Source organism: Streptomyces sp. NPDC031100, assembly GCF_055570785.1.
In genome coordinates this window covers 175869-232113 of record NZ_JBVIGN010000012.1, presented here as the reverse complement: position 1 = coordinate 232113, position 56245 = coordinate 175869, and the positions used below count along the sequence as shown (strand labels likewise).

At 72.3% G+C, this 56245-nt stretch carries 49 protein-coding genes, 1 pseudogene and 1 riboswitch (1 of these 51 running past the window's edge); of the genes and pseudogenes, 30 read left to right on the top strand and 20 right to left on the bottom strand.

Features of this window, described 5'->3' with window-relative positions:
- On the bottom strand, positions 1 to 1185 hold the 5' portion of the coding sequence (locus tag ACZ5DS_RS31070) for a M23 family metallopeptidase (protein ID WP_468245108.1). The gene continues 378 nt to the left of window position 1, outside the view; the window shows 1185 of its 1563 coding nt (coding positions 1–1185); the start codon lies at positions 1183 to 1185; the stop codon falls past the left edge of the window.
- Between the two features lie 255 nt (positions 1186 to 1440).
- Complete coding sequence (locus ACZ5DS_RS31065) at positions 1441 to 2292, bottom strand: esterase/lipase family protein (RefSeq protein WP_468245106.1); 852 nt, start codon at positions 2290 to 2292, stop codon at positions 1441 to 1443.
- A gap of 224 nt (positions 2293 to 2516) precedes the next feature.
- On the opposite strand from ACZ5DS_RS31065, the gene ACZ5DS_RS31060 reads away from it, so the two are divergent.
- Positions 2517 to 2939, top strand: a complete 423-nt coding sequence (locus ACZ5DS_RS31060) for a cobalamin B12-binding domain-containing protein (RefSeq protein WP_468245103.1) — start codon at positions 2517 to 2519, stop codon at positions 2937 to 2939.
- 104 nt (positions 2940 to 3043) lie between these two features.
- Here ACZ5DS_RS31060 and ACZ5DS_RS31055 read toward each other — a convergent pair whose 3' ends face one another.
- Together ACZ5DS_RS31055 and ACZ5DS_RS31050 are read right to left on the bottom strand one after the other, a co-directional pair.
- Positions 3044 to 4726, bottom strand: coding sequence for a DUF5691 domain-containing protein (locus tag ACZ5DS_RS31055; protein ID WP_468245294.1), 1683 nt, complete (start codon positions 4724 to 4726; stop codon positions 3044 to 3046).
- Positions 4727 to 4877: 151 nt separating this feature from the next.
- A complete protein-coding gene (locus ACZ5DS_RS31050; protein WP_468245101.1) occupies positions 4878 to 6248 on the bottom strand; it encodes an SWIM zinc finger family protein in 1371 nt (456 codons plus the stop codon).
- Positions 6249 to 6380: 132 nt separating this feature from the next.
- On the opposite strand from ACZ5DS_RS31050, the gene ACZ5DS_RS31045 reads away from it, so the two are divergent.
- The 7 genes from ACZ5DS_RS31045 (at position 6381) to sucD (ending at position 16858) form a co-directional block, all read left to right on the top strand.
- On the top strand, positions 6381 to 7520 hold the full coding sequence (locus ACZ5DS_RS31045; RefSeq protein ID WP_468245099.1) for an ATP-binding protein: 1140 nt from the start codon (positions 6381 to 6383) through the stop codon (positions 7518 to 7520).
- The gene (locus tag ACZ5DS_RS31040; protein ID WP_468245098.1) at positions 7517 to 9895 is read left to right on the top strand and encodes a DUF5682 family protein; all 2379 of its coding nucleotides are present in this window, start codon (positions 7517 to 7519) and stop codon (positions 9893 to 9895) included. Before ACZ5DS_RS31045 ends, ACZ5DS_RS31040 begins: the two co-directional genes overlap by 4 nt.
- Positions 9892 to 11130: a VWA domain-containing protein gene (locus tag ACZ5DS_RS31035; RefSeq protein WP_468245097.1), complete on the top strand. Its 1239-nt coding sequence runs from the start codon at positions 9892 to 9894 to the stop codon at positions 11128 to 11130. The genes ACZ5DS_RS31040 and ACZ5DS_RS31035 overlap by 4 nt, the downstream gene beginning before the upstream one ends.
- A 117-nt stretch (positions 11131 to 11247) precedes the next feature.
- Positions 11248 to 12066, top strand: a complete 819-nt coding sequence (locus tag ACZ5DS_RS31030; protein WP_468245095.1) for a hypothetical protein — start codon at positions 11248 to 11250, stop codon at positions 12064 to 12066.
- 150 nt (positions 12067 to 12216) lie between these two features.
- Positions 12217 to 14340: a hypothetical protein gene (locus tag ACZ5DS_RS31025; protein ID WP_468245093.1), complete on the top strand. Its 2124-nt coding sequence runs from the start codon at positions 12217 to 12219 to the stop codon at positions 14338 to 14340.
- A 427-nt stretch (positions 14341 to 14767) separates the two neighbouring features.
- Entirely contained in the window at positions 14768 to 15946 is a 1179-nt protein-coding gene (gene sucC / locus ACZ5DS_RS31020) for an ADP-forming succinate--CoA ligase subunit beta (RefSeq protein ID WP_468245091.1), read from the top strand.
- 27 nt (positions 15947 to 15973) lie between these two features.
- Positions 15974 to 16858, top strand: coding sequence for a succinate--CoA ligase subunit alpha (gene sucD, locus ACZ5DS_RS31015; RefSeq protein WP_468245089.1), 885 nt, complete (start codon positions 15974 to 15976; stop codon positions 16856 to 16858).
- Positions 16859 to 16987: 129 nt separating this feature from the next.
- Here sucD and ACZ5DS_RS31010 read toward each other — a convergent pair whose 3' ends face one another.
- On the bottom strand, positions 16988 to 18088 hold the full coding sequence (locus ACZ5DS_RS31010; protein WP_468245292.1) for a sigma factor-like helix-turn-helix DNA-binding protein: 1101 nt from the start codon (positions 18086 to 18088) through the stop codon (positions 16988 to 16990).
- On the opposite strand from ACZ5DS_RS31010, the gene ACZ5DS_RS31005 reads away from it, so the two are divergent.
- The gene (locus ACZ5DS_RS31005; RefSeq protein ID WP_468245087.1) at positions 17982 to 19838 is read left to right on the top strand and encodes a cell division protein PerM; all 1857 of its coding nucleotides are present in this window, start codon (positions 17982 to 17984) and stop codon (positions 19836 to 19838) included. The genes ACZ5DS_RS31010 and ACZ5DS_RS31005 overlap by 107 nt on opposite strands.
- Before the next feature lie 58 nt (positions 19839 to 19896).
- Here ACZ5DS_RS31005 and ACZ5DS_RS31000 read toward each other — a convergent pair whose 3' ends face one another.
- A complete protein-coding gene (locus ACZ5DS_RS31000) occupies positions 19897 to 20661 on the bottom strand; it encodes a hypothetical protein (RefSeq protein ID WP_468245084.1) in 765 nt (254 codons plus the stop codon).
- 283 nt (positions 20662 to 20944) lie between these two features.
- On the opposite strand from ACZ5DS_RS31000, the gene purN reads away from it, so the two are divergent.
- The gene (gene purN, locus ACZ5DS_RS30995; RefSeq protein ID WP_468245081.1) at positions 20945 to 21583 is read left to right on the top strand and encodes a phosphoribosylglycinamide formyltransferase; all 639 of its coding nucleotides are present in this window, start codon (positions 20945 to 20947) and stop codon (positions 21581 to 21583) included.
- Positions 21580 to 23151: a bifunctional phosphoribosylaminoimidazolecarboxamide formyltransferase/IMP cyclohydrolase gene (gene purH, locus ACZ5DS_RS30990; RefSeq protein ID WP_468245079.1), complete on the top strand. Its 1572-nt coding sequence runs from the start codon at positions 21580 to 21582 to the stop codon at positions 23149 to 23151. The genes purN and purH overlap by 4 nt, the downstream gene beginning before the upstream one ends.
- 78 nt (positions 23152 to 23229) lie before the next feature.
- Here purH and ACZ5DS_RS30985 read toward each other — a convergent pair whose 3' ends face one another.
- The 3 genes from ACZ5DS_RS30985 to ACZ5DS_RS30975 all read right to left on the bottom strand — a co-directional run bounded on the left by ACZ5DS_RS30985 (position 23230) and on the right by ACZ5DS_RS30975 (position 26108).
- Positions 23230 to 23712 carry a hypothetical protein gene (locus ACZ5DS_RS30985; protein ID WP_468245076.1) on the bottom strand — a complete coding sequence of 161 codons (483 nt, stop codon included), beginning with the start codon at positions 23710 to 23712 and terminating at the stop codon, positions 23230 to 23232.
- A gap of 90 nt (positions 23713 to 23802) precedes the next feature.
- A complete protein-coding gene (locus ACZ5DS_RS30980) occupies positions 23803 to 25368 on the bottom strand; it encodes a serine/threonine protein kinase (protein ID WP_468245073.1) in 1566 nt (521 codons plus the stop codon).
- Positions 25365 to 26108, bottom strand: coding sequence for an FHA domain-containing protein (locus ACZ5DS_RS30975; RefSeq protein WP_468245070.1), 744 nt, complete (start codon positions 26106 to 26108; stop codon positions 25365 to 25367). The genes ACZ5DS_RS30980 and ACZ5DS_RS30975 overlap by 4 nt, the downstream gene beginning before the upstream one ends.
- A 203-nt stretch (positions 26109 to 26311) precedes the next feature.
- Here ACZ5DS_RS30975 and ACZ5DS_RS30970 point away from each other — a divergent pair, with 203 nt between their 5' ends.
- Complete coding sequence (locus ACZ5DS_RS30970) at positions 26312 to 26578, top strand: hypothetical protein (protein WP_468245068.1); 267 nt, start codon at positions 26312 to 26314, stop codon at positions 26576 to 26578.
- A 150-nt stretch (positions 26579 to 26728) separates the two neighbouring features.
- Here the strand turns inward: ACZ5DS_RS30970 and ACZ5DS_RS30965 are convergent, their stop codons facing one another.
- Positions 26729 to 27304, bottom strand: a complete 576-nt coding sequence (locus tag ACZ5DS_RS30965; protein ID WP_468245065.1) for an RDD family protein — start codon at positions 27302 to 27304, stop codon at positions 26729 to 26731.
- A 278-nt stretch (positions 27305 to 27582) separates the two neighbouring features.
- Between ACZ5DS_RS30965 and ACZ5DS_RS30960 the strand changes: the two genes are divergently transcribed.
- The 4 genes from ACZ5DS_RS30960 to ACZ5DS_RS30945 all read left to right on the top strand — a co-directional run bounded on the left by ACZ5DS_RS30960 (position 27583) and on the right by ACZ5DS_RS30945 (position 31922).
- Positions 27583 to 28437: a bifunctional methylenetetrahydrofolate dehydrogenase/methenyltetrahydrofolate cyclohydrolase gene (locus ACZ5DS_RS30960; protein ID WP_468245063.1), complete on the top strand. Its 855-nt coding sequence runs from the start codon at positions 27583 to 27585 to the stop codon at positions 28435 to 28437.
- Positions 28427 to 28897, top strand: a complete 471-nt coding sequence (locus ACZ5DS_RS30955) for a DUF3017 domain-containing protein (protein ID WP_468245060.1) — start codon at positions 28427 to 28429, stop codon at positions 28895 to 28897. The genes ACZ5DS_RS30960 and ACZ5DS_RS30955 overlap by 11 nt, the downstream gene beginning before the upstream one ends.
- A gap of 504 nt (positions 28898 to 29401) precedes the next feature.
- A complete protein-coding gene (locus ACZ5DS_RS30950) occupies positions 29402 to 30562 on the top strand; it encodes a helix-turn-helix domain-containing protein (RefSeq protein WP_468245058.1) in 1161 nt (386 codons plus the stop codon).
- Between the two features lie 370 nt (positions 30563 to 30932).
- Positions 30933 to 31922, top strand: coding sequence for a malate dehydrogenase (locus ACZ5DS_RS30945; RefSeq protein WP_468245055.1), 990 nt, complete (start codon positions 30933 to 30935; stop codon positions 31920 to 31922).
- Between the two features lie 214 nt (positions 31923 to 32136).
- Here ACZ5DS_RS30945 and ACZ5DS_RS30940 read toward each other — a convergent pair whose 3' ends face one another.
- Positions 32137 to 33540: an MFS transporter gene (locus ACZ5DS_RS30940; RefSeq protein WP_468245053.1), complete on the bottom strand. Its 1404-nt coding sequence runs from the start codon at positions 33538 to 33540 to the stop codon at positions 32137 to 32139.
- 94 nt (positions 33541 to 33634) lie between these two features.
- Between ACZ5DS_RS30940 and ACZ5DS_RS30935 the strand changes: the two genes are divergently transcribed.
- Complete coding sequence (locus ACZ5DS_RS30935; RefSeq protein WP_468245050.1) at positions 33635 to 34561, top strand: LysR family transcriptional regulator; 927 nt, start codon at positions 33635 to 33637, stop codon at positions 34559 to 34561.
- Here ACZ5DS_RS30935 and ACZ5DS_RS30930 read toward each other — a convergent pair.
- On the bottom strand, positions 34544 to 35443 hold the full coding sequence (locus ACZ5DS_RS30930; protein ID WP_468245048.1) for a GNAT family N-acetyltransferase: 900 nt from the start codon (positions 35441 to 35443) through the stop codon (positions 34544 to 34546). The two genes, ACZ5DS_RS30935 and ACZ5DS_RS30930, sit on opposite strands and share 18 nt — an antisense overlap.
- Positions 35444 to 35452: 9 nt before the next feature.
- Complete coding sequence (locus ACZ5DS_RS30925) at positions 35453 to 36244, bottom strand: hypothetical protein (RefSeq protein ID WP_468245045.1); 792 nt, start codon at positions 36242 to 36244, stop codon at positions 35453 to 35455.
- A gap of 200 nt (positions 36245 to 36444) precedes the next feature.
- Here ACZ5DS_RS30925 and ACZ5DS_RS30920 point away from each other — a divergent pair, with 200 nt between their 5' ends.
- The 5 genes from ACZ5DS_RS30920 (at position 36445) to ACZ5DS_RS30900 (ending at position 43576) form a co-directional block, all read left to right on the top strand.
- A complete protein-coding gene (locus ACZ5DS_RS30920) occupies positions 36445 to 37965 on the top strand; it encodes an aldehyde dehydrogenase family protein (protein ID WP_468245043.1) in 1521 nt (506 codons plus the stop codon).
- A 77-nt stretch (positions 37966 to 38042) separates the two neighbouring features.
- Positions 38043 to 39572, top strand: coding sequence for a GMC family oxidoreductase (locus ACZ5DS_RS30915; RefSeq protein WP_468245041.1), 1530 nt, complete (start codon positions 38043 to 38045; stop codon positions 39570 to 39572).
- Positions 39572 to 40690, top strand: coding sequence for a quaternary amine ABC transporter ATP-binding protein (locus ACZ5DS_RS30910; protein WP_468245038.1), 1119 nt, complete (start codon positions 39572 to 39574; stop codon positions 40688 to 40690). The genes ACZ5DS_RS30915 and ACZ5DS_RS30910 overlap by 1 nt, the downstream gene beginning before the upstream one ends.
- Complete coding sequence (locus ACZ5DS_RS30905) at positions 40690 to 42627, top strand: ABC transporter permease (protein ID WP_468245037.1); 1938 nt, start codon at positions 40690 to 40692, stop codon at positions 42625 to 42627. Before ACZ5DS_RS30910 ends, ACZ5DS_RS30905 begins: the two co-directional genes overlap by 1 nt.
- 1 nt (position 42628) lies before the next feature.
- On the top strand, positions 42629 to 43576 hold the full coding sequence (locus tag ACZ5DS_RS30900; RefSeq protein WP_468245034.1) for an ABC transporter substrate-binding protein: 948 nt from the start codon (positions 42629 to 42631) through the stop codon (positions 43574 to 43576).
- Between the two features lie 6 nt (positions 43577 to 43582).
- On the opposite strand, the gene ACZ5DS_RS30895 is transcribed toward ACZ5DS_RS30900, so the two are convergent.
- Both ACZ5DS_RS30895 and ACZ5DS_RS30890 read right to left on the bottom strand, forming a co-directional pair.
- On the bottom strand, positions 43583 to 44305 hold the full coding sequence (locus tag ACZ5DS_RS30895; protein ID WP_468245033.1) for an isocitrate lyase/PEP mutase family protein: 723 nt from the start codon (positions 44303 to 44305) through the stop codon (positions 43583 to 43585).
- Positions 44302 to 44802 (bottom strand): carboxymuconolactone decarboxylase family protein, encoded by a 501-nt coding sequence (locus ACZ5DS_RS30890; RefSeq protein WP_468245031.1) that lies wholly within the window; start codon positions 44800 to 44802, stop codon positions 44302 to 44304. The genes ACZ5DS_RS30895 and ACZ5DS_RS30890 overlap by 4 nt, the downstream gene beginning before the upstream one ends.
- A gap of 46 nt (positions 44803 to 44848) precedes the next feature.
- Between ACZ5DS_RS30890 and pdxR the strand changes: the two genes are divergently transcribed.
- Positions 44849 to 46243 carry a MocR-like pyridoxine biosynthesis transcription factor PdxR gene (gene pdxR, locus ACZ5DS_RS30885; RefSeq protein WP_468245028.1) on the top strand — a complete coding sequence of 465 codons (1395 nt, stop codon included), beginning with the start codon at positions 44849 to 44851 and terminating at the stop codon, positions 46241 to 46243.
- A 101-nt stretch (positions 46244 to 46344) separates the two neighbouring features.
- Here the strand turns inward: pdxR and ACZ5DS_RS30880 are convergent, their stop codons facing one another.
- Positions 46345 to 46902 carry a DUF3291 domain-containing protein gene (locus ACZ5DS_RS30880; protein ID WP_468245027.1) on the bottom strand — a complete coding sequence of 186 codons (558 nt, stop codon included), beginning with the start codon at positions 46900 to 46902 and terminating at the stop codon, positions 46345 to 46347.
- Positions 46903 to 47197: 295 nt separating this feature from the next.
- Between ACZ5DS_RS30880 and ACZ5DS_RS30875 the strand changes: the two genes are divergently transcribed.
- Positions 47198 to 47521 carry a hypothetical protein gene (locus ACZ5DS_RS30875; protein WP_468245024.1) on the top strand — a complete coding sequence of 108 codons (324 nt, stop codon included), beginning with the start codon at positions 47198 to 47200 and terminating at the stop codon, positions 47519 to 47521.
- Between the two features lie 53 nt (positions 47522 to 47574).
- Here ACZ5DS_RS30875 and ACZ5DS_RS30870 read toward each other — a convergent pair whose 3' ends face one another.
- Together ACZ5DS_RS30870 and ACZ5DS_RS30865 are read right to left on the bottom strand one after the other, a co-directional pair.
- Positions 47575 to 48222, bottom strand: a complete 648-nt coding sequence (locus tag ACZ5DS_RS30870) for a hypothetical protein (RefSeq protein ID WP_468245023.1) — start codon at positions 48220 to 48222, stop codon at positions 47575 to 47577.
- A 173-nt stretch (positions 48223 to 48395) separates the two neighbouring features.
- On the bottom strand, positions 48396 to 48668 hold the full coding sequence (locus ACZ5DS_RS30865) for a GntR family transcriptional regulator (protein ID WP_468245019.1): 273 nt from the start codon (positions 48666 to 48668) through the stop codon (positions 48396 to 48398).
- A 198-nt stretch (positions 48669 to 48866) separates the two neighbouring features.
- On the opposite strand from ACZ5DS_RS30865, the gene ACZ5DS_RS30860 reads away from it, so the two are divergent.
- On the top strand, positions 48867 to 49094 hold the full coding sequence (locus ACZ5DS_RS30860) for a hypothetical protein (RefSeq protein ID WP_468245017.1): 228 nt from the start codon (positions 48867 to 48869) through the stop codon (positions 49092 to 49094).
- Between the two features lie 40 nt (positions 49095 to 49134).
- Here ACZ5DS_RS30860 and ACZ5DS_RS30855 read toward each other — a convergent pair whose 3' ends face one another.
- Positions 49135 to 49962 carry a DMT family transporter gene (locus ACZ5DS_RS30855; RefSeq protein ID WP_468245290.1) on the bottom strand — a complete coding sequence of 276 codons (828 nt, stop codon included), beginning with the start codon at positions 49960 to 49962 and terminating at the stop codon, positions 49135 to 49137.
- Positions 49963 to 50089: 127 nt separating this feature from the next.
- On the opposite strand from ACZ5DS_RS30855, the gene ACZ5DS_RS30850 reads away from it, so the two are divergent.
- From ACZ5DS_RS30850 to ACZ5DS_RS30835, 4 genes and pseudogenes are all read left to right on the top strand, one after another.
- The gene (locus ACZ5DS_RS30850; protein WP_468245014.1) at positions 50090 to 50437 is read left to right on the top strand and encodes a GntR family transcriptional regulator; all 348 of its coding nucleotides are present in this window, start codon (positions 50090 to 50092) and stop codon (positions 50435 to 50437) included.
- On the top strand, positions 50434 to 51435 hold the full coding sequence (locus ACZ5DS_RS30845) for a DUF1648 domain-containing protein (protein ID WP_468245012.1): 1002 nt from the start codon (positions 50434 to 50436) through the stop codon (positions 51433 to 51435). Before ACZ5DS_RS30850 ends, ACZ5DS_RS30845 begins: the two co-directional genes overlap by 4 nt.
- 230 nt (positions 51436 to 51665) lie before the next feature.
- Positions 51666 to 52028, top strand: coding sequence for a hypothetical protein (locus ACZ5DS_RS30840; protein ID WP_468245010.1), 363 nt, complete (start codon positions 51666 to 51668; stop codon positions 52026 to 52028).
- Between the two features lie 17 nt (positions 52029 to 52045).
- Positions 52046 to 53227 (top strand): annotated as a pseudogene (locus ACZ5DS_RS30835) (glutathionylspermidine synthase family protein); the annotation flags it as partial.
- A gap of 10 nt (positions 53228 to 53237) precedes the next feature.
- Here the strand turns inward: ACZ5DS_RS30835 and rocD are convergent.
- The gene (gene rocD, locus ACZ5DS_RS30830; RefSeq protein ID WP_468245008.1) at positions 53238 to 54443 is read right to left on the bottom strand and encodes an ornithine--oxo-acid transaminase; all 1206 of its coding nucleotides are present in this window, start codon (positions 54441 to 54443) and stop codon (positions 53238 to 53240) included.
- A 102-nt stretch (positions 54444 to 54545) separates the two neighbouring features.
- Positions 54546 to 54635: riboswitch (ZMP/ZTP riboswitch) on the top strand.
- 32 nt (positions 54636 to 54667) lie between these two features.
- Here rocD and ACZ5DS_RS30825 point away from each other — a divergent pair.
- A complete protein-coding gene (locus ACZ5DS_RS30825; protein ID WP_468245007.1) occupies positions 54668 to 56116 on the top strand; it encodes a glycine hydroxymethyltransferase in 1449 nt (482 codons plus the stop codon).
- Positions 56117 to 56245: the final 129 nt, after the last annotated feature.

Here is a 56245-nt window from a genome sequence, read left to right as displayed (position 1 = left end):
GACCGGCAGCACGAACTTGGGACGCAGTCGCTCCTTGAGCGCAGCCTCCGCGGCCGCTTTCTTCTGCTGCAGCTCCTGCTGCGCCTTCAGATCGATGCGCTCCTGCGTACGGCTCGCCCGGTCGGCGAAATCGTCGGCGCCGGCGGCGAGGGTCCGGAGCTGGGCGTCCAGCTTGCCGTTGGCGACGGACGGCTGCACCGCGTGCGCATCCGAGGCCGAGGCAGTGGTGTCCTTGCCGCCGTCGCCGGTCAGGCTGCCGACGGAGGCGGCGGCGATCCCCGCGACCCCCATCACACAGGCCGAGGGCACGGCGACGGTCAGCAGCGCGGACCGCTTGGGGGGCGTACGGCGCCGGGAACGCCCCGCGCTGCGCGAGCCCGCGCGGGTCACCGGGGCCGGTGTGGCCTCTTCCTGGTCGTCGAGCAGGGACGGTACGGCGGGCATCTCGCCCGTGTCACCCAACTCGCCGTCCTCGGCGCGGGCTTCGGAGAAGTCGCCGAGGTCGGTGAATGCGCCCGGTTCGCCGTGTTCGCCAAGCTCACCGGGTTCGTCGTAGCAGGCGTCCTCGTACGACACCTGGTCGAAGGCGGCGGTCGCCTGCGGGTCGCTGACCTGCTCGAACGTGGCCGTGGCCTGGTGGTCGAACGGTTCGGCAAGCGGCTCGTGCGGTACGGCCGTGCCATCGGAGTTCCACTGCGTGGCGTCGTACGCGCCCGTGTCGAAGGCCTGGGTGCCCCACTCCCACTGCTGGGTGGGGTCGGCGCCGGTGGACTGGTCGGGCTGCAGCCAGGCGCTCGCGTCCCACTGGCCGCTGATGTCGTTGCCCGTGGGCTGCGCGGGGACGGTCCAGGCGGTGGCGTCGTACACGCCGGAGTCGTAGGCCGCGTGGTGCTGGGCCGCGTACGGGTCGTAGTTCAGGGACTGCCCGGTGCCGGTCTGCCACTGCGTGCTGTCGTACGCGCCGGTGTGCTGCTCGTTGCCGGGGAGGGTGCCGAAGAGCGGGTCGGTGGCGAAGGCTCCGGTGCCGGTGGAGCCGCTCGCAAAACCGCTGGCGTCGTAGCCGCCGTAGGTGGTGAGGTCGTCGTAGTGGGCTTCCGGTGCCCCGTACGGCGCGTAGTGCGCGGCGGAGGCGTCGGAAGCCGGAGCCGGGGTGGTCATGATCCCCGACGGGTGACGGTCGTTCACCAACTTCTCTTTCGCCTCGACAACAGGGGCTGCCAGAGCAGTGCGGCGACTGTACCCGGCGGTACGCGGGCGCGACAATCTTCGGCTGGTTTCGCGTTGGTCGGAAACGGGCATTCGGCCGTGTTTTGGCGGACGACGGGCGCGAGTTTGGCCTTGTGTTTGAAAGGCGTTCGATTTCCGGTGGCGGTGAGTTACCCGTGGACCCGCTGTGCCGCGCCCGTGCGGACGCCCTGGGGCGCGTGCTCGGCTGCCGGCCTAGGCCACCGTCAGGCCGTCGCTGAGCCGGCCCTCGGAGTGTGCGGTGTCGAGGGCCTCGCGTATCCCGGCGGCCACGGCGGGATGCACCGGCAGCGCGAGATGCCCGATCCCGGTCACCCGGACGTTCTGCGCGTCCAGGTCGGGATGGTCGATGCAGGCCGTCTCCAGTGGATCCATCACGGAGTCGAGGTCGCTCCAGAAGCTGACGAAGCGGGTGCGGCAGCCGGGCGCGGGCCGGGTCAGCTCCTCGATCACCTCGGAGCCGGGCCGCATCTGCCGCACGATCGGATGGGCGCTGGCCAGCGGGACGAACCGGGTGCCGGAGTGCGGGGTGCCCAGCGTGACGAGCGTGCCCACCCGCAGGTCCCCGCCCAGGCGCTGGATGTAGTAACGGGCGATCAGCCCGCCGAGGCTGTGCCCCACGATGTCGACCCGGTCGCTTCCGGTGCGCTCGCAGATCTCCTCGATGTGGCGGCCCAGCAGCTCGGCTGCGATGCGTATGTCACAGGTCAGCGGAGAGTAGTTGAGCGATGTGATGCGCTGCCTGCCGCTGCGGGCGAGGTTGCGGCGCAGCAGGACGAAGACCGAGCGGTTGTCGATGAAGCCGTGCAGCAGGACGACCGGCGCGGCGGGCCTGTCGGGCAGTCGTGTGGTGCCGTCCGGGGCGGGGAGCGCGGGGGAGCGGCGCTCCTGGGTGAGGCCGGTCGGATACAGCAGCAGGTGACCGGCCAGGATCACGGCCTCCAGCGCGGTCGCCTTGAGGAACGTCAGGGACAGATCTGCCAGTCTGCCGGGCCACAGGCGCCGACAGAGCGGGAGGAAGAGCGGCAGTACCCCGGTGACCTTCATGGGCCGACCTCCTGTCGGCACGCAGGCGGACGGCTCATCCCCCGTGTGCCCTCATGTCCCACCGTGTGATTTCCCCCTCGCTCCGCACCGTAAAACCGCCGGTTGCGGGATGCTGGAGATAACGTTCGTTCACTTGCCGACGGGTGGCGGAACGCGCCGGATGTGCGGTACTTGTCGGTACGGGCGGAAGCGGTCGCTTCCGTGGTCGCTTGATGGAGGCAGTGATGGGTGTGGCAGCCGGTCCGATCCGCGTGGTGGTGGCCAAGCCGGGGCTCGACGGCCACGATCGCGGGGCCAAGGTCATCGCGCGGGCGCTGCGCGACGCCGGCATGGAGGTCATCTACACCGGGCTTCACCAGACGCCGGAACAGGTCGTCGACACCGCCATCCAGGAGGACGCCGACGCGATCGGCCTGTCCATCCTCTCGGGCGCCCACAACACCCTCTTCGCCGCGGTCATCGACCTCCTGAAGGAGCGCGACGCCGCGGACATCCTCGTCTTCGGCGGTGGCATCATCCCCGAGGAGGACATCGCCCCGCTGAAGGAGAAGGGCGTCGCGGCGATCTTCACGCCGGGCGCGACCACCACGGAGATCGTGGAGTGGGTGCGGGAGAACGTGCGTCAGCCGGCTGCCTCCGGGGGTTGAGCGACTGCCTCCGGCGGCTGAGCCGAGGGTGCGCTGAGCTGTAGTGGGCGGCCACTGGGGGCTGCCGCCCCAAGTCCCCTGTTTCTGCCTGAACGGCCTCGTCCTCAATCTCCCCCGCTCTCGGCTTCGCTCGAGCGGGGGGACCCCCACGACGGGCTGGTTTCGCTCAGCTCCGCAGCCATCGCCGCCCGCAGCCGCAACGTGCTCACCAGGCGCTGGAACGCCTCCGCCCAGTACCCCCCGGCCCCCGGCGACGCGTCCTCCCGCTCGTCGGGTATCGCCAGCAGGCCGTCCAGGCGTGCGGCCTCCGCCGGATCCAGGCAGCGCTCGGCCAGCCCCATCACGCCGCTGAAGCTCCAGGGGTAACTGCCCGCGTCCCGGGCGATGTTGAGGGCGTCCACCACGGCCCGGCCGAGCGGGGCGGACCAGGGGACCGCGCACACCCCGAGCAGCTGGAACGCCTCCGACAGGCCGTGTGTCGCGATGAATCCGGCCACCCACTCCGCCCGTTCCCCTGCCTCCAGCGTGGCCAGCAGCTTCGCCCGCTCCGCCAGGGACACCGCCCCGGGGCCGCCGGCCTCCGGTGCCGAGGGCGCCCCGAGCAGCGCTCTCGACCAGGCGGCGTCCCGCTGCCGCACCGCCGCCCGGCACCAGGCCGCGTGCAGCTCCCCCTGCCAGCCGTCGGCCACCGCCAGCGCCACGATCTGTTCCGGTGTGCGCCCCCCGAGCCGGTCGGGCCAGGTGCCGAGCGGTGCCGCCTCCACCAACTGACCCAGCCACCAGGACCGTTCCCCCCTGCCCGCAGGAGGCTTGGCCACCACGCCGTCCCGCTCCATGCCCGCGTCGCACTCAGGCGGGGCCTCCACGACGATCGCGGGCGCGTCCCCCGTGCGGTCGACGGCCACACAGGCCGAGGCCCGCACCGCCATCCGCGCGGCGAGCGCCGAGCCCGGCAGCCCGGACAGCAGCTCCGCCGCCGTCGCCCGGACGTTGCGGCTGCGATCTCCCAGAGCCTGCTCCAGGAACGGCTCGTCCCCGGGGTTCAGCCCTGTGCGCAGCGAGTCGAGGAACATCAGCCGGTCCTCGGCCCGCTCCGTCGCCCAGGTCGCCGTCAGCAGCTCCCGGGCGAACGCGGGCGTACGCTCGCGCAGCGCCGCCAGCAGGGCGACCCGCTCGGCGAACAGGCCCTCCTGCCACAGCCGTTGCACCGCCTCGCCGTCCTCGGGGTCGGGCAGCACCGCTCCGCCGCCCGGCGCCGAGCGCAGGGCGAACCGCCAGTCCTGGTTCAGCCGGGCCAGCCACAGCGCGCGGGACCCGGCGAACGCCAGCGCCGCCGGCCGCAGGTCGGTACGGCCCCGGGCGGCGTCCAGCAGTGCGGGCAGCGCCTGCGGGGGTGCCGCGTACCCGTGGGCGTTGGCCGCCGCGAGCCACTGCGGGAGCAGTTCCATGAGGTCCGGAGCGTTGCCCCGCCTGCCACCGCCTGCGCCGCTGCCGCGGTCGGCCAGCAGCATCGCGAGCCTGCGCGCCGCGGCGGCGGGCAACGCCGGACGCGGATCCTCGGGCGCGGGCTCCGGCCGTCGCGCGGCCGGCCCGGCCCGCAGCCCCGCTCGCCGCTGCACGGTGGACAGCGCGGCAGCGTCCAGTAGCGCGACGGGGGCTTCCCGGCCGGGCACGGCCCCCGCCGGCGGGCGACGCTCGGTGCCCAGGAGGGCGGTAGTGACGAGGTCTTCCCAGGAGGAGGGCGGGCTCAGGGCCTGGCCGTCCGTCGCCGTCGAGGTTCCGTTCAACACGATCCCTTCCCTTTTCCTTCGTGTCCCTGAGAGATCTGCTCGCGTGGCTCAGCGGTCTGCTCGTGTCCCTGAGAGATGTGCTCGCGTCCTGAGAGGTCTGCTCCTGGCTCGTAGAGGTCTGCTCCTGTCCTTGAGAGGTCCTCCTCCGTCAGCACAGCGTCACCGGGTCGCCCGAGCCCTGCGGCCACGCCGTCAGCGGGGTGAAGCCGCGGTGGCCGCACTCGCCGAAGACCGTGACGGGGGCGCCGCCGGACAGGGCGATCAGGCTCCACAGGCCCGGGCGGGAACGGGCGGCCGGAGTGAGCGGGAGCGCCGAGTCCGCGTCGGCGTCGGCCAGTTGCCAGGCACCCGGTTCGGCTTCCGGTGTTGGTATGACGCGGTCCAGCGTGACCGGGACCGAGTCCAGCCAGGGGTCCTGGCGCAGAGCCTCGCCGTAGCGGGCCGCCGCCTGGGCCGTGGTCACGCCCGGCGGGCGGAGTGCGGCGGGCGCGGGCGGGGCGTACCGCTCGCCGAGGGCCGCCCGCACCTGTCCGGCGCCGGGGAACAGGGACAGGTCGGCCTCCAGCGCCAGGCCCACCGGCAGGGACACCTCCGGCGCCCTGCCCGCCGCTCCGTAGGAGAGGAGCAGCCGGGTGTGGCCCGACTCGGCACCGTGGAGCCAGATCCGGCGCGTCGTCAGTTTCGGGTCGACCGTGTCGTACTGGGCGAGGACCAGCCAGCGGTCGCGCACCGGCGGGCCGTCCGCAGAGGCCGGCAGGCCGAGCCGGGAGCGGACCGTGGCCGCGAGCGCGTCCGGCAGCCGCTCGCGGCGCAGCCAGCCCTGGTCCAGAAGGTGGAGGAGGGCGCACTCCTCCAGCAGCCGTGCCGGCCAGCCGGGCCCGGAGGCCGGTATCGCCCCCAACTCTCTTACTCGGGAGGCCAGTCCGGGGGCCTGGGCGTCGACCATGCGGGCCGCCGTCTCGTCCCACATCCCGTATCCCGCCTGTTCGGCCGAGGCCAGGCCGTCGCGCAGCAGGTCCGCCAAGCGCTGCTCCAGCTCCGTCGCTCCCGCCGTGACCCGCTCGGCCCGGCGCTCCGCCCGGCGCCGCGCCGCCTCCGGATCAGCGGACCCGGTCGCGGAACTCCCGCCGCCCTCCGTCCGTTTGCTCTCCGCGCGCCTGCGCCTGCCCGCGAGCCACTGCTCGGCCCAGTCCGGCGGCTCGGCCACCGCCGGCACCGCGTCGGCCGTGCCCTCGCTGTCCGCCCACAGCAGCAGCAGTCCGAGCGCGTGCTTGCACGGGAACTTCCGGCTCGGACAACTGCACTTGTACGCGGGCCCTGCCATGTCCGCGAGGTCCACCACCGTCTGGTACGGCCTGCTGCCACTGCCCTTGCACAGCCCCCACACCGTCCCCTCTTTGCTGCCTGCCTCGGACCACGGCCCGGCTGCGCCCAGCCTGCTTCCCGCCTTGCGTGACGCGGCGTCAGGCGCCAGTGCCAGCACCTGCTCCGCGGTCCAGCGCACCCCCTGCTCAGTCATGCCAACGACGGTAGATCCCGGCACTGACAATCGGCCCTGCGAGCACATTTGCGCAGGTCAGAGCGATTGTCAGTGGCGTGGTGCACGGTGGATGCCAGATCCGAACCGGCCGAGCTGGAGGGGGCCTCAGCCATGACTGTGTCCATGGAGTCCGTGGAACCGACGTCCGTCGAAGCGAGCGGGAGCAAGGGTCCGCAGGCGTTGCGACCGCACGCCGAGCACGCCTTCGCGGACGAACTCGCCGCGCTGGCCGCTCAGGACGACCGCCCGCGCCCGGAGCGCTGGAAACTCTCGCCGTGGGCGGTGGCGACCTATCTGCTCGGCGGCATCCTGCCGGACGGCACGGTGATCTCGCCGAAGTACGTGGGACCGCGCCGCATCGTCGAGGTCGCCGTCACCACGCTCGCGACCGACCGCGCCCTGCTTCTGCTCGGCGTGCCCGGCACGGCCAAGACCTGGGTGTCGGAGCACCTGGCGGCCGCCGTCAGCGGCGACTCGACCCTGCTGGTGCAGGGCACGGCGGGCACGCCGGAGGAGGCGATCCGGTACGGCTGGAACTACGCACAGCTGCTCGCGCACGGCCCCAGCCGCGACGCCCTCGTGCCCAGCCCCGTCATGCGGGCCATGGCCGAGGGCATGACGGCCCGCGTGGAGGAGCTGACCCGCATCCCGGCCGACGTGCAGGACACGCTGATCACGATCCTGTCCGAGAAGACCCTGCCGATACCGGAGCTGGGCCAGGAGGTGCAGGCGGTCCGCGGTTTCAACCTCATCGCCACCGCCAACGACCGCGACCGCGGGGTCAACGACCTCTCCAGCGCGCTGCGCCGCCGCTTCAACACCGTGGTGCTGCCGCTGCCGGAGAGCGCCGACGCCGAGGTCGACATCGTCACGCGCCGCGTCGAGCAGATCGGCCGCTCCCTCGACCTGCCGGCCGTGCCCGACGGCATCGACGAGATCCGCCGGGTCGTGACGGTCTTCCGCGAGCTGCGCGACGGCATGACCGCCGACGGCCGTACGAAGCTGAAGTCGCCGAGCGGCACGCTCTCCACCGCCGAGGCGATCTCCGTCGTCACGGGCGGCCTGGCTCTCGCGGCGCACTTCGGTGACGGCGTGCTGCGCCCGGGCGACGTCGCCGCCGGCATCCTCGGCGCCGTCGTCCGCGACCCGGCGGCCGACCGGGTGATCTGGCAGGAGTACCTGGAGGCGGTCGTCCGTGAGCGCGACGGCTGGAAGGACTTCTACCGGGCCTGCCGGGAGGTGAGCGTGTGAGCGACGACTCCACGTGGGGCAGGGCGTACGCCTCCGGGCCGCTGCTGCTCGGAGTGCGCCACCACGGGCCCGGCTCCGCGCGCGCGGTGCGGGCCGCCCTGGACGCCGCCCGGCCCGGCGTCGTCCTGATCGAGGGACCGCCCGAGGCCGACCCGCTGGTCCCGTTGGCCGCCGACCCGGACATGCGGCCCCCGGTCGCCCTGCTCGCCCATGCCGTGGACGAGCCCGGCCGCTCGGCGTTCTGGCCGATGGCCGAGTTCAGCCCCGAGTGGGTGGCCATCCGCTGGGCCCTCGAACAGGGCGTCCCGGCCCGCTTCATCGACCTGCCCGCCACGCACACGCTGGCGTGGGACACCGAGGCGGAGCCGCCGTCCGACGCGGACACCGAGGGCGAGCCGGGTGCTGTGCGGGGCCTGCGCGTCGACCCCCTCGCCGTGCTCGCCGAGACCGCCGGGTACGACGATCCCGAGCGCTGGTGGGAGGACGTCGTCGAGCACCGGGGGACGGGCAAGCGGGACCCCTTCGCGCCGTTCGCCGCGCTGGAGGAGGCCATGACGGCGCTGCGGGAGCGGTACGGCGTCGGCGGGCGGCCCCGCGACCTGGTGCGGGAGGCCCACATGCGGCTCCAGGTGCGCGCCGCGCGCAAGGAGTTCGGGGATGCGGTGGCCGTGGTGTGCGGGGCGTGGCACGTGCCCGCGCTGCGGGAGAGGACCGCCGTCACCGTCGACCGGGCACAGCTGAAGGGTCTGCCCAAGGTCAAGGCGGATCTGACCTGGGTGCCATGGACGCACCGCAGACTGGCCCGGTCGAGCGGGTACGGCGCGGGGATCGACTCGCCGGGCTGGTACGGCCATCTGTTCCGGGCGCCGGACCGCCCGGTCGAGCGGTGGCTGACCACGGTGGCGGGGCTGCTGCGCGAGGAGGACCGGATCGTCTCCTCCGCGCATGTCATCGAGGCGGTGCGGCTCGCCGAGACCCTCGCGGCCATGCGCGGCCGTCCGCTGCCGGGCCTGAGCGAGACCACCGACGCCGTGCGGGCGGTGATGTGTGACGGCTCGGACGTGCCGCTGGCGCTGGTGCACGACCGGCTGGTGGTCGGGGATGTGCTGGGGGAGGTCCCGGAGTCGGCTCCGGCGGTGCCGTTGCAGCGGGACCTGGCCCGGGAGCAGCGCCGGCTGCGGCTCAAGCCGGAGGCGCTGGAGCGCGAGCTGGAGCTGGACCTTCGCAAGGAGACCGACGCCGGCCGCAGCAGACTGCTGCACCGGTTGCGGCTGCTCGGCGTCGGCTGGGGCGAGCCGACCGAGTCGCGGGGGAGCACGGGCACGTTCCGGGAGACCTGGCGGCTGCGCTGGGAGCCGGAGCTGTCGGTGCGGGTCGCCGAGGCGGGGGTGTGGGGGACGACCGTGCTGGCCGCGGCCACGGCCAAGGCGGAGGCGGAAGCGACCACCGCGGGCGCCCTCGCCGACGTGACCGCGCTCGCCGAGCACTGCCTGCTGGCCGGGCTGCCGGACGCGCTGCCCGTGGTGATGCGGGTGCTCGCCGACCGGGCGGCCCTCGACTCGGACGTCGGTCACCTCGCCCAGGCACTGCCCGCGCTGGTCCGCTCGCTGCGCTACGGCGATGTGCGCGGCACCGACACCGGCGCCCTGGCCGGTGTCGCGGCGGGCCTTGCCGAGCGGGTCTTCGTCGGACTCCCACCGGCCTGCGCAGCGCTGGACGCGGACGCGGCGGAGGAAATGCGCGGGCATGTCGACGCCGTGCACGGCGCCGTGGGACTCCTCGCGGAGACCCTGGCCGGCACCTCGGGCGCCGGCCACGGAGACCTGCGCGGCCGCTGGCGCTCCGTGCTGCGGGCCCTGGCCCTGCGGGACACGGTGCCCGGTGTCGTGCGGGGGCGGGCCGTGCGGCTGCTGCTGGACGACGGAGAGCTGGACCCCGAGGAGGCGGCCCGGCTGATGGGTCTGGTGCTCTCGCCGGGGACACCGCCCGCCGATGCGGCCGCCTGGATCGAGGGGTTCGTCGGCGGCGGGGGCGGCATGCTGCTGGTGCACGACGGGCGGCTGCTCGGCCTGGTCGACGCCTGGCTGACCGGGGTGCCCGCGGAGGCGTTCACGGATGTACTGCCGCTGCTGCGGCGCACGTTCTCGGCGTACGAGCCCGGAGTGCGCAGAACCCTCGGCGAACTCGTGCGGCGCGGGCCCGGAGGGAGCGGCGGCCCGGCAGGCCCGGCGGCCGGACTGCCCGGCTTCGCCGCGGAACCGGACACCGAGCGCGCGGACGCCGTGCTGCCGGTGCTGCGGCTGCTGCTCGGCCTGGGCGAGGACCAGGAGCACGAGACAACGCACGACAACAGCCTTGCGGGGGTGGGCACATGACAACCGAACCGGCACCAGCCGCGACGACGGAACCGATACCGGCCGCGACAACTGAATCGACACCGGCCGAGACTCCGATCGAGGCCGCCGACCCCGCGCGCGAACGGCTGCGGCGCTGGCGGCTGGTGCTCGGCGGCGACCAGGCCGACGGCACCGGATGCGCCCTGTCCGGCCGGGACGCGGCGATGGACGGAACGCTCACCGCGCTGTACGGCAAGGGGGACAGACCGCAGACGGGGCGGGACCGTTCGGCGGGGCTCGGGGCGTCGGCGCCGTCGGTGGCGCGCTGGCTCGGGGACATCCGCACCTACTTCCCCTCCTCCGTCGTCCAGGTCATGCAGCGCGATGCCATCGACCGGCTCGGGCTGGCCTCGCTGCTGCTCGAGCCGGAGATGCTGGAGGCGGTGGAGGCCGACGTCCACCTGGTCGGCACGCTGCTCTCGCTCAACAAGGCGATGCCGGAGACGACGAAGGAGACGGCACGGGCGGTCGTGCGCAAGGTGGTCGAGGACCTGGAGAAGCGGCTCGCCACCCGCACCCGGGCCACCCTCACCGGCGCCCTGGACCGCAGCGCGCGCGTCAACCGGCCGCGCCACCACGACATCGACTGGAACCGCACCATCGCGGCCAACCTCAAGCACTACCTGCCCGAGTACCGCACGATCGTGCCGGAGCGGCTCATCGGGTACGGGCGGGCGGCGCAGTCTGCGAAGAAGGAGGTCATCCTCTGCATCGACCAGTCCGGGTCGATGGCGGCGTCCGTGGTCTACGCGTCGGTGTTCGGGGCGGTGCTCGCCTCCATGCGGTCCATCAGCACCCGGCTGGTCGTCTTCGACACCGCGGTCGTGGACCTCACCGACCAGCTGGACGACCCGGTCGACGTCCTCTTCGGCACCCAGCTCGGCGGCGGCACGGACATCAACCGGGCCCTCGCGTACTGCCAGTCGCAGATCACCCGGCCCGCCGAGACGGTGGTCGTGCTGATCAGCGACCTGTACGAGGGCGGGATACGCAACGAGATGCTCAAGCGGGTCGCGGCGATGAAGGCGTCCGGGGTGCAGTTCGTCACGCTGCTCGCGCTGTCGGACGAGGGGGCGCCCGCATACGACCGTGAGCACGCGGCGGCGCTCGCGGCGCTCGGCGCACCGGCCTTCGCCTGCACGCCCGACCTGTTCCCGGAGGTGATGGCGGCGGCGATCGAGAAGCGGCCGCTGCCGATACCGGACACCGTGTGACGCGGGGCCGGAAAAGGGACATGGCTACCCATCGGTAATAGGGGGGTTGCGCTACCTCGGGCCGACCGTGCGAGGATCGACGCCGCCCGCCGTGCCGACCTGAGGAAGCTTTCCCTCTTGACCCTGACAGCCGCTCTGTTCGGTACCGCTGTGCGCATGCTGCGTACGGCGGCTGGGCGGCGTGCGCTGCAACTGGCACTGCTGGTCGGCGGGTTGTTCCTGCTCGGGTTCGTCTGCGGGGAGCAGGCCCATGCGGCCGAGGGGATGCCGGTGGCGCCGGTGACCTCGTCGGGGCCGGTGGCCGGGCGGGAGAACGCGGTACGAACCGTCACCGAACGGGTCGTCACCCCCGTGCGGGACGTCGTGCAGACGGCCTCCGACGCCCTTGAGGAGACGCGGACCAAGGCGCCGCAGCTCCCCACGCTGCCCGCCGCGCCCGCCGCACCTTCCTCGCCTCTGCCGGAACTCCCCGGGGCCTCCGAACTGCCCGTGCATCCGCTGCCCGCGCCGGTCGCCCCGGCGCCCGGACAGGACCCGCACGACGGCGCGGCACCGGCACCGGCGGAGGGCCAGGGCGACCGGGCCCGCGCCGAGGCGCGTACGCACGCCCGTACCGCCGTACCAGCGCGGCCCTCGGCCACCGCGTACGGACCGGACTTCGTACGCACCGCCGACACCCCTCGGGCAGCGGCGCACCCGCCCGCCCACCGCGCCACCGCGCCCGTCGACGCCCCCGCCCAGCCCGCGCCCGCCGGAGACCCGGACGGTGTGCTCGGCAAGCAGGCGGCCGACGGTTCCGCATCCCGCCACGGTGACGCCCATGCCGTCACTCTCGACGGCCGGGCGCCCCTGCGGCTCCTGCCCGGCGCCGCCGCGCGCGTCGACGCGCCCCGGACCCGGGAACGGCACCGGGACATCCCGGTCTTCCCCGGCTAGGCCACAGGGCCGACCTCCCCGCCACGGACCTGTCGCGCGGGGGCGGAACAGGTCTGCCCGCTCCGCCGGATCCACCGGCCTCCCCGGTGCGCTCCGGACGGAAATCCCCTAGCCGTTTCCGAAGCCGTTTCCGAAGGACTTGACGCACGCATGAACAAGAATCTCCGCCGCTCGATCGTGATAGCAGCCGGTGTCACCGGCGCCTGGGCCCTCGGCTCGGCCGCGGCCAGCGCCGACGAGCTGTCCACCCCGGCGGTCTCCGCACCGGACACCGACAGCACCCTCACCGGCAGCACCACCGGGACCCTCACCGACACCCTCGACGGCGTCCTCACCGACGTACACGACACCGTCTCCGACGTGACCGGCACGGCCACCTCGACCGTCTCCGGCACGGCGGCCAAGGCGCAGCAGCAGACCCGGACCGCCACCGGCACGGCCGACCAGGCCCGCCGCCAGGCCGAGGCGGAGGTCCCGGCCGCCGCGAAGATCCGGGGCGGCCAGGCCATCAACGGTGCCCGTGCCGCCCGCGCCGCCCAGACACAGACCACGGCGCACGCGCAGCACGCGCAGACTGCGGGCGCCCAGGTCACCGGCCGGGCCACCGCCGAGGCCACCGCGGCGACCCACACGGCCGCGCACACGGCCAATCACCTGTCCGCTCCTTCCGTTCCCTCCCCGCAGGACGCGATCGACTACCTCTTCGGCCCCCTCTCCTCCTTCGCCCCCGAGGTGGAGGAGGCCCTGGCGGCCGCCCAGACCAAGCTCCAGGCCACCCAGGCGGCCGCACGCCAGCGGGCCGCGGGTGTCGAGGGCGCCGTACGGACGACGGCACAGCAGACCGTGGCCGGGGCGCAGGGCCGTACCGCCGGTGCGGCCGTCCTCGCCGGCGGCGAGGCGGCACGGGCGACCGGTGCCGCCGAGGCCTCCGTCGCAGCCGTGCCCGCGCACGTCACCGGCACGGTCGCCGGAGTCGAGCAGCGGGCCGTCGGCACGGTTCGGGCCGTGCCGGGCACCGTCGCACCCGTCGTGGACGAGACGACCGCCGCCGCCGTCCCGCCGGTGGCCTCCGCCGCCGTGGCCGGGGTGGTGCCGGTCGCCGACGAGACGGTCGCGGGGGTGGCGCCGACCGCAGGACACGCGGTCGCGGGCGTGCACGGCACCGCTTCGGGCGCGGTGGCGGGCGTGCTGCCCACCGCCGGGTACGCGGTCGCGGGTGTCCAGGGCACCGCTTCGGGCGCGGTGACGGGCGTCCAGGGGACCGCCACCGGCGCGGTGACGGGCGTGCTGCCCACCGCCGGGTACGCCGTCGCGGGTGTCCAGGGCACCGCCTCGGGCGCCGTGGCGAGCGCGCGGGGGACCGCCACGAGCGCCGTCGCGGGCGTGCAGCGCACGGCCACGGACGCCGTGACCCAGGTGCACGGACTCGCCACGGACGCCGTGGCCGGCGTGCACGGGGTCACCACGGGTGCCGCGGTCGGCGTGGACGGCGTTGCCTGGGGTGCTGTGGGCGATGTGCACGGCACTGCCACAGGCGCTGCGGGGGGCGTGCACGGCGTCGCCACGGGCGCCGTGGGCGATGCGCACGGGATCGCTACCGGCGCGGTCACCGACGTGCACGGCGTCGCCACCGGTGCCCTCGCCGACGCGCTGCCCCTCGCCGACGGGCTTCTCGCGGACGTGCCGCCGTACGCCACCGGGCTGGTCGGGCAGGTTGCCCAGAACGCCGTGGACGCCGTGCTGCCGCCCGTCGCCGGGACGGCCGTGCACGGGGTCGTGCCGGTCGCCGGGCAGGCCGTGGCGGACGCGGGGACGCTCGCGTACGGCGTGGTGGGCGACGTGCAGCCCTTCGCCGGCGGTGTCGTGGGCGCCGTCCCGCCGCTCGCCCACGGCGTGACCGGACAGACCGGTGCCTTCGCGGAGGGCGTGACCGGGCAGGTGCCGCCGTTCGCGGCCGGAGTCACCGCTGCCGTGCAGCCGGTCGTGAACACGGTCACCGGGACCGTGTCGCCGGTCGTGGGCGGTGCCGAGGGCAGCGTGAGCAGGCTGGCGTACGGAGTGGCGGGTGAGGCTGGTCCTTACGTGGGCGGTGTCGTCGGCGGGACCGTGCCCCTCACACAGCCGGTCGGGCCGTTCGTGCAGGACCTCGGCGCAACCGCGCAGGCCACCGGCGGTCCGCTGGCCGGCCATGCCGTTGCCGGAGCCGAGGGCGTCGCCCAGTCCGCCACCCCGGGTTACGTCCAGGGTCTGGCGCACACCCACGGAGTGCAGTAGGGCTGAGCGCCGCGCAAGCTCCGCGGGGGCGAACGGACCCGGACGGCCGAACACCGTCGGTCGGTCCGGCCGGGTCCCCCGCGGGACGGGGCGGGTGGTCCCCATTGGGGTGGGGATCAACCGCCCCGGGCCCCCTCGGGCCCGATCAGAGGCCTCACCGGGTCAACCCCAGCCCGGTGAGGCCTCGCACATACCCGCGATCGCGGCACGCCGTGCCAGGAATCCCGGCATCATGTGACAGGTATCACCGCTCAGGTGTGACCCCTGATTTAGAGAGCTTCCGTGAGCGGCGATAACCTGCGAGACGGACATGCCGCGCGCTCGGACACCGTGTGCGCCTCCCTAGTGACAGCGGACGTCACGTTGCCCTTCGCGGCACGCCCACGCATCCAACGAACCGCGAGATCACTGATAGGGACGGAAGCGCGTGGACCTGTTCGAGTACCAGGCGAGGGACCTCTTCGCCAAGCACGATGTACCGGTGCTGGCCGGTGAAGTCATCGACACGCCTGAGGCGGCGCGCGAGATCACCGAGCGTCTGGGCGGCAAGTCCGTCGTCAAGGCGCAGGTGAAGGTCGGTGGTCGCGGCAAGGCCGGTGGTGTGAAGCTGGCTGCCTCCGCGGACGAGGCCGTCGCCCGTGCGACGGACATCCTCGGCATGGACATCAAGGGCCACACGGTCCACAAGGTCATGATCGCCGAGACCGCTCCGGAGATCCTCGAGGAGTACTACGTCTCCTTCCTCCTCGACCGTGCCAACCGCACCTTCCTCTCCATCGCCTCCGTCGAGGGCGGCATGGAGATCGAGGAGGTGGCGGCCACCCGTCCGGAGGCCGTCGCCAAGACCGCGATCGACCCGATCGACGGTGTGGACGAGGCCAAGGCCCGCGAGATCGTCGAGGCCGCCAAGTTCCCGGCCGACGTCGCCGACAAGGTCGTGAACGTCCTCGTCAAGCTGTGGGACACCTTCATCAAGTCGGACGCCCTCCTCGTCGAGGTCAACCCGCTCGCGAAGGTCGCCTCCGGTGACGTCCTCGCCCTCGACGGCAAGGTATCGCTGGACGAGAACGCCGAGTTCCGCCACGACTGGGACGAGCTCCACGACAAGGCCGCGGCCAACCCGCTCGAGGCCGCCGCCAAGGAGAAGAACCTCAACTACGTCAAGCTCGACGGTGAGGTCGGCATCATCGGCAACGGCGCCGGTCTCGTCATGAGCACCCTGGACGTCGTCGCGTACGCCGGTGAGAACCACGGTGGCGTCAAGCCCGCCAACTTCCTGGACATCGGCGGTGGCGCCTCCGCCCAGGTCATGGCGAACGGCCTGGAGATCATCCTGGGCGACCCGGACGTCAAGTCCGTCTTCGTCAACGTCTTCGGTGGCATCACGGCCTGCGACGAGGTCGCCAACGGCATCGTGCAGGCCCTGAAGCTCCTCGAGGACCGCGGCGAGAACGTCACCAAGCCGCTGGTCGTCCGCCTCGACGGCAACAACGCCGAGCTGGGCCGACAGATCCTCACCGACGCGAACCACCCGCTGGTGCAGCGCGTCGACACCATGGACGGCGCGGCCGACAAGGCCGCCGAGCTGGCCCACGCCGCCAAGTAAGCACTCAGGACGAGGACACAACACACCATGGCTATCTGGCTCAACAAGGACAGCAAGGTCATCGTCCAGGGCATGACCGGCGCCACGGGCATGAAGCACACCAAGCTCATGCTCGGCGACGGCACCAACGTCGTGGGCGGCGTGAACCCGCGCAAGGCGGGTCAGACCGTGGACTTCGACGGCACCGAGGTACCGGTGTTCGGTACGGTCGCCGAGGCCATCGAGAAGACCGGGGCCAACGTCTCCGTCATCTTCGTGCCGGAGAAGTTCACCAAGGACGCGGTCGTCGAGGCCATCGACGCCGAGATCCCGCTGGCCGTCGTGATCACCGAGGGCATCGCCGTGCACGACACGGCGTCCTTCTGGGCGTACGCCGGCAAGAAGGGCAACAAGACCCGCATCATCGGCCCGAACTGCCCCGGCATCATCACCCCGGGCCAGTCGAACGTCGGCATCATCCCGGGCGACATCACCAAGCCGGGCCGCATCGGCCTGGTCTCGAAGTCCGGCACGCTGACGTACCAGATGATGTACGAGCTGCGGGACATCGGCTTCTCCACCGCTGTCGGTATCGGCGGTGACCCGATCATCGGCTCCACGCACATCGACGCCCTGGCCGCGTTCCAGGACGACCCGGAGACCGAGCTCATCGTGATGATCGGTGAGATCGGTGGCGACGCGGAGGAGCGTGCCGCGGCGTTCATCAAGGAGAACGTGACCAAGCCGGTCGTCGGCTACGTCGCGGGCTTCACCGCGCCCGAGGGCAAGACGATGGGCCACGCCGGTGCCATCGTCTCCGGTTCGTCCGGCACCGCCCAGGCGAAGCAGGAGGCCCTCGAGGCCGCGGGCGTGAAGGTCGGCAAGACCCCGACCGAGACGGCGAAGCTGGCGCGCGAGATCCTCAGCGCCTGAGCTTCCTGGCTCGCTGTCGGTAGGCCCGTCCCCTTGGCTGGGGCGGGCCTACCGGCGTTTACGCTCGCCACGCCGGGTGGGCGCAGCCACGTGGGCACGACTGCCCACAGCCGGGCGAGGCCGCCCCGTTCACCTCGCCGCCGGCAGCAGTCGCTCGGGCCCCTTGGCAGCCGCCCCGTGCAGCTTCGCTCGCAGAGCCTGTTCCTCCTGTGACAGCGGACCCATGGCCGGTGGCGGGGGAACCCCCTGTACCGCCTGGGCCGGGGCGATCGGTGGCTCGTAATGCGTCGGAGCCGTGCGCAGCGTGAGCGTCGTCGCGCCGATGATCGTGACCGTGAAGGCGATGGCCGCCCGGGTCCAGAACACGTTCCGGCGTTCGCCGACCGTCCGTACCGCGCGGGGCTTGGCGGCGTGCAGGTGCTCCGCGGCGGCCAGTTCGAGCAGCCGCCGGTGCAGTGCGGCGGGGTCGGCCAGTTCCGGTGCGTGGGCGGCCACGGCCTCCCGGGCCCGGGTCAGCCGGCCGGCCGCGGCCGGGGTGCTCGCCTCCGTCTCGGCCGCCGTCTCGGGCAGGTCGAGGCCGACGCCGTCGTACAGGACGAGCGTGCGCCGGTACGACGGCGGGAGCTGCAGCAGGGCCTGCAGCAGCGCGCGGTCGGCAGGGTCGGCGGGCGGGGGTTCGGGCTCGCGGTAGCGCGGGCGGAAGCGGTGCCAGGGGGAGAGGGCGTACTCGTACGCCGTCGCGCGCACCCATCCGCCCGGGTCCCGGTCCTGGGCCACCTCGGGCCAGCGCTGCCAGGCGACCTGGAAGGCCCGCTCCACGGCCTCCCGGGCCAGCTCCCGGCGCCCGGTGAGCAGGTACGTCTGCCGTACGAGTGCGGGAGCACAGAACGCGTAGAGCGCATCGAAGGTCTGATCGGGCGTCAGGGCGGGCGGCGGCTGGGTGAGGTCGGCCTGAGTCTGCGTCACAGTGCTCCCCAAATTCGTACGACAAGTACATAAACATATATTGAGCGACACATCGGGAGTTGGCCTGTTACGACCGGAAAGCGCGTGTCGTTGGGACCATGGCGGCGTGACCCTGATGACCGCTCGCCGCCCGTCGTTGTCGCTCCTGGTGCACCGGATGCGCGACCGATCGCCCGGCCTGGGCGAGAGCCTCCTGGGCGGTGCCGTCGCCGCCGGGCTCGGGCTCGCCTCGCTCGCCGTGCTCGTCCTGGCGCTGTGGGTCAGCTCGCCGTACCCCGACAGCGGGCCGGGCGGGGCGCTGCACGCCGCCGCCGCGCTGTGGCTGCTGGCGCACGGGGCCGAACTGGTCCGCACCGACACCCTCTCCGGCGCGCCCATGCCGGTGGGCGTGACCCCGCTGCTGCTCCTCGCGCTGCCGGTGTGGCTGCTGTACCGGGCGGCGCGGGACGCGACGGACGCGCACCCCGGACCCGACGGCCCGCCACCGGTCCCGGCGCACACGGCCTGGACCGGGGTGGTCCTCGGCTACCTCGGCGTCGGCGGCGCCGCCGCGCTGTACTGCTCCGGCGGCGAACTGCGGCCCGTGTGGGGCTGGGTGACGGCCTGTCTGCCGCTGGTCGCGGCGGCCGCGGCGGCGGCCGGGGTCTGGTCGGCGCACGGCCGCCCGCTCGAGCCCGTGCTGAGCCTGCTGCGGGTGCTGCCGGGACCGATGCGGCGGCTGGTGTTCGGCATGGAGGCACAAGAGCGACTGGGTGCGGCCGTACGGGCCGGAGGCGCCGGAACGGCGGTGCTCTTCGGCGGCGGGGCACTGCTGCTCGCCGTGTCGCTGGTCCTGCACGGCGATGCGGCGCGGGACTCCTTCCTGCAGCTGACGGAGGGCTGGACGGGCCGGTTCGCGGTCCTGCTCCTCGGGATCGCGCTGATCCCCAACGCGGCGGTGTGGTCGGCGTCCTACGGCCTCGGCCCCGGCTTCGTCCTCGGCACCGGGCACCTGGTGCAGCCCCTGGCCTCCGACCCCGCCCCGCTGCTGCCCCCGTTCCCGCTGCTCGCCGCGGTACCGGACGCGGGCGCCGGAACGGAGCTGAACCGGGCGACGGGGCTGGTGCCGATGGCCGCCGGGGTGGCGGTGGCCTGGTTCGTGGCACGGGCGGCCGTGCGCGGTGGTGAGCAGGGGGAGGCGGAGGGCGCCGCTCAGGCGCCGGCACCCTGGTCGGCCGCGCGGACCACCGGGGTGCTCATGCTGGCGGCGCTGGTGTGCGCGGCGGTCTTCGCCCTCCTGAGCGCGCTGGCCGGCGGCCCGCTGGGCGTGGCCGCGCTGGCCCGCTTCGGCCCGGTGTGGTGGCAGAGCGGGGGAGCGGCCTGGCTGTGGATCGCGGTGGTCGGAATGCCCGTGGCGCTGACGGTACGGGCATGGCGGCTGCGGGGACAGAAAGCGCACTGCACGGTCCCGGCGCAGGGCACGGATCCGGGGAGCACGCAGCGAACGGAGAGCGGGACGACGGGGGAGACGGGGGAGACAGGGGAGACGGGGGAGACGGGCAAGAAGGAGGCCTCGACGGGTTCACGGAAGCCCACTGCGAAGGAGTCGAAGAAGGAGACGAAGGAGGCCAGGCAGAAGGCGAAATCGAAGGAGTCGAAGGAGACGTCGGCCAAAGCGGCTAAAGCAGAAAAAGCGGTCAAGGCAGCCAAGGCCACCAAGGGCCCCGGCCGCCGCCGGGACCACACCCTCGCCGGTGCCGAGCCCGACGACGGTGACCAGTACGACGTCCTGCCCGCGCCCGACCCGTTCGCCCCCGCCTGGCACGACGACCACTCCCGAGCCACCCGCCGGGCTGCCCCGCGCGAGGCCTCCGCGCCCGCGGACCCGCCCGACGCGGCCGACGCGCCCGACGCAGCCGACCGACCGCCTCTCGCGGAGCCCTCGGCCCCCGCGGACGCGCACCGCCCGAACGCCGAAGAAGCCGATGCCAAAGAACCCGGTGCCGAAGAACCCGAAGCGGAGGGCACCCCGTAGACAGTGCCCCCGGTGAGGCGGTCCCTCAGATGTTGCCCGCTCTCAGTGTTGCCCGCTCTCAGCTGTTGCCCACTCCGAGCACCCCGCGCAGCTCCTTCGGCAGGAGCTGGTCGCAGGACTGCTTGGCCTCGTGGGTGAGGGCGTCGCTGACGCAGGTGTAGTAGTCCCGGTAGACCAGCTGTGCCACGAACACCGTGCCCACCATGGCCAGCGCCAGGGTGGCCGTGACCAGGCCGCCGATCGCGGCCGTGGTCTGCGGACGGGGGCCCTGGACCGGCGCGGGGGTGTCCGGGTCGGGGGTGCGGGGCTTGGCGCGCAGGGCGCTGATGCCCCAGTACAGGGCCAGCGCACCCAGCAGCAGGGACACGTACGGCCAGCCGAACAGGACGAAGAAGACGGCCCACATCCCGGACAGCAGGGCGTAGCGCGCGCGGCGCTGGGCCGGGTCCGTCGGGTCCCAGCGCATGCCGGGGCCGGTCGGGCCGCCCGGGCCCTGGGGGCCGCCGCCGGGCCGCTCGCCGAAGCCGCCGGGCGAGCGGCCGGGCTGGCGGTCGCTCCACTGGGTGCCCCACGGGGAGCCGCCCCCGGAGTGCGCCGAGCCCTCGGGGTGACGGGGCCGCCACGGCCGGTCGGGGGTGCCCTCCGGCGGTGGCGCGAAGGGGTTGTCGTCCTGCTGCTCGCTGCCGCGTCCGTCGCCGTCGCGTCCTCCCTGGGGTGCCTCGGGCGGCGAGGCCGGGCGCTCCCGCAGCAGCACGACGCCACGCTCGCCCCCCTGGGCCGGGCGCGGGGGGAACGTGAGGAGTCGCAGGCTGCGATCGGGCATCAAAAGAGCGTCTTCCCCTAGGTGACTACGGCAGTCCGACATGAGCTTCCACCCCGTGAACGCACCGCACGGCGACCGCGTTCCCGAGGCTGCTCCTTCGTGATTCGTCCCGAACGCTACCTTCCGGCCACGCCCCCGTCCCGTGGGGGCCTTCCGGAGTGCCGGTATCGTTGCTGACGGTCGGCCGCTTCGTAGACTTCCCCGTATATCGGGGCGCGAAGCATTCGTACGACTGTACAAAAAGCCGGCCGGACACATCGCTCCCCCGAGAAAGGGCCCCACCGTGGCCGCCACCCCCGCTGGCCCAGCGGTCAAGCGCCTCGTCGTGCTGGTCTCCGGATCCGGCACCAACCTGCAGGCGCTCCTGGACGAGATCGAGCGCACCGGAGCCGAGACGTACGGCGCCGCGATCGTCGCCGTCGGGGCCGACCGCGACGGCATCGAGGGGCTCGCCCGCGCCGAGCAGGCCGGGCTGCCGACCTTCGTGTGCCGGGTGAAGGACTTCGCCACCCGCGAGGAGTGGGACGCGGCCCTCACCGAGGCGGTGGCCCGGTACGAGCCCGACCTCGTGATCTCCGCCGGGTTCATGAAGATCGTCGGGAAGGAATTCCTTGCGCGGTTCGGCGGGCGGTTCGTCAACACCCACCCCGCGCTGCTGCCCAGTTTTCCTGGGGCCCACGGCGTGCGCGACGCGCTCGCGTACGGCGTCAGGGTCACCGGCTGCACCGTCCACTTCGTCGACGACGGCGTCGACACCGGGCCGATCATCGCTCAGGGCGTGGTGGAGGTCCGGGACGAGGACGACGAGAGCGCGCTGCACGAGCGCATCAAGGAAGTCGAGCGAAGGCTGCTCGTCGAGGTCGTGGGGCGGCTCGCCCGGCACGGCCATCGCATTGAGGGACGAAAGGTAGTTATCCAGTGACCGCCACCGCCGAGAGCACCAAGCGGCCCATTCGCCGGGCGCTCGTCAGCGTCTACGACAAGACCGGCCTCGAAGACCTCGCGCGCGGGCTGCACGAGGCCGGTGTCGAGCTGGTCTCGACCGGGTCGACGGCCGGCCGTATCGCCGCCGCCGGTGTCCCCGTCACCAAGGTCGAGGAGCTGACCGGCTTCCCCGAGTGCCTGGACGGCCGGGTCAAGACCCTGCACCCGAAGGTGCACGCGGGCATCCTCGCCGACCTGCGCCTCGACAGCCACCGCGAGCAGCTCGCCGAGCTGGGTGTGGAGCCGTTCGACCTGGTCGTCGTCAACCTCTACCCGTTCCGGGAGACGGTCGCCTCCGGCGCCTCGGACGACGAGTGCGTGGAGCAGATCGACATCGGCGGCCCCTCGATGGTCCGCGCCGCCGCCAAGAACCACCCGTCCGTGGCCGTGGTGACCAGCCCCGAGCGCTACACCGACGTCCTCGCCGCCGTCGAGGCGGGCGGCTTCGACCTCGTCACCCGCAAGCGCTTGGCCGCCGAGGCCTTCCAGCACACGGCCGCCTACGACGTGGCCGTGGCCTCCTGGTTCGCCTCCGGGTACGCCCCCGCCGACGAGTCGCAGTTCCCCGACTTCCTGGGCGCCACCTGGGAGCGCGCGCACACCCTGCGCTACGGCGAGAACCCGCACCAGCCGGCTGCCCTCTACGTCGACGCCGGCGGGTCCGGTCTCGCCCAGGCCGAGCAGCTGCACGGCAAGGAGATGTCGTACAACAACTACACGGACACGGACGCCGCCCGCCGTGCCGCGTACGATCACGACGAGCCCTGTGTCGCGATCATCAAGCACGCCAACCCGTGCGGCATCGCGGTCGGCGCGGACGTCGCCGAGGCGCACCGCAAGGCGCACGCCTGCGACCCGGTCTCCGCGTACGGCGGTGTCATCGCCGTGAACCGGCCGGTCAGCAGGGAGATGGCCGAGCAGGTCGCGGAGATCTTCACCGAGGTCATCGTCGCGCCGGACTACGAGGAGGGGGCCCTGGAGGCCCTCACCAAGAAGAAGAACATCCGGGTGCTGAAGGCCCCGAACGGTCCGGCCAACCCCGTCGAGGTCAAGGCGATCGACGGCGGCGTGCTGCTGCAGGAGACCGACCGGCTCCAGGCCGACGGCGACGACCCGGCCAACTGGACGCTGGCCAGCGGCGAGGCGCTGAGCGAGGCCGAGCTGGCCGAGCTGTCCTTCGCCTGGAAGGCCTGCCGCGCCGTGAAGTCCAACGCGATCCTGCTCGCCAAGGACAGCGCCTCGGTCGGCGTCGGCATGGGCCAGGTCAACCGCGTCGACTCCTGCAAGCTCGCGGTCGAGCGGGCCGGCGAGGAGCGCGCCCGCGGCTCCTACGCGGCCTCCGACGCCTTCTTCCCCTTCCCGGACGGCCCCGAGATCCTCATCAACGCCGGCGTCCGCGCGATCGTCCAGCCGGGCGGCTCGATCCGTGACGAGCAGGTCGTGGAGGCCGCGAAGAAGGCGGGCGTGACGATGTACTTCACGGGCACGCGCCACTTCTTCCACTGACACACGGCTCCGCAGGAGCGACCGACGGCCTCCGGCCCTCCCCCGAGGGAGCCGGAGGCCGTCGGTCCTGTTACGGCGTCAGCAGGGGCGCAGGGACCAGATCGGGTCCCAGGTTGCGGTGCCGGCGTCGTAGGCGGTCGAGGTCCAGCGGACGCTGCCGTCCTGGTTGAAGAACCTGGCGACCGTGCCCGGCGTCTGGTTGTTGGTGTACGGGCCGTCCCCGGTCCAGTTGTTCACGTCCCAGGTCTGGCACTTGTAGAAGTCGAACTTGGTGCCCTTGACGACCATGCACAGGTGACCGTAGGCGCAGTCCAGGTCCTTGGCGGCGACCTTGCCCCTCGGGGCCTTGGTGAGGGTCAGGCCGTCGTACCAGACCGTGTCGGCGGAAGCCGAAAGGGGCTTCGGGTGCCCCGCGAGCACCTGGTCGGCCACCTGCTGGACGCCGGTGACGCGGGTGCCGTCCGGTGCGGCGGCGGTGGCCGCCACCGTGGAGCCGGCGAGCAGGGCGGTGGCCGCGACGAGCAGTGCGGCGGGCTTGGCGATGTTCACGATTTCCCCCATGTGAACGAACGGTGTCGGTCGCTCCGCCGTGGCGGAGTGGGTCCACCGTGCCGCCGTGACCCGTCCGGCGGTACCTCGGAAGTCTCAGGGTCACTTCTTTTCCGGGGGCGTGTACTCCTTGAGGTAGTGGGCGACGCGGGCGCAGTAGTCGCGGTACTTCGGGGGGACTCCGCCCGCGTCGTTCACTTTCTTGTACGACGTCCGGTAGCCGGCCGCGGTCAGCACCCGCTTGTCGCCGCGCAGGCCGTCCTTCAGATGGGAGTCGATGAAGCACAGGTAGCGGCCCATGGCCGGGATGGAGACGGAGGGGGTGAGCGGGGGTGTGGGCGTCGCGGAGGCGGGGACGCCGTCGTCGCGCATCCACCAGCGCAGTACGGCGGGGGTCCAGCGGGCGATGCCGAACTCCTGCTTGCCGGGGTCGGAGAGGTTCGGGTCGAAGTTGCTCTCGGCCTTCAGCATCGCCGCGATGAGCGCGGGGGTGACGTCGGGTTCGGAGCAGGCGTGGGCGGAGTCCACGACGAGCCGGCGGTAGGAGACCGGAACGCCCTTGTCGGTCCGCAGTTCCGAGGCGCCGTAACCGGCCGAGGAGGCGCCCGGGGCGTCGTCGTGCCGGTCCGTGGCCCAGGTGCTGACGCCGTAGCCGAGGGCCGCCACGGCGGCGGTGGCGGCCGCGGATCCGGCGATCAGTGCCTGTCGGCGCCTGCGCCGCGGGAACAGCCGGGGCAGGCGCGGCGAGCGGCCCGTGCCGGCGGCCGCCTCGACGCGGCGCAGCAACGCCTCGGTGCCGATGCGGTCGGCGTGCGTACGGGCCAGACAGTCACGCACGATCTCCCGCCAGGCGTCCGGGAGTCCGGGTGACAGGCGCAGCTCGTCGGTGCCGCGCGCATACGCGACGGCCGCGTCGCGGCGGGCGCTCGGGGTGCCGCCGGGCAGCGGGAAGGAGTCGGTGAGGACGAGGTGCGCGAGGACACCGAAGGCCCACACGTCGGCCGACGGGCGGATACGGCGGCCGCGTTCGCCGATCTCCGACCACAGCAGCTCGGGCGGTGTGTAGTCGGGGGTGGAGAAGGCCGGGGTGTAGGCGTGGGTGCCCTCCAGCTCGGCGGCCATGTTGAAGTCGGCGAGCCGGGCCGAACCGTCCGGCATCAGCAGCACGTTGGCCGGTTTCAGATCCCCGTGCACCCAGCCCGCCCGGTGCAGCTGCGCCAGCCCCTCGCAGATCTGCGCGAGCAGCGCGGGGCCGTCGGCGGGGCGGGGCGAGGCGGCCAGGCGGGCGGAGAGCGAGCCGTCCGCCTTCTCGAGCACGAGGACGGTGGCACCGTCGAGTTCGGGGCGCTGCGGGTCGTCGACGACGAGGGTCTCGTACATCCGCACCAGGCGTGGCCGGACGAGCCGGCGGTGCAACTCGACCTCGCGCTCGACCAGTTCGCGTAGGTGGGCCAGCTGGCGCGGGGTTCCGGTGCCGGTGGGCAGGAACTTCAGAGCGGCGGTGCGCGGCAGTTCAGGGTCCCGCTCGCGGTGAAGGCCACGGTCACCGTCACCGGTGCGCCGGCCCGCGTAGACGCTGCCGAAGGCGCCGGTCGCGATCGGCTCGCGCACCTCCCAGACGCCGACCCGGTAGCCCTTCGGCACGAGTACGGCGTACGGCTCGGTCACCGGGCTGCCCGCGCGGACGGCCCGGCCAGTACGACCAGGTCGTCCTCGCGCACGAGGTCGAAGCGGAGCGCCAGGGAGACCAGGGACTCCTTCTTGCCGTTGAGGCGGGGGCCCGGGTCCGCCTTGTCCGGGCCGGGCTTGAGGCGCAGTTTCACGGCCAGGTAGTCGATGTTCCACTGCACCGAGGTGCGGGAGGCGGCCGGCCAGACGGGGCGCAGCCGGTCGACGACCTGGTCGACGGTGGGCAGCGGGGCGTGCGGGGCGCCGCGCAGCCGCGGTTCGCACAGGGCGGCCAGGACGGCGAAGTAGCGCTTGGTGCGGTCGACGGAGAAGGCGGGCGCGGTGGTGTCGCCGTCCGGCCCGGCCCCCTCGCGCAGATAGTCGTGGCGCGGCGCCCACACCTCGATCGCCAGCAGGTCCCCGGCGGCGGGCAGCACGATCCGCGAGAACTCGAAGGGGACGGGCGCGCCGAGTCTGCCGGGGCCGACCTTGATGTGCTCGCCGGCGCCCTCCGGGTTCTCCACGACGTACGTCGCTTGCGCGGACAGGTTGCTCAGTATCCAGAAGGCGCCCTGCGCGGTGAGCTCGCCGGCCCGGCGCGAGACCCCGTCGTGCGGGATCGGCAGGTCGTTGCCGGGCGCCCGCCCGAAGGTGAGGCGCTCGCCGGGGGCGAGCCGGATCTGGGTGGGCAGGTGTTCGTCCTCCGGGGTCGGCGGAGGTACCACGATGATGCTGAACAAGGTGCGTCTCCCCGTGCCTGACGGCTACCCCGGCCAGCCTAGGGGGACACACCGGGACCGTGTCCCCCCTGCACGGGTGAACACGGCCCTTGCGAGTGAATGGCGCGAACTGTGCCCCGAGGACGGTCCCGGAACGGGCAATACCAGGGCACCGTTCGGAAACACTCCGTGACCACCGCACTGGCAGCGGGGACCATCACCGCATGCTGGCGTGCGGATGCATGGACCCGATCGACATCATGGCCAGACTGGCCGAGTACGGCTTCCTGGGCGCCGCCGGGCTCCTGCTCGGGTTCGTCTGCCTGGTCGCCGTCCTGCTCGGCGTCATCGCCGCCCTCGGCCACCTCGCCCGCCGCCGTACAGGTGACGACACCGCGCCCGAGGGGACCGGCCCCGGGCCCGAGGGGACCGGCCCCGGCACCCACCCGGGTGGCCTCGCGTCCTTTCGCTGGGAATCCGGCGGGGACTGAGGGCGCAGAACATCCGTGGAGCTCTCGCTGAGCCTCGTGGAGCACTCGTGGAGCATCGGGGCGGCCGGAACAGCAAGGGCCGTGCCCCCCTGCGCGGGTGGGCACGGCCCTCGGTGTGGCGGTCAGCCGGTCACGCGGCTGCGCGTGGGCTCAGTTCGAGCGGATCACGATCGAGCCGCACACCTTGTCGGCGAACGTCTGGCGCTTGGAGTCCCAGGCCGGCCACAGCCAGCCGAGGTAGCAGGCGAGGCTGTCCAGGAAGTGGGCGAGACGGCGGACGAACGCCATGCCGACGCCGAGGGGCTGGCCGGTCTCCTCCTTCACCAGGCGGATGCCCAGCGCCTTCTTGCCGACCGTCTGGCCCGTGCGGCCCTCCTGGATCAGCTGCCAGATCGCGATACTGATGAAGGCGAGCGCGCCGATCGCCGACAGCGCGGCGTTGTTCCGGCCGACGATGATCAGGACGTACGGCACCAGGAAGACCAGGCCGTCCACCAGGGTGCCGAGGAACCGCTGTCCCCAGTTCGCGTACGGCGGCTGGGCGCCGTAGCCGTATCCGCCCTGCTGCGGGTAACCCGGGTAGCCCGGCTGCTGCGGGTAGCCGTAGCCCTGCTGCGGCGGGACGCCCTGCGGTGCCTGGGGGTAGCCGGGCTGCTGCGGGTAGCCGTAGCCCTGCTGCGGATCCTGCGGCTGACCGTACGGGTTGTTGGGCGAGCCGAAACTCATGGCGGATTTCCTCCGTTGACACTGCGGGGACTGACGCGGAAGGAACGGAGGAACGTCAGGATCTGAGCGGTTTGCCCCCCAACCGGACCGCGATACTGCGCCGTTCATCGTCGTAGGAGAGGCGAGTTCTTGTCCAGCCGGATTCGCAAGGCGTTGTGCAAGTGCAACATCACCGACCATCCGGGGACATCCGGGGCGGTGCCCGCGGCCGGTCCCAGGTGCCGCGCGGCAGGGGCCCGGATTGGAACCGAGAGCCGGTCATCCGCGAGGATGGTGTCATGACCGCCCAGATTCTCGATGGCAAGGCCACCGCAGCCGCGATCAAGTCCGATCTGACCGCCCGCGTGGCGGCGCTGAAGGAGAAGGGCATCACGCCCGGCCTCGGCACGATCCTGGTCGGGGACGACCCCGGCAGCCGCAAGTACGTCGCCGGCAAGCACCGCGACTGCGCCGAGGTCGGCATCGCCTCCATCCAGCGCGAGCTGCCCGCCACGGCCACCCAGGAGGAGATCGAGGCGGTCGTCCGCGAGCTGAACGAGGACCCGTCCTGCACCGGCTACATCGTCCAGCTCCCGCTGCCCAAGGGCATCGACGAGAACCGCATCCTGGAGCTGATGGACCCGGACAAGGACGCCGACGGCCTGCACCCGATGAACCTCGGCCGCCTCGTCCTGAACGAGCCGGCGCCGCTGCCCTGCACCCCCAACGGCGTGCTCACCCTGCTGCGCCGCTACGGCGTGGAGATCAAGGGTGCCGAGGTCGTCGTCGTCGGCCGGGGCGTGACCATCGGCCGCCCGATGCCGCTGCTGCTCACCCGGCGCAGCGAGAACGCCACCGTGACCCAGTGCCACACCGGCACCCGGGACCTGTCCGCCCACCTCAGGCGGGCCGACATCATCGTCGCGGCCGCCGGGTCCGCCCACCTGATCCGCCCCGAGGACGTCAAGCCGGGCGCGGCCGTCCTGGACGTCGGCGTCTCCCGCAGTGCCGAGGGCAAGATCGTCGGTGACGTCGACCCGGCCGTGGCCGAGGTGGCCGGCTGGATCTCCCCGAACCCGGGCGGTGTGGGCCCGATGACCCGGGCGCAGCTGCTGGTCAACGTGGTCGAGGCGGCGGAGCGCAGTGCCGGCTGAGAACGCCCACGGCACGCAGCCGCCCGCGCACGACCCGATCGGCGCCCCCCACGCCGAGGGGCGCCCCCGGCGTGTCACCCGCCGCTTCCCCCGGTTCACCAGGGACACCGCACGCCCCGAGGGCGGCGGCCGGGCCGCCCCGGGTGACGCCCCGGCGCCCGCCCGGCAGTGGCCGATGCTCGTCGTGCTGACCACGGTCGCCCTCGGCCTGCTGCTGACCGCGCTCGACGTGTTCCGCTACGGCACCCTGCTGATCGGCGCCGGCCTGCTGGCCGGTGCGGTGCTGCGCTGGACCCTGCCCCGGGTCGGCATGCTCGCCGTCCGCTCGCGCTTCACGGACATCGCCACCTACGGCATCCTCGGCCTCGTGATCGTCCTGCTGGCGATGATGGCCCAGCCCAAGCCGTGGCTGGTGATCCCGTTCCTGAAGGACACCCTGCACTTCACGGTCACCAAGTAGCGCCGCACGCACGGCGCATCGCCCGAGAACGGCGGCCCGTCCCCTCCCCCGAGCAAGGACGAGCCGCCGTCGGGATCCAGCCTTCCCCCCGAGAACTGCCTGTTCAACGGCTGTCCGTGCGCTGTGGCACGGAAGTGACCGTTCCGCTACGGTGTCCGCGCCCTGCCACATGTGTGCCCGCCGTGTCGATGTGTTGACAGTTCGGGGATACGTCACGAAGGTCCCGTAGAACCGGGCTAACGTGTCCAAGGTGTCCAATCGGGACGGTCCGGTGGACTGTGGGGCGCTCGGTGTGCGACGGTGCACAACCGGCGGGCGGCGATGCTCCCGTACGCCCCCACTCCGGGAACTGGGATCCTCGATCAGCGCATCTCTGTGGGTAGCCAGAGGGGGCGGCGCGAGGGGACCGGACCGGCGCGAGGTCACGTGCGGAGGAACGGCGCGGGGAACCGACAGCACCACCGGGGGGAAAGTAGGGGGGAAGCAATGCCTCGTTGGAAAGCCTTGCCGGATGAACTGGATCCGCAGATCAAGGAGTTCACGAGCCAGTTGCGGCGGCTCGTGGACCGCAGCGGCCTGAGCATCGCGGCGCTGGCCGACCGGACCGGCTACAGCAAGTCGTCCTGGGAGCGTTACCTGGGCGGCCGGCTCCTCGCACCCAAGGGTGCGATCGTCGCGCTCGCCGAGGTCACCGGCACCAATCCGGTCCATCTGACCACCATGTGGGAGCTGGCCGAACGCGCCTGGAGCCGGGCCGAGTTGCGGCACGACCGGACGATGGAGGCGATCCGTATCTCCCAGGCGCGGGCCGCGCTCGGGGAGTCCGGGCCGGCCGAGGCCGAGGGGGCGAGCGGCACCAGGACCGCCCGCAGGGGCGCCGGCACCACCGCGACCCCGGGCGTCGCCGGTCCGGCGGGCGTCGCCCCGACGATCCCGCCGCAGCCGACGGCGGCCGACGCCGACGGGCGCGACGGCACGGACCGCGGTCCGGCCTCCGGGGTCAACTCCTGGGGGCTGGCGGGCTATCAGGGCCCGTCGCAGGCGAGCGCCCGGCCCGGTGCGGGTGCGCGGCCGTCGTCTGCCCCGGACGGTCCGGGCCGGGCACCGGGCACCCCGAACCCGCAGGACGGGCACCCGCGGCCCGCCGGCGGCACCTCCGGGAAGAGGCCGGGGGGCAAACGGCGGGCGACGATGTTCCTCGCGGGCCTCGTCGGTGTCCTCGTCGCCGCCGCAGCCGTCTTCTTCTTCACCCACCCCGGCGGTGGCGGCAAGAACGAGGGCGCCGCCAAGGCGCCCTCCCCGACCCGCAGCACCCACACCGGCCTGCCCGCCGGGGTCAAGTGCAGCGGCTCCGCCTGCACCGGCAAGGACGCGGAGGCCATGGGCTGCAGCGGCGATCTGGTCACCACCGCCAAGACCGCCACCGTCGGCACCGCCACCCTGGAGGTCCGCTACAGCAAGGCCTGCGGCGCGGCCTGGGGACGGATCACCGGCGCCGCCCGGGGCGACCGGGTCCAGGTCTCCGTCGGCAAGGTCCGCCAGACGGGGGACATCACCGCCGTCGGGGACGCCATCGCCTACACGCCGATGATCGCCGTGCAGGACGCGGCCGAGGCCAAGGCCTGCGCGACCCTCGCCGCCGGGCGGACGGGCTGCACGAAGTAGGGGGTCGGAAGGGGCGCCGGGGAGGGCGGCCGAACCCGATCGGGTGGAATTCCGGGGGAGGGACGCATGAGCCGCCGGATCCTGGGCACGCGACTGGTACCCCCACGGGAGTCCGGTCAGCCGGTACCCCCCATAGGCGGCCGTCTTCGTCCCCCTCTCCCGGACGGGCGGCCGCCCCTTCATGAATCCCCTCATGAACCACGAGTCCGAAGAGACCACGAGTTGAGACTTGTGGGGTGAGCCACAGGGCCCCGGACATCTCGCATGCCGGATGCGCGATAGCCTGACCGCTGGATTCTCTTGACGCCAAGAGATCGATCATCCGCCGGGGCAGTGACGCCCCACCGCCAGCTGTCATACGGAGAACGCCATGACCCGCACTCCCGTGAACGTCACCGTCACCGGCGCGGCCGGCCAGATCGGTTACGCCCTGCTCTTCCGCATCGCCTCCGGCCAGCTGCTCGGCGCGGACGTGCCGGTCAAGCTGCGCCTGCTGGAGATCACCCCGGCGCTCAAGGCCGCCGAGGGCACGGCCATGGAGCTGGACGACTGCGCGTTCCCGCTGCTCCAGGGCATCGACATCAGCGACGACCCGAACGTCGCCTTCGACGGCACCAACGTTGCCCTCCTCGTAGGCGCCCGCCCGCGCACCAAGGGCATGGAGCGCGGCGACCTCCTCGAGGCCAACGGCGGCATCTTCAAGCCGCAGGGCAAGGCCATCAACGACCACGCCGCGGACGACATCAAGGTCCTCGTCGTCGGCAACCCGGCCAACACCAACGCGCTCATCGCGCAGGCCGCCGCGCCGGACGTCCCGGCCGAGCGCTTCACCGCGATGACCCGCCTCGACCACAACCGCGCGCTGACCCAGCTCGCGAAGAAGACGGGCGTCACGGTCGCCGACATCAAGCGCCTGACCATCTGGGGCAACCACTCCGCCACCCAGTACCCGGACATCTTCCACGCCACGGTCGCCGGCAAGAACGCCGCCGAGGTCGTGAACGACGAGAAGTGGCTGGCCGACGACTTCATCCCGACGGTCGCCAAGCGCGGCGCCGCGATCATCGAGGCCCGTGGCGCGTCCTCCGCCGCCTCCGCCGCCAACGCCGCCATCGACCACGTGTACACGTGGGTCAACGGCACCGCCGACGGTGACTGGGCCTCCATGGGCATCCCGTCGGACGGCTCCTACGGCGTCCCGGAGGGCCTGATCTCCTCCTTCCCCGTCACCTGCAAGGACGGCAAGTACGAGATCGTCCAGGGCCTGGACATCAACGAGTTCTCCCGCGCCCGCATCGACGTCTCCGTCAAGGAGCTCGAGGAGGAGCGCGAGGCGGTCCGCGGCCTCGGCCTCATCTGAGCCTCGCTACCACCCGCACGGGCCCTGCTCCGGTTTCGACCGGAGCAGGGCCCGCGCCCGTTCCACCGCTGGCACTCCATTCCGCGCTTGCCCGGCACCCCGCCCGCGCCGCGCGCCGGGCCCGTCCTCCGGATGGTCCAGGACACACAACTCGACGGCCCGGCGGGCTCGTAGCGCCACACCGAGTGGTGAACGAGGCGGCGGGTGCGGGGAGTCAGGAGCGCGCCGATCGCGACAGCACGCGTTCCGGGCCGGACGCGATGGTGCGTGAGCCGGTCCGGCCGCCGTATCCGACGACCACCAACGCCGTCGCCGCCAGCACCACCAGGGCGGTCGTGCGCAGGGCCGGGCCCATGCCGTCGGCGAGGTCGGCGTGGGAGGACAGGACGGTTCCGGTGACCGCGACGCCCAGGGCCGCGCCGGTCTCGCGGGCCGTGGTGCCGAGGCCCGAGCCGAGGCCCGCCTGGTGCGGCGGGAGCGAGCTGACCACGCCGAGGGTCAGGGCGGGCATGGACAGACCGGTGCCGACCGAGATGACCAGCAGCCAGATGCCGTACGTCCCGTACGGCGTGCCCGCGTCGGCGGTCGACGCGCCGAGCAGGCCGAGGCCGATCAGCGCGAGCCCGGCACCGACCACCGGACGCGGGCGGTTCGCCCATCGCGCGGCGAACTTCGGCACGAGCGCCATACCGGCCGTGACCGGCATGATCGCGACGCCGGTGAGGGCGGCGCCGAAGCCCTTGACGCCCTGCAGGTACTGGGAGTTGACGAAGAAGAGCGAGAACAGGCCGAAGAAGCCGGTGGCCGTGCCGAGGGTGGCGGCGCGCAGCCGGGCGGAGGCGAAGACGCGCGGGTCGAACAGCGGCCTGGGCGAGCGCAGGGCGTGCGCGGTGAAGAGCGTGACCAGGAGGGCGCCGGCCGCGAACGCGCCCAGGATGCGCGGGGAGCTCCAGCCGTACGTCGGACCCTCGATGATGCCGAAGAGGACGGCGAGAAGGCCTGTCGTCAGCAGGAGCGTGCCGAGGGGGTCGAGGGTGCTGTGCGCGGAGCGTTCCGTGCGCGGGGTGGTGAGCGTCACCGCCACGGCGAGGAGCGCGGCCAGGGGCACCATCGCCGCGAACAGCACCCGCCAGGACAGGTATTGGCCGACCAGGCCGCCGCCCAGGTTGCCCAGCGCGCCGCCGATGCCGATCGCCAGGGTCCAGGAGGCCATGGCGCGGGCGCGGTGCTCCGGGGCGGACAGGTGGACCAGGATCGACAGGGTGGCGGGTGTGATCAGCGCGGCCCCGGCGCCGGACAGGCCCCGGCCCGCGATCAGCACGGCCGGGTCCGGGGCGAGCGCGCTGGTGGCGGCGCCCGCCGCGAACAGGGCCAGCCCGGCGAGCAGGGCGCCCTTGCGGCCATACCGGTCGCCGAGCGCACCGGACGGTATGAGGAGCCCGGCGAAGGCGATGACGTAGGCGTCGACCGTCCACAGGATCTCGGTGTGCGAGGGGTGCAGGGACGACGAAGTCAGCTCGGGGATCAGGAGGTTGATGGCGGCGACCATGCTCTGGGCGACCAGGACGCAGGCGCACAGGGCGAGGAGTGTCGAACGTTTCAGGGCATGCGAGGGCACGGCTTCTCCCGGGCTGGGCGGAGTGGTGTGGGGTTCCCCGTCACCGTAGGCTCCGCAGTGACCTGCACTCCAGTGCAATCTTCGCAAGGGACAGATGCACATGACGCAATCCACGGGCCTGGACCTGAATCTGCTCGTCGCGCTGGACGTTCTGCTGGAGGAGCAGAGCGTCCAGGGCGCCGCCCGCCGGCTGCATCTGTCCGAGCCCGCGATGAGCCGCACGCTCGGCCGCATCCGCAAGGCGCTCGGCGACCCGGTGCTGGTGCGAGCCGGACGCCGGATGGTGCCGACCCCGCACGCGCTGGCCGTGCGGGCCGAGGTCGGCGCGGTGGTGGAGCGGGCCCGAGCGCTGTTCCGGCCCGGCCGGGACGCCGACCTCGGGACGGTGGAACGTACCTTCACGATCCTCGGTCACGACACGGTCGCCGCTTCCTACGGCCCGGCCCTCTTCGCACGCGCCGCCCGGGAAGCGCCCGGCATCCGTATCCGCTTCCTGGCCGAGAGCCATGTGGACGCGCCGTTCCTGCGGGAGGGAACCGCCGATCTGGAAGTGGGGGTGATCGACACGGTGGCGCCCGAGGTGCATGTGGAGCCGCTCGCCGAGGACCGGATGGTCGGGGTCGTCCGCGCCGGACACCCCCTGCTGGAGCGGGAGGTGACACCCGAGCGTTTCGCCACGGCGGCCGCTCACATCACCGTCTCGCGACGGGGGAGGCTGTACGGCCCCGTTGACGGCGCGCTCGCCGAACTCGGCCTGAAGCGACGGGTGGTGGGCAGCGTGGGAACCTTTCCCGCCTCCCTCTTCGTCCTGCGCGACACCGATCTGGTGGGGATGATCGGCAGCATGGCCGAGCCGCTGGTCTCGGCACTCGGTCTTGCCACGTTCCCGGTGCCGGTGCCCCTCCCGCCGCTGCGGCTGGGGCTGGCCTGGCATCCGCGCCACGAGGCCGACCCGGCACACGCGTGGCTCCGCAGGTGCGTTCGGGACCTGGTGGAGGAGTGGTCAGCCGGCCGGCGGTGACAGTCGCTTCTCGAACCAGTGGCCGGCGTAGACGTTGTCGTCGTAGCGCGGGATCTCGGTGTACCCGCACGCGCGGTACATCTCCTGCGCCTCGGTGAGCACGGCGTGCGTGTCCAGGCGTACGACGTCCAGGCCGCGCGCCCTCGCCTCCCGCTCCAGCCCGTCGAGCAGCCGCCGCGCCAGACCCAGCCGCCGGGCCTCGGGATGCACCCACACGTGCCGGATCTCGCCGGCTCCCGGCGCAAGGCGCCTGAGGGCCCCGCAGCCCACCGGCCACCCCTCCTCGTACGCGACCAGGAAGGCGCCGGCGTCCCCGGTCACCTCCTCGGGGCGGACCAGGGCGGCCCGGTCGAAGCCCTCCGGGAAGCGGGCGTCGATGTCGGCCGCGTACGCGTCCAGGCAGGCCAGGGCGTCCGCCGATCCCCCGTCCACGACCGCCATGGTGATCCCCGCCAGCCGCAGCAGGCGCCGCGTGGTCGCCATCGCGTCGGTCAGCTCGGCCCGCTGGCCGGGGGTGAGGCCGTCGAGGAGCCCGGCGACCAGGGCGTCGGCCCTCCGGTTCTGCTCGCCGACCTCGGCGCGGCCGGCCGGAGTCGGCTCGATCATCCGGAGCCGGTTGTCGTGCGGCGGCACCGAGACCCGGACCACGCCCTGGGCCTCCAGCGCCTTCGCCATGCGGCTGAGGTAGCCGGCGTCGAGTCCCAGGCGGTTCCTGAGCTCGCGCAGGGAGACGCCGTCCCCGATCTCGAAGAGCAGCCGGGCCTCGCCGAAGGGCCGGTTCTGCCCCAGGTAGTGATCGTCCAGGGCGCCGATGCGGCGCGTGAAGTAGCGGTTGAAACGGCGGAAGGCCGCGACCTGCTCCGCCGACACTGGCTCGGTCATTCTTTGACTTCAGTCAAAGGAATCGGCGGGCGTCGTCCATGGTGCTCTGGTCTGCCGCAGCTCCTGGAGCACCCGGGACACGTCCACCGACTCCTGCGCGGAGGGGGTGGCGGACGGCACCGGTTCGCCGTAGTCCGAGAGCCTCACCGTGCGGTCGGCGCCGTCGTCCTTCTGGGTGCCCTCGACCAGCAGATGCGGGGCGTCCGAGGTGACGTACAGGGTGGACGGCTTGCCGTCCGTCTCGCCCCGCAGCGGAATCACCGGGATGCCGTCGACCGTGGTCCTTGCGCCCCGGGTCAGCTGTTTCCCTGAGGACGAGTCCAGGGTCAGGTCCTTCTGGAACTCGCGCAGATCGCAGACGTCGGCCCAGCCCATGAGCATGCCGTCGTGCGTGGTGCCGTGGATGTACCGGTCCTTGAAGAGGTGGGCCGCCGCCTCGCCCCGGCGGCCCGGCAGCTGGGCCTTCCAGTACATGCTGTCGGCCTTCACCCACACCTCGTCGCCCTGCTTGACGATCTCCAGACCGCCGCCCTTCGAGGCCATCCGCAGCATGCCGACGCAGTCGCCGTCCCGGTCCAGGGACAGGTCCATGGCCTCCAGGTCCGTGCGGTCCGCGTCCGGGTCGCGCTCCATGTACGTCAGGTGGATCGACGCGGTGTCGCGCAGGTGACCCTCCGCCTCCCGGGCGAGTTCGCGGGCGCTCGGATCACCGGTGCCGTCCGCCGCGGCGGACGCCGCCAGGGCGGGGCAGAGGAACAGGGCCGCGCTTGCCGCCGCACAGATCAGCGGTCGTCCGGCCATCGCGGTACCTCCGTGATCACCCCAAGCTCCCTTGTTCAGCCTACTTTTGTCCCTTTTCGACCGCATTTTCAGTGACGCGGCACACTTTCGGCCACCGATTGCGCATGCGATCGAAGGGGTGGGGCAGGCGGTCACGGTCCCCGACTGTGACACGTCTGTGACATAGGGGCACTGAACAGGAACGGAAGGCGATACCGATCATGGCGGACAGAACGGGACGACAGGCCCAGGCGACCATCCACGCAGGGGGCGAGTGGCTGGAAGCCATCTCCGGCCGGACGCGCGAGATCCTCGACCCCGCGGACGCCCGGCCGTTCGCCGTGGTCGCGGAGGGCGACGAGAAGGACACCGAGCGCGCGGTGGCCGCCGCACGGCAGGCCTTCGACCAGGGCCCCTGGCCCGGCACCCCCGTCGCCGAGCGCGCCGCCCTGCTGCGCCGCGTCGCCGACCTCCTCCGGCGCGACCGCGAGGAACTCGGCCTGCTGGAGAGCCAGGACGCGGGCAAGACCGCCGAGGAGGGCCGCATCGACATCGACTGTGTCGCCGACGCCTTCCGCTACTTCGCCGACCTGGTCGCCGCCGAGGCGCCCGGCCGGGTGGTAGACGCGGGCTCCCCCGACATCCACAGCGTCGTCGTCCACGAGCCGGTCGGCGTCTGCGCGCTGATCACGCCCTGGAACTACCCGCTGCTCCAGGCCAGCTGGAAGATCGCCCCGGCTCTCGCCGCCGGCAACACCTTCGTGATCAAGCCCAGCGAGATCACCCCGATGACAACCATCGCGCTGATCGACCTGCTGGCCGAGGCCGGCCTGCCCGCGGGCGTCGCCAACCTGGTCACCGGCCCCGGCCACACCGTCGGCGCCTGCCTCGCCGAGCACCCCGGCGTCGATCTGGTCTCCTTCACCGGCGGCCTGATCAGCGGCACCAAGGTCGCCCAGGCGGCCGCCCCGACCGTCAAGAAGGTCGCCCTCGAACTCGGCGGCAAGAACCCCAACGTGGTCTTCGCCGACGCCTGCGCGACCGACGAGGGCTTCGACACCGCCGTCGACCAGGCCCTCAACGCGGCCTTCATCCACAGCGGCCAGGTCTGCTCGGCCGGCGCCCGCCTCATCGTCGAGGAGTCCGTCCGGGACCGCTTCGTCACCGAACTCGCCCGCCGCGCCGAGAAGATCAGGCTCGGCCGCGGCACCGAGGACGGCGTCGAGTGCGGCCCGCTCGTCTCCGCGCAGCAGCGCGCCAAGGTCGAGGCGTACGTCTCCTCCGCGCTGGCCGAGGGCGCGGTGCTGCGCTGCGGCGGCAAGCGGCCGTCGCCCGCTCCGGAACGGCCCGAGTCCGGCTACTTCTACGAGCCGACCGTCCTCGACCAGTGCCACCGCGAGATGAAGGTCGTCCGCGAGGAGGTCTTCGGCCCGGTCCTCACCGTCGAGACCTTCTGCAACGAGGACGAGGCGGTGCTCCTCGCCAACGACACCGAGTACGGCCTCGCCGGCGCGGTCTGGACCGCCGACGCGGGCCGGGCCCGGAGGGTCGCCGGCCGGCTGCGCCACGGCACGGTCTGGATCAACGACTTCCACCCCTATCTGCCGCAGGCGGAGTGGGGCGGCTTCGGCAAGAGCGGCACGGGCCGCGAGCTGGGCCCGGCAGGGCTCGCCGAATACCGCGAGACCAAGCACGTGTACCAGAACCTCGCGCCCAAGCCGGTGCGCTGGTTCGCCGGCTGACCCCCGTCCCCTTCGAGACCTCCCCCGAGACCTCCCCCTCGAGCCGTCCCCTTCGAGCTTCCGGAGCAAGCACCACCATGTCCCACACTCCCCACCTCTACGACTATGTCGTCATCGGTGGCGGAACCGCCGGTTCCGTCATCGCCTCCCGCCTCACCGAGAACCCGGACGTCACCGTCGCCGTCATCGAGGGCGGCCCCAGCGACGTCGGCCGCGACGACGTGCTGACCCTGCGCCGCTGGATGGGCCTGCTCGGCGGCGACCTCGACTACGACTACCCGACCACCGAACAGCCCCGCGGCAACTCCCACATCCGGCACAGCCGCGCCCGCGTCCTCGGCGGCTGCTCCTCCCACAACACCCTCATCTCCTTCAAGCCGCTCCCGTCCGACTGGGACGAGTGGGAGGCGGCCGGCGCCAAGGGCTGGGGTGCCGTCCCCATGGAGGCCTACTTCGCCCGCCTCCTCAACAACATCGTCTCCGTGGACGAGAAGGACCGCAACGCCATCGCCCGCGACTTCGTGGACGCCGCCCGGTCGGCGCTCGGGGTCCCCCGCGTCGAGGGCTTCAACAAGAAGCCGTTCACCGAGGGCGTCGGCTTCTTCGACCTCGCCTACCACCCCGAGAACAACAAGCGCTCCTCGGCGTCGGTGGCGTACCTGCACCCCGTGATGGACGAGCGGCCCAATCTGACGATCCTGCTGGAGACCTGGGCGTACAAGCTGGAGCTGAACGGCACCCGCGCCGAGGGCGTGCACGTACGCACCAAGGACGGCGAGGAGCTGCTGATACGGGCTCGGAGCGAGGTCGTCCTGTGCGCGGGCGCCGTCGACTCGCCCCGCCTGCTGATGCACTCGGGCATCGGCCCCCGCGAGGACCTGGAAGCGCTCGGCATACCGGTCGCGCACGACCTGCCGGGCGTCGGCGAGAACCTGCTCGACCACCCCGAGTCGGTCATCGTCTGGGAGACCCACGGCCCGATTCCCGAGAACTCCGCGATGGACTCCGACGCGGGCCTGTTCGTGCGCCGCGACCCCGACCACGCGGGCCCGGACCTGATGTTCCACTTCTACCAGATCCCGTTCACGGACAACCCGGAGCGACTGGGCTATGAGCGGCCGGAGTTCGGCGTCTCGATGACCCCCAACATCCCCAAGCCGAAGAGCCGCGGCCGCCTCTACCTGACCAGCGCGGACCCCTCCGTGAAGCCCGCCCTCGACTTCCGGTACTTCACCGACGAGGACGACTACGACGCCCGGACCCTGGTCGACGGCATCCGCATCGCCCGCGAGATCGCCAAGGCCGAACCGCTCGCGGGCTGGCTCAAGCGCGAGGTCTGCCCGGGCCCGGAGATCCTCGGTGACGCCGAACTGAGCGAGTACGCCCGCAAGGTCGCCCACACCGTGTACCACCCGGCCGGCACCTGCAAGATGGGTGCCCCCGACGACGAACTCGCCGTGGTGGACCCCGAGCTGAAGATCCGGGGCCTCGACGGCATCCGCATCGCCGACGCCTCCGTCTTCCCGACCATGCCCGCCGTCAACCCGATGATCGGGGTGCTGATGGTCGGCGAGAAGGCCGTGGACCTGATGGGAGGTGGTGCGTGATGAGTACGGCGACCGACACACCCGTGTTCTCCGTCGACGGCCTGTGGAAGGTCTTCGGCCCGAAGGCCGACCGCATCCCCGCGGACCCCGAGCTGTCCGGCCTCACACCCGCCGACCTGCGCTCCCGCACCGGCTGCACCGCCGCCGTCCGGGACGTCTCCTTCGACGTGCGCAAGGGCGAGGTCTTCGTCGTCATGGGCCTGTCCGGCTCCGGCAAGTCCACCCTCGTCCGCTGTCTGACCCGGCTGATCGAGCCGACCGCCGGCACGATCGCCATCGACGGCGAGGACGTCCGCGCCATGGACAAGGCCCGCCTGCGCGAACTGCGCCGGCACCGCGCCGCCATGGTCTTCCAGCACTTCGGCTTGCTCCCGCACCGCACGGTCCTCGACAACGTGGCCTACGGCCTGGAGATCCAGGGCGTCGGCAAGGCCGAACGGCGCGAGCGCGCCGCCGAGTTCGTCGCCAAGGTGGGCCTGGAGGGCATGGAGAAGCGCCGGCCGGCCCAGCTCTCCGGTGGCCAGCGCCAGCGCGTCGGGCTGGCCCGCGCGCTCGCCGTCGACCCCGAGGTGCTGCTGTTCGACGAGCCCTTCAGCGCCCTCGACCCGCTCATCCGCCGCGACATGCAGGACGAGGTGGCCCGCCTGCACCGCGAGGAGGGCCGCACGATGGTCTTCATCACCCACGACCTCAGCGAGGCCCTCAAACTCGGCGACCGCATCGCCCTGATGCGCGACGGCCGGGTGGTCCAGCTCGGCACCCCCGAGGAGATCGTCTCCTCCCCGGCCGACGACTACGTCCGCGAGTTCGTCCGCGACGTCCCGCGCGAACAGGTCGTCACCTGCCGCACGGCCATGCGCCCCGCGTTCGCGCAGGAGGCGGCGGGCGGCCCGGCGGTCCGCCCGGACGCCCCGGTGGCGGAGGCCATCGAGGCAGTCGCCCACGCGGGAACTCCGGCGCGGGTGATGGACGAGGGCAAGTGCGTGGGCGTGGTCGACCACGCACAGCTGCTGGGCGTGGTGGCGGGCGTCGCGGCCGCGGGCGACGCCACCGCCGTACCCGCCAAGCGCCGGCAAGCGACCCCACCCCCGCCCCGCACCAGTCCGGAGGGCGTCTGATGGCAACGATCACAGCAACGGCCCCCCGCACAGCACTCCCCGGCATCCTGAGAACCCGCGCCGCAGCCAAGCTCCTCACCCTGGCAGCCCTGGCCGCGATCGTCGTACCCCTCGTCGACAGCCGCTGGGGAAGCAACGCCTGGCCGCACGCACTGACCGTCGACCTCTCCAAGCCCCTGGCCACCGCCAGCGACTGGGTGATCGACAACCGGGACAGCCACCCCCTGTTCCTCTACTTCTTCGGCCACATCAGCAACGCCGTCGTCCTCTCCGTACGCGCCGTCTACCTCACCCTGCTCGCCGCAGGCTGGGCAGGCGTCACGGCATGCGGCGCCCTGATCGCCTGGCGCGTCGCCGGCGTCCGCCTGGCCGCCGGCACGGCCGTCGCCTTCCTGGCCTGCGGTGCACTCGGCATGTGGGTGCCCACCATGCAGACCCTCGCGCTGATGGTGGTCGCCGTCCTCGCCTCCGTGGCCGTAGGCGTCGTGCTCGGCCTCGCCGCCGGCCTCTCCGACCGCCTGGACCGCGCCCTGCGCCCGGTCCTGGACACCATGCAGGTGCTCCCGGCGTTCGCGTACCTCCTCCCCGTCGTCCTGGTCTTCGGCATCGGCGTACCCGCGGCCGTCCTCGCCACCGTCGTCTACGCCGCCCCGCCGATGGCCCGCCTCACCGCGCTCGGCCTGCGCGGAGCCGACCCCGAGGTCCTGGAGGCCGTGGAGTCGCTCGGCGCCACCGCCCGCCAGCGGCTGCTGACCGCCCGCATCCCGCTGGCCCGCAAGGAACTCCTGCTCGGCCTCAACCAGACGATCATGATGGCGCTGTCCATGGCCGTCATCGCCTCCGTCATCGGCGCCGGCGGTCTCGGCGACCGCGTCTACCAGGCGCTCGCCTCCGTCGACGTGGGCGCGGCCCTCGCGGCGGGTATCCCGATCGTGCTGCTGGCCGTCGTCCTGGACCGCGTCACCGCAGCCGCGGGAGAAGGCGGGCCCCGGCCGCGCACCATCGGCCGGCCCTACGCCCTCGCGGTCACCGTGGCCGTCGCCCTGACCGCCCGCCTCCTCGGCGGTCTCGACTGGCCCTCCGGCTGGACCCTGCAGATCGCCGACCCGGTCAACCGCGCCGTCGAGTGGATGACGAACCACCTCTACTCCGGCGTCCCGGTCGTCGGCGGCACCGCCGACTGGGCCGGCCACTTCACGACCTGGATCCTGGACCCCGTCCGCAGCGGCCTCCAGGGGCTGCCCTGGTGGTCGGTGCTGCTCCTCGTCGCCGCGTCGGCCTGGCTGATCGGCACCTGGCGCACCGCCCTGACCGCCGTCCTCGCCATGGCCGCGATCGGCGTGCTCGGGGTGTGGGAGCCGTCCCTCGACACCCTCTCGCAGGTGCTCGCGGCCGTCGCCGTCACCCTCGTCCTCGGCGTCGCGACCGGTATCGCCGCCGCCCGCAGCGACCGTGTCGAACGGGCCCTGCGCCCGGTCCTGGACGTCTTCCAGACCATGCCGCAGTTCGTGTACCTGATCCCGGTCGTCGCCCTGTTCGGCGTCGGCCGCGCGCCCGCCGTCGCGGCCGCGGTCGTCTACGCCCTCCCGGCCGTCGTGCGGATCACCGCGCAGGGCCTGCGCCAGGTGGACCCGGCCGCGCTGGAGTCGGCGCGCTCGCTCGGCGCGACCGGCCGCCAGCAGCTGTGGCAGGTCCAGCTCCCGCTCGCCCGGCGGTCGTTGCTGCTCGCCGTCAACCAGGGCGTGGTCCTGGTCCTCGCCGTCGTCATCATCGGCGGCCTGGTCGGCGGCGGTGCCCTCGGCTACAACGTCGCCTTCGGCCTCGCCCAGGGCGACCTGGCGACCGGCCTGGTGGGCGGTGCGGCCATCGTCTGCCTGGGCCTGATGCTCGACCGGGTGACCCAGCCGACGGAGCGACGCGCGAGGAAGGGAGTCTGACATGCGCATTCGTACGATTGCAGTGGTGGGCTCGCTGGTGCTGCTCACCGGCTGCGGCGCCGCCGACATGACCAAGCAGGCCTCGCCGTTCGCCAACGCGCAGGGCTCGAAGACCGTCACCCTGTCCGTGCAGTCCTGGGTGGGTGCCCAGTCCAACGTGTCCGTCGCCCAGTACCTGCTGGAGCACAAGCTCGGCTACCGCGTCGACACCGTCCAGGTGGACGAGGTGCCCGCCTGGGACGCGCTCAGCCAGGGCCGGGTCGACGCGATCCTGGAGGACTGGGGCCACCCCGACCAGGAGAAGCGGTACGTCACCGACAAGAAGACGATCGCCGGCGCCGGCGACCTCGGCGTGACCGGCCACATCGGCTGGTTCGTCCCGACGTACCTCGCCAAGCAGCACCCGGACATCACCGACTGGAAGAACCTGAACAGGTACGCCCCGCTCTTCCGCACCGCGGAGAGCGGCGGCAAGGGCCAGCTGATGGACGGATCTCCGTCCTACGTCACCAACGACAAGGCCCTGGTGCAGAACCTGAAGCTGGACTACCAGGTCGTCTTCGCCGGTTCCGAGGCGGCCCAGATCACCCAGATGAAGCAGTTCGCCAAGGAGAAGAAGCCCTTCCTGACCTACTGGTACTCACCCCAGTGGCTGTTCAAGAAGGTCCCCATGACGGAGGTGAAGCTGCCGCCGTACAAGGAGGGCTGCGACGCGGACGCGGCGAAGGTCGCCTGCGCCTACCCGCAGACCCCGCTGCAGAAGTACCTCAACGCCGACTTCGCGCAGTCCGGCGGCAAGGCGGCGGCCTTCCTGAAGAAGTTCAAGTGGACGACCGAGGACCAGAACGAGGTCTCCCTGATGATCGCCGACCGGAAGCTCTCACCGCAGGAGGCGGCGAAGAAGTGGGTGGACAGCCACCCCTCCGTGTGGAAGCAGTGGCTGTCCTGAACGGCCCTACCGGGTAAGGCTGTCGGCGATCTCCCGCAGCGCGGCCGCGGCCCGCCGCTGGAGTCCCGGCCCGAACGTGATGCGGGTGGCCCCGAGTTCGCCGAGTGCGGCGGGCGAGGGGCCCTCGCCGTCCAGCCGGGCCAGCATGTTGATCGGCCCCTGGATCCCGGACCGCAACAGCGGCAGGAGGTCCGCCGGTGCGAGGATCGGATACACGCAGTCCGCGCCCGCGGCCACGTACAACGCGGCCCGCTCGATGGCCCGTTCGGGATCCCGGTCGCCGTGGACGAAGGTGTCGACACGGGCGTTGACGAACAGCCGGTCGGCGGCGGCCGAGCGCACCTCGGCGAGGAACTCGGCGTGCGCGTGCGGGTCCTTGAGGACACCCCCCTCCGAGTCCTCGAGGTTGCACCCCACGGCACCGGCCTCCAGCAGCCGCTCCACCAACTCCTTCGGCGCGAGCCCGTACCCGCCCTCGACATCCGCCGACACCGGCACGTCCACCGCCCGCACGATCCGGGCCACCGCGGCGAACATCTCGTCGGCCGGGGTCGCCCCGTCCGCGTACCCGAGCGAGGCGGCGACGCCCGCACTCGGCGTGGCCAGGGCCGGGAACCCGGCCTCGGCACACACCCGGGCGCTGGCCGCGTCCCAGGGGCCGGGCAGGACGAGCGGGTCGCCCGGGGTGCGCTTGAGGTGCAGCGCGCGGAACACCTCCGCCTTGCTCACCCGTGCTGCCCCGGCTGGTAGTGGCCCGGGGTCATCCGGGTGGTCACGCCGAACCGGTTCCACGCGTTGATCACCGTGATCGCGGCGATCAGCTGCGCCAGCTCGGCCTCCTCGAAGTGACGGGCGGCGCGGTCGTACACCTCGTCCGGCACGAAGCCGTCGGTCAGCACGGTGACGGCTTCGGTCAGCGCGATCGCCGCCAGCTCCTTCTCCGTGTAGAAGTGCCGCGACTCCTCCCACGCGCTGAGCTGCACGATCCGCTCGACGCTCTCGCCGGCCGCGAGGGCGTCCCTGGTGTGCATGTCGAGGCAGAACGCGCAGTGGTTGAGCTGCGAGGCGCGGATCTTCACCAGCTCGTACAGCGTGGGGTCCAGACCCTGCTTGGCGGCCGCGTCCAGGCGGATCATCGCCTTGTAGACCTCGGGCGCGTGCTTGGCCCACTGCATCCGCGGGGCGTGCTCGGTGGCGTACTCGACGGTTTCCTGTGTAGTGCTCATGCTTCGACCCTAGGAGCGAGGAAGCCCAGGAGTATGGTCCATTTCCATGGCGAATCCTTGGGCCACTCTCGGCGTCGACCTGCACCTGGAACCGGCGGGATCCAGCGGCCTGCGCCGCGGCCTGACCGACGCACTCCGGGACGCGGTCCGCACCGGCCGCCTCGCCCCCGGCACCCGCCTCCCCTCCTCCCGCAGCCTCGCCGCCGACCTCGGCATCGCCCGCAACACCGTCGCCGAGGCCTACGCCGACCTGGTCGCCGAAGGCTGGCTCACCGCCCGCCAGGGCTCCGGGACGCGGGTAGGGGAGCGGGCCGTGGTCCCGTCGGCGGGCCCGGGTACGGCACCCCGGCGCCGCGAAACCGACCGCCCCGCCCACAGCCTCATCCCCGGCACCCCCGACCTCGCCGCCTTCCCACGCACCGAGTGGCTCAAGGCCGCCCGCCGCGCGCTGGCCACCGCCCCCTTCGACGCCCTCGGCTACGGCGATCCGCGCGGCCGCCCCGAACTGCGCACCGCCCTCGCCGGCTATCTCGCCCGTGCCCGCGGCGTCCGCACCCACCCCGACACGATCGTGATCACCGCCGGCTTCTCGCACGCCCTGCGCATCCTCGGGACCGTGCTGCGCACCCGCGGGGTACGAACCGTCGCGGTGGAGTCGTACGGACTCGACGTCCACTGGGACCTGCTGCGGAACGCGGGCCTCGCGACCCCCGCGCTGCCGTACGACGCACTCGGCACGGACACGGGCGTGGCGGGCGACGCGGGCGCGGTGCTCCTCACCCCCGCCCACCAGTTCCCGATGGGCACGCCCCTGCACCCCGACCGGCGCACCGCCGTCGTGGAGTGGGCGCGGCGCACCGGCGGGCTGGTCCTGGAGGACGACTACGACGGCGAGTTCCGCTACGACCGTCAGCCCGTCGGCGCCCTCCAGGGCCGCGATCCCGACCGGGTCGTCTACCTCGGCACCGCCAGCAAGTCCCTCGCCCCCGGCCTGCGCCTCGGCTGGATGGTGCTGCCGCCGTCCCTGGTGGAGGAGGCGATCGCCGCCAAGGGCCACATCGACACCTGCGGGGTGCTGGACCAGCTGACGCTGGCCGAGTTCCTGGTGTCCGGCGCGTACGACCGTCACGTCCGCTCGTCCCGGCTGCGCTACCGGCGCCGCCGTGACGCCCTCGCCGCGGCCGTCGCCGACCGCGCACCCGACGTCCAGGTCACCGGCATCGCGGCCGGCCTGCACGCGGTACTGCGGCTGCCACCCGGCACCGAACAGTCGGTGATCCAGGCCGCCACCTGGCAGGGCCTGGCCCTGCACGGCCTCGCCTTCCACCGCCATGAGCAGGCGGTCGCCGAGCCCCTGGACGCACTGGTGGTGGGGTACGGGACGCCGCCGGACAGCGCGTGGGCGGGAGCGTTGGAGGCGTTGTGCAGGGTGTTGCCGTAGGAGGAGTCCGGCATCTCCTTCACTGCCTTGGTGGTCGGCTCCGTAGATCCTTCGGGGGTTGACTGTGGAGAGTGTGCTGTGTGTGGTGCGGGGTTTCCTTGTCAGCGAACCTGGTCGCTCTTCGGCCCGATGCCTTTGATCCTGGTCGGAGTTCCGTCCGGGGCGAAGGAGTGGTGGAAGGTGAAGGCGTGCGGCGCGGAGCCGTGGTCGTGGAGGTGCTCCAGCCTGGAGACCCCGTCCTGCCAGATGGGTATCACGCCGTCGGAGACCCACCACAACACGTAACTCGGGTGTCCTGTCCTCTCGAACCAGTCGTAACGCCTGTTCAGCGCCTCACGGTGCAGACCGGTGTAGATGGCGTCGAAGGCGGGGCGCAGGTCGGTCCAGAGCGAGAGGGTCGCGTCCAGTGCGGCGGTTTCCACAGTGCGGCCCTTGCCGTACCAGGTCGGTACGGCGAACTCTCCCCATGCACCCCAGTCCAAGTCGAAGTGCGTGCCCCGGCTGCGGTCTGCCGCTTCAGCACGAGCGAGGTACCCGGGGTGCTGGCCGATCTTCCGGTAGATGGCCTCGCCGCGGTCGTGGAGTTCGCGCGTGAGAGGTGTGGGATCGGCGAGAGGTGACTTCAGGACGCCGAATGTGTACAGAGCAAGATGGGGCATGCGTCTCTCCCTGGTTGGGGGTGCCTGGTGTGGACCCGCGGGTGGCTCAGCCTCAAGGAACTCCTGTGCGACCGTGGGTGATCGCCGAAGACCAGGTGAAGGTAGCTGCCTCTGCGGGCCATGTCGAAGTTGCGTTTTCCCTGTCAAAGTGGCTTCCTGCACAGGTCCTTGCGGGGGTTGGGGCGGTGACGGGCGGGGCGGGCTGCGGGGTACCAGTGATCCACTTCGGCCGGTCGGTTCGCCCGCCATGCCCGTCCGCACTCCCTGTCCGACAGCCCCGAGTGCCGCCGAACGCGTGCGGTTGAAGAAGACGGCCGACGGCCACCGCCCCGCCTCGTTCACACCGCTGCAGGCCGCCGAGGTCAAGGCGCCGGCCTGCCGGCTGCCCGCCGAGAGTGAAGTACCGCTCTCACGCTGGTCGTGCCCGGAACTGGCCCGCGAGGCCGCCCGCCGGGGCATCGCCCCGTGCAATGCCAAAAACGTCGCAGGTCGGTGGCTACTCGGCGGCAGGCACCCGCATCTGCCGGGCGACGAACTCCACCACCTGTTCCGGGAAGTCCACTCGGCCCCGAGGGAACTGGCCGTCGGGGTCTCGCAGGTCAGCGAGTTTCGTCGGTAGCCCTTAGAGGCAGCTTGCTTCTCGCGTGCCGTCCACAGGCAAGAGGTCAGGCCTCAGTTGCTCTTCTTCTGTCCGCACATGAGGGCTTCGGCCTCGACCTCAGGCCTGGACAGCTCTTCCTTGATCCCGCACTTGACCAGTGAGGTGTACGGGGCCGGCTGCCAGGTGGTCAGCGTGCCCCGCACGCCTTCGTTCCCGCTGCCGCATCCGTAGACGAAGGGTGCTTCGACGGTGTCGACGGCAACCATGGCGACGATCACGCCCGACGACCTTCCGGACTCCGTCTCGAGGGTCCTGTCCCCGGGGGCCAGGGTGAAGGTGGTGCCGGCTTTCGCAAGGTCGAGTCCGGTCTCCTTCTCCAGAGAGGTGACCGCTGCCTGCGCGTCCATGGCATCGTTCGTCCGGGCCGGTGTGACGGCCGACTTCAGGGTGCGGATCGGGACAAGGGTGTACGTGGTCTTGGCGGTCTGCCCCGCTGGGATGCTCTCGTGGTGGGCGTCGGACACGGCAACCAGCGTGTCCTTCCGGGTTACCTTGCCCCAGTGGAACTTCCCGTTCTGGCAGGCCCAGTTCTTCGAAAGCGGGCGGCCGGTGGATGTCTTGCCGGCGGACGGTACCGCCTGCGGTGCCGCTTGGGCGGTGCAGGACGACGCGGCCAGGACTGCTGCGGCCACCATCACGTAGCGAAGTGACTTGTTCATCCGCATCCCTTTTTCATGGCCGTCTTGGCCAGGCCGTCCTGAGGCGTCTTGTCGCAGCGGCAGCCGTCCTCGTAGTTGACGGCGGAGAAGGCTGTGCCCCTGTGCCGTGTAGACCTTGTAGTGGCTGGTCCAGCTGCGGCAGTGGTAGCCGTATTCGACTCCCTGTGGGGCCTCTAGGCAGAGGGCTGGGGGTTTGCGGGGGAGGGCGGCAGGGGGTCGACCACGAACGACCCACGTGCACGTACCGTCACCACCAATCCCCTGTCCCGAAGAATGTCCAGAGCGCGGCGGACGGTACCCGGACCGACCTTGTACTCGTGCGTCATCGTCAGTTCTCCCGGCAGTCGGGTGCCGGGCGGGTAGTCGCCGGAACGGATCTTCCGCTCGATGATCGCGGCCAACTGTTCGTACACGTACTGCGGCGAGTCGGGGCTGATCTTGTCCACGTTTTGACCGTAGAGCGCCACTCTCCACTGCGCATTACCTAGTACTACTACCAACCACTACCTACCACTGCCGTTAGGAAAGAAACGCGAGCGTGACGAACGAGAGCGGCGTTACTACGTCCCGTGGGAGGCCGCCGTATGAGCGCATGGCACCCCCGCAGCCTTGGCGTCGACCCAGTCACCGGCAAGGAGGCGTTCGTGATTGCGCGCCCCGGCGGTCTCCTCCAGACGCTGGCCGACGCGCATGCCCTGGAGACCGCCGCCGTCCTGGTGGCAGTCGTCGGCGCCGTACTGGAGGCGGGTGAGGCATCGCACGCCGAACTCGCCGCTCTTGTAGTGCCGTTGCACGCGGCCCTCGACGAATGCGTCGGCATGATGGCGGTGGACGTGGCGGACCGGAGCGGCGGACGGGGAGTGATGGAGTAGAGGCATCCCGCCGTTGGGCATGCAGTGGTGCCGTGGGTGCTCAGCCTTCCTCGGCCACCACCGGCGCCTCCCCGAACCGAGCCAGCGCCAGCGCCCCGGCCACCGCCACCGCGAACCCCAGCACCCCCAGCCAGGTCAGCCCCTCCCTGGTCCGGTCGCCGAGCCAGATCACGCCGACCGCCGCCGGGCCGATCGTCTCGCCGATCACCAGGCCGGCCGTCGCCGTCGTCACCGAGCCGCGCTGCAGGGCGGAGGTCAGCAGGATGAAGGCGGCGCCTCCGCCGAGCAGGAGGGCGTAGGCCGCCGGGTTGGTGAGCAGATCGGCCGGGTGCAGCGAGTCGATCAGGCGGACCGACACCTCCACCACTCCGAACCCGAAACCCGCCCCAAGGCCCAGCACCAGCGCCCGCAGGCGCCCGGACAGCCGCCCGCCCAGCAGGGCGAGCACCAGCATGCAGAGCGCCGTCGCGAGCATCGCCCACCTCAGGGTGTCCGAACCCGCCTGCTCCCCCTCCGGCCCGGCTGCCAGCCCCAGCATCGCGAGCCCGGCGCACACCACGCCCACCGCGCCCCACTCCGTGCCGGTCAGTCGCACCCCCAGCAGCCGCGCCGCGACCACCGCCGTCACCGCCAGACTCGCCGCCAGCGCCGCACTGACCGCGTAGATCGGAATCGAGCGCAGCGCCGCGATCTGGAACAGGAAGCCCAGTCCGTCCAGCGCGAGCCCGGCCAGATACCGCCACTGCCTGAGCGCCCGCAGCAGCAACGCGGCCTCGCCGCCCCCGCCCGTACCGGCCTCCCGTGCGGCGACCGCCTGCAACACCGTCGCCGTACCGAAGCAGACCGCCGCGGCCAGGGCACACACCATTCCAAAGAGCACGGAGTGACTTTAGGCGAAGGGGGAATCGTGGCGGCCTCCGCACCCGCTCTCACACAGTCCGTCCGTAGGTCCACCCTCCCCACCTGAAGCGCATGGTGCTATCTTCAGTAGCACCATGTTGCTGCGTTTGGACAAGAGAAGCACCCGCCCCCTGCACGAACAGGTGGCCGGGGCCATCCGGCGCGCCATCGCCGAGGGTGAGTGCCGGCCGGGAGACCGCCTGCCGTCGGCACGCGACCTGTCCCAGGCGCTGGACGTCAACGTCAACACCGTCCTGCGGGGGCTGCGCAGCCTCCGGGACGACGGACTGCTGGAGTTCCGCAGAGGCCGGGGCGTGACCGTGGCAGAAGGTGCCGACGAGCGCTCCGGGCTTCTGAACCAGGTGCACGCGCTGGTGACCGAGGCGGCACGACGGGGCTACAGCAGGACCGATCTCATCGAGATGATCAGGGGGATACCGTGAACGACGGCACCAGGGCCAGGCGCGGAGCGCGCTGGAGCGCCGGGTTGTGGACAGTGGGTACGGCCGGGCTGATCGCCGCCCTGCCCTGGGCCGCCCGCGGACGGCTGCCGGACCGCTTGGCCACGCACTGGGGATCCGGGCAGGACACCCCGGACGGGTCCATGCCCCTCTGGGTGGCATCCCTCTTTCCCGCCCTGATCTGGCTGGCCCTGACCGCGATCGTGTTCGTGGCCCAGCGGCGGGCCGGAGACCCCGCGCGCAGGACGTCGCGGGCGTGGACCGCCGCCGCCGTGCTGTCGGGGGGCATCCTTCTCGGCGGCGCACAAGCATCCGTCGTCCGCGCGAACCTGGACCACACGGACTGGCACCAGGCCCGCCAGCCAACGGCGTGGATCGTCGTGACGCTCACCGCGGCGGCCGTCGCCGCCGGAGTCGTCGGATGGCTGGTGAACTCGCGCGTAGCGGCCTCCGCTGCGCCCGACGCGCAGGACCCTTCCCGCCCGGTTCTGGAGATCCCGCGCGGGCAGCGCCTGGTGTGGCTCTCCCGCATCACCAACCCCTGGCTCCAGCTGGTGGCGGCGGTGGCGGGCCTGGTGGCGGTGGCGGCCCTCGTCGCTCTGGTCAGCGGCCTCGCCGCGGCCGGCCCGCTGTGGGCCCTGGTCGCCCCGTTCGCGCTCACGTCCCTGGCCGTGGCCGGCTGTGCCACCGTTCAGGCACGCGCATCGGAGCGCGGCCTGGAAGTGGCGTTCGGACCGCTCGGCTGGCCCGCCCGGCGCTGGCCGGCCCAGGAGATCGAGTCGGCCCGCGCCGAGAACCGCACCCCCGCACAGGTCGGAGGCTGGGGTTACCGGCTCAGTGGTCTCGGCACCACGGTCATGCTGCGGAGCGGAGAATGCCTCGTCATCCGCACCCGGAGAAATGGGGCGGAATTCGCGGTCAGCATCGACGACGCGGAGCGCGGCGCGGCTCTGCTGAACACGCTCAGCCGCTCTGCTTGACGCGCTCGACATGACTCGAGGCGAAGGAATCATGCAGTCCATGTGAGCTGCAGCAAGCGTGCTGACCGTATGTTCAAAGCGCAGCACACACCATCCCAAAGAGCGCGAAGTGACTTCAGGGGGAGGGCGAACCCGCAACCCGCCGTGGCCCCCGCTCTCACCGTTCTCTAGGCTGACCGCCGGAAACAAGCCAGCCAACGGGCAAGCCAGCCATCGGGGGAGACACCATCATGGCCACCGCACGCCGACGACTTCGCTCGGGCACCGTCATCCTCGGCGGCATGGGCCTGTTGGCCACCGCCCTGACCGCCTGCTCGTCCGACCCGGACAAGCGCTGCGTCGACCGGAACAGCTACCAGCTCACCAAGGGCTACAAGGTCGTCTCCGACAAGAACTGCAAGACGACCAAGGCCTCCGTGAACGGCGCCTGGTACTACGGCGGCAAGAAGAAGGGCTCCTGGGTCAAGGGCGGCTCCTTCACCAAGCCGAGCAGGGGCTCCGGCTCCGGCTCCGGTTCGCACGGTTCCTCGGGCGACAGCCACAGTGTCCACCGCGGCGGCTTCGGCGGCGGCCACGGCAGCTCCGGCGGCTGAGCGGAAGCAGCAGTCCCATGGAACGCCGTACGACCACCCCCCGCCCCGGCTGGCAGCAGACCGTCGAGGAGCAGGGGCTCGTCTATCCCCTCACCCGCCACCCCGACGGCGAACTGCGCCCCTACTGGGACGAGAGCGCCTACTACGTCTTCACCCTGGAGGAGGTCGAGGCGCTGGAGGAGACCGTCGAGGAACTGCACCGCATGTGCCTCGCGGCCGCCGAGCACATCGTGGCGAAGGACCGTCTCGCCGACCTCGGTATCACAGAGCCGCGCATCGCCGAGGCCGTCACCGAGGCCTGGCGGCGGCGCGCCGAACTCCCCTCCGTCTACGGCCGGTTCGATCTGCGGTACGACGGCACGGGCCCGGCCAAGCTGCTGGAGTACAACGCGGACACCCCGACCTCCCTGGTCGAGGCCGCCTCACCCCAGTGGTTCTGGATGGAGGAGCGCTTCCCCGGCGCCGACCAGTGGAACTCCCTGCACGAACGCCTGGTCGACGCCTGGCGGAAACAGGCCGGACTGCTCCCGCCGGGCAGCCCCCTGCACTTCGCGCACTCCTCCGCCGACGAACTCGGCGAGGACCTGATGACGGTCGCCTATCTGAAGGAGACCGCCGAACAGGCCGGCCTCGCCACCGACTGGATCTCCATGGAGGAGATCGGCTGGGACACCCTCTCCGGCCGCTTCGTGGACAACAGGCTCCGCTTCATCCGCAGCATCTTCAAGCTCTACCCGTGGGAGTGGCTCACCACCGACGCCTTCGCCGGGCACGTCCTCGACACCCTGGACAACGGCGGTGGCACCGGCAGCACCCTGTGGATCGAACCCGCCTGGAAGATGCTCCTGAGCAACAAGGCCCTCCTCGCCATCCTCTGGGAGCTGTACCCCGGCCACCCGAACCTGCTGCCCGCCTACCTGGACGGCCCCCGCGAGCTGGCGCGCTCGGCCGGCTACGTCGCCAAGCCCCTGCTGGGCCGCGAGGGCGCGGGCGTGACCGTCCACGAGCCCGGCGCACCCGCGGTCGTACGGGACGAGCCCTGCTGTTACCAGGCGCTCGCCCCGCTGCCCGCCTTCGACGGCAACCACGTCGTCCTCGGCGCCTGGGTCGTCCTGGACGAGCCGGCCGGCCTCGGCATCCGCGAGTCCTCGGGCCTGATCACCGACGAGTACGCCCGCTTCCTGCCCCACGTGATCCTCCAGGACACTCCTAGACCTCCAGCACCGCCCGCAGCTGGGCGAGACCCCAGTCCAGGTCCTCCTTGCTGATCACCAACGGGGGTGCGATCCGGATCGTCACGCCGTGGGTGTCCTTCACCAGGACACCCCGGTCCATCAGCCGCTCGGACACCTGCCGACCCGTACCGACCCTCGGCGCGATGTCGACCCCGGCCCACAGCCCGCGCCCGCGCACCGCCGTCACCGTGCCGGTGCCGAGCAGGGCGCCCAGCTCCCGGTGCAGATGCTCGCCTAGCTCTGCGGACCGCGCCTGGTACTCGCCCGTGCGCAGCATCGCGATCACCTCCAGCGCCACCGCACAGGCCAGCGGATTCCCGCCGAACGTCGACCCGTGCTCACCCGGACTGAACACCCCGAGCACCTCGGTGCTCGACACCACCGCCGACACCGGCAGGATCCCGCCGCCCAGCGCCTTCCCCAGCACATACACATCCGGTGCGACCCCCTCGTGCTCGCACGCGAACGTCCGGCCGGTCCGGCCCAGCCCCGACTGGATCTCATCGGCGATGAACAGCACGTCCCGTTCCCGGGTCAGCTCCCGCACCGCCGGCAGATAACCGGCCGGCGGGACGATCACCCCCGACTCGCCCTGGATCGGTTCGAGCAGGACCGCGACCGTGTTCTCGGTGAGCGCCTCCCGCATCGCGGTCAGGTCGCCGTACGGCACGATCTGGAAGCCCGGTGTGTACGGCCCGAAATCCGCCCGCGCCTCGGGGTCGGTGGAGAAGCTGATGACCGTCGTCGTACGGCCGTGGAAGTTGCCGCTCGCGACCACGATCTTCGCCATCTCGGCGGGTACCCCCTTGATCCGGTACCCCCACTTCCGGGCCGTCTTCACCGCGGTCTCCACCGCCTCGACGCCGGTGTTCATCGGCAGCACCATCTGCATGCCGCACAGCGCGGCCAGCTCGGTGCAGAACGCGGCGAACCGGTCGTGGTGGAACGCCCGCGACGTGAGCGTCACCCGCTCCAGCTGCGCCTTGGCCGCCTCCACCAGCCGCCGGTGGCCGTGGCCGAAGTTCAGCGCCGAGTACCCGGCCAGCAGGTCGAGGTAGCGCCGCCCCTCGACATCCGTCATCCAGGCTCCGTCCGCGGTGGCCATGACCACCGGCAGCGGGTGGTAGTTGTGCGCACTGTGGGCGTCGGCGGCGGCGATGAGCGTCTCCGTAGCGTTCACGGGAACTCCAGAGGGCCAGAGAGTCGGGATGCACCCCCCTTCTTATCCTCGCTCGCATGGTGGACGCGGGACCTGCGCGATCCGACGCGCCCGGTAGGCTGATCGACGGGCCGTGACTGGCGCGCTGGGATGGGACGGACCATCGGGGAGCGGCCCAGTGGGAAAACAGTGCCGTGCGCCTGGGCCGAACGTGAACGCTGTACGCACGCCGTCCGGAGGTCCCCATGCCAGAGCAGCCCCTGTCGACCGAGTCCACCGCCTTCCGTGCCGCCCTCGACGTCATCCGCGCCGTGGAGCCCCGGGTCGCCGACGCCATCGGCCAGGAGGTGCACGACCAGCGCGAGATGCTCAAGCTGATCGCCTCCGAGAACTACGCTTCCCCGGCCACCCTGCTGGCGATGGGCAACTGGTTCAGCGACAAGTACGCCGAGGGCACCATCGGCCGCCGCTTCTACGCCGGCTGCCGCAACGTCGACACGGTGGAGTCCCTGGCCGCCGAGCACGCCAAGGCGCTCTTCGGTGCCCGGCACGCCTACGTCCAGCCGCACTCCGGCATCGACGCCAACCTCGTCGCCTTCTGGGCCGTACTCGCCGACCGCGTCGAGGCTCCCTTCCTGGAGAAGACCGGCGCCCGCCAGGTCAACGACCTCTCCGAGGCCGACTGGGCCGAGCTGCGCCAGGCCTTCGGCAACCAGCGCATGCTCGGCATGTCCCTGGACGCCGGCGGCCACCTCACCCACGGTTTCCGCCCGAACATCTCCGGCAAGATGTTCGACCAGCGCTCCTACGGCACCGACCCGGCCACCGGCCTGATCGACTACGAGGCCCTGCGCGCCCAGGCCCGCGACTTCAAGCCCCTGATCATCGTCGCCGGCTACTCGGCCTACCCGCGTCTGGTGAACTTCCGGATCATGCGGGAGATCGCCGACGAGGTCGGGGCGACCCTGATGGTCGACATGGCCCACTTCGCGGGCCTCGTCGCCGGCAAGGTCCTGACCGGCGACTTCGACCCGGTCCCGCACGCCCAGATCGTCACCACCACGACCCACAAGTCCCTGCGCGGCCCGCGCGGCGGCATGGTCCTGTGCGACGACTCCCTCAAGGACCAGGTCGACCGCGGCTGCCCGATGGTGCTCGGCGGCCCGCTCCCGCACGTCATGGCCGCGAAGGCCGTCGCCCTCGCCGAGGCCCGCCGGCCCGCCTTCCAGGACTACGCCCAGCGCATCGTGGACAACTCGCGCGCGCTGGCGGAGGGCCTGATGCGCCGGGGCGCGACCCTCGTCACCGGCGGCACGGACAACCACCTCAACCTGATCGACGTGGCCACCTCCTACGGCCTCACCGGCCGCCAGGCCGAGGCGGCCCTCCTGGAGTCCGGCATCGTCACCAACCGCAACGCCATCCCGGCCGACCCGAACGGCGCCTGGTACACCTCCGGCATCCGCATCGGCACCCCCGCCCTCACGACCCGCGGCCTGGGCATCGCGGAGATGGACGAGGTGGCGGGCCTGATCGACCGCGTCCTCGGCACCACGCAGCCGGGCAGGACGAAGTCCGGCGCCCCCTCCAAGGCGGCCCACGTCCTGGAGGAGAAGGTGGCACAGGAAATCGCCCAGCAGGCGACGGACCTGGTGGCGGCGTTCCCCCTCTACCCGGAAATCGACCTGGGCTGATCGCTCCCTGAGGGGCAGCATGCCCAGGGGCGGGGGGGGGGGGGGGGGGGGGGGGGGGGGGGGGGGGGGGGGGGGGGGGGGCGGGGGGTGGGGGGGGGGGTTGGCTCCAGCACACAGCAATAACCCGCA

Coding starts and splice junctions, on each gene's coding strand:
- ACZ5DS_RS30855 (WP_468245290.1), bottom strand. CDS start 49,962: ATGGTGTGTGCCCTGGCCGCGGCGGTCTGCTTCGGTACGGCGACGGTG.
- ACZ5DS_RS30910 (WP_468245038.1), top strand. CDS start 39,572: ATGAGTACGGCGACCGACACACCCGTGTTCTCCGTCGACGGCCTGTGG.
- ACZ5DS_RS30935 (WP_468245050.1), top strand. CDS start 33,635: ATGCACATGACGCAATCCACGGGCCTGGACCTGAATCTGCTCGTCGCG.
- ACZ5DS_RS30880 (WP_468245027.1), bottom strand. CDS start 46,902: ATGCCCCATCTTGCTCTGTACACATTCGGCGTCCTGAAGTCACCTCTC.
- ACZ5DS_RS30925 (WP_468245045.1), bottom strand. CDS start 36,244: ATGGCCGGACGACCGCTGATCTGTGCGGCGGCAAGCGCGGCCCTGTTC.
- ACZ5DS_RS30905 (WP_468245037.1), top strand. CDS start 40,690: ATGGCAACGATCACAGCAACGGCCCCCCGCACAGCACTCCCCGGCATC.
- sucD (WP_468245089.1), top strand. CDS start 15,974: ATGGCTATCTGGCTCAACAAGGACAGCAAGGTCATCGTCCAGGGCATG.
- ACZ5DS_RS30920 (WP_468245043.1), top strand. CDS start 36,445: ATGGCGGACAGAACGGGACGACAGGCCCAGGCGACCATCCACGCAGGG.
- ACZ5DS_RS30840 (WP_468245010.1), top strand. CDS start 51,666: ATGGCCACCGCACGCCGACGACTTCGCTCGGGCACCGTCATCCTCGGC.
- ACZ5DS_RS30890 (WP_468245031.1), bottom strand. CDS start 44,802: ATGAGCACTACACAGGAAACCGTCGAGTACGCCACCGAGCACGCCCCG.
- ACZ5DS_RS31005 (WP_468245087.1), top strand. CDS start 17,982: ATGCGCGACCGATCGCCCGGCCTGGGCGAGAGCCTCCTGGGCGGTGCC.
- ACZ5DS_RS30965 (WP_468245065.1), bottom strand. CDS start 27,304: ATGAGTTTCGGCTCGCCCAACAACCCGTACGGTCAGCCGCAGGATCCG.
- ACZ5DS_RS31060 (WP_468245103.1), top strand. CDS start 2,517: ATGGGTGTGGCAGCCGGTCCGATCCGCGTGGTGGTGGCCAAGCCGGGG.
- ACZ5DS_RS30870 (WP_468245023.1), bottom strand. CDS start 48,222: ATGAACAAGTCACTTCGCTACGTGATGGTGGCCGCAGCAGTCCTGGCC.
- ACZ5DS_RS31045 (WP_468245099.1), top strand. CDS start 6,381: ATGACTGTGTCCATGGAGTCCGTGGAACCGACGTCCGTCGAAGCGAGC.
- ACZ5DS_RS30960 (WP_468245063.1), top strand. CDS start 27,583: ATGACCGCCCAGATTCTCGATGGCAAGGCCACCGCAGCCGCGATCAAG.
- ACZ5DS_RS31025 (WP_468245093.1), top strand. CDS start 12,217: ATGAACAAGAATCTCCGCCGCTCGATCGTGATAGCAGCCGGTGTCACC.
- ACZ5DS_RS30900 (WP_468245034.1), top strand. CDS start 42,629: ATGCGCATTCGTACGATTGCAGTGGTGGGCTCGCTGGTGCTGCTCACC.
- ACZ5DS_RS31050 (WP_468245101.1), bottom strand. CDS start 6,248: ATGACTGAGCAGGGGGTGCGCTGGACCGCGGAGCAGGTGCTGGCACTG.
- ACZ5DS_RS30825 (WP_468245007.1), top strand. CDS start 54,668: ATGCCAGAGCAGCCCCTGTCGACCGAGTCCACCGCCTTCCGTGCCGCC.
- ACZ5DS_RS30915 (WP_468245041.1), top strand. CDS start 38,043: ATGTCCCACACTCCCCACCTCTACGACTATGTCGTCATCGGTGGCGGA.
- ACZ5DS_RS31000 (WP_468245084.1), bottom strand. CDS start 20,661: ATGCCCGATCGCAGCCTGCGACTCCTCACGTTCCCCCCGCGCCCGGCC.
- ACZ5DS_RS30930 (WP_468245048.1), bottom strand. CDS start 35,443: ATGACCGAGCCAGTGTCGGCGGAGCAGGTCGCGGCCTTCCGCCGTTTC.
- ACZ5DS_RS31065 (WP_468245106.1), bottom strand. CDS start 2,292: ATGAAGGTCACCGGGGTACTGCCGCTCTTCCTCCCGCTCTGTCGGCGC.
- ACZ5DS_RS30945 (WP_468245055.1), top strand. CDS start 30,933: ATGACCCGCACTCCCGTGAACGTCACCGTCACCGGCGCGGCCGGCCAG.
- ACZ5DS_RS31035 (WP_468245097.1), top strand. CDS start 9,892: ATGACAACCGAACCGGCACCAGCCGCGACGACGGAACCGATACCGGCC.
- ACZ5DS_RS30970 (WP_468245068.1), top strand. CDS start 26,312: ATGCTGGCGTGCGGATGCATGGACCCGATCGACATCATGGCCAGACTG.
- pdxR (WP_468245028.1), top strand. CDS start 44,849: ATGGCGAATCCTTGGGCCACTCTCGGCGTCGACCTGCACCTGGAACCG.
- ACZ5DS_RS30850 (WP_468245014.1), top strand. CDS start 50,090: ATGTTGCTGCGTTTGGACAAGAGAAGCACCCGCCCCCTGCACGAACAG.
- ACZ5DS_RS30985 (WP_468245076.1), bottom strand. CDS start 23,712: ATGGGGGAAATCGTGAACATCGCCAAGCCCGCCGCACTGCTCGTCGCG.